This window comes from Enterobacter cloacae complex sp. P24RS, from assembly GCF_014982165.1.
GTDB classification, from domain to species: Bacteria; Pseudomonadota; Gammaproteobacteria; order Enterobacterales; family Enterobacteriaceae; genus Enterobacter; species Enterobacter quasihormaechei.
The window spans coordinates 57,672-103,450 of sequence record NZ_JADCKU010000018.1 but is presented as its reverse complement, the minus strand read 5'-3'; the positions used below and the strand labels follow the sequence as shown (position 1 = coordinate 103,450).

General features: G+C 53.3%; 44 protein-coding genes and 1 other annotated feature. Of the genes, 33 read left to right on the top strand and 11 right to left on the bottom strand.

The features are described 5' to 3' along the window. The first annotated feature begins 34 nt into the window (after positions 1-34). The 27 genes from wcaA (at position 35) to ugd (ending at position 29,667) form a co-directional block, all read left to right on the top strand. Positions 35-877 carry a colanic acid biosynthesis glycosyltransferase WcaA gene (gene wcaA / locus INF58_RS17880; RefSeq protein ID WP_006811246.1) on the top strand — a complete coding sequence of 281 codons (843 nt, stop codon included), beginning with the start codon at positions 35-37 and terminating at the stop codon, positions 875-877. Then, on the top strand, positions 877-1,368 hold the full coding sequence (gene wcaB, locus INF58_RS17875) for a colanic acid biosynthesis acetyltransferase WcaB (protein ID WP_193528216.1): 492 nt from the start codon (positions 877-879) through the stop codon (positions 1,366-1,368). Before wcaA ends, wcaB begins: the two co-directional genes overlap by 1 nt. Further along, the gene (wcaC, locus tag INF58_RS17870; RefSeq protein ID WP_063450256.1) at positions 1,365-2,582 is read left to right on the top strand and encodes a colanic acid biosynthesis glycosyltransferase WcaC; all 1,218 of its coding nucleotides are present in this window, start codon (positions 1,365-1,367) and stop codon (positions 2,580-2,582) included. Before wcaB ends, wcaC begins: the two co-directional genes overlap by 4 nt. After that, on the top strand, positions 2,557-3,777 hold the full coding sequence (gene wcaD / locus INF58_RS17865) for a colanic acid polymerase WcaD (protein WP_063450255.1): 1,221 nt from the start codon (positions 2,557-2,559) through the stop codon (positions 3,775-3,777). The genes wcaC and wcaD overlap by 26 nt, the downstream gene beginning before the upstream one ends. Before the next feature lie 16 nt (positions 3,778-3,793). After that, entirely contained in the window at positions 3,794-4,540 is a 747-nt protein-coding gene (gene wcaE / locus INF58_RS17860; protein ID WP_063450254.1) for a colanic acid biosynthesis glycosyltransferase WcaE, read from the top strand. A gap of 16 nt (positions 4,541-4,556) precedes the next feature. Continuing rightward, complete coding sequence (wcaF, locus tag INF58_RS17855; protein ID WP_193528215.1) at positions 4,557-5,111, top strand: colanic acid biosynthesis acetyltransferase WcaF; 555 nt, start codon at positions 4,557-4,559, stop codon at positions 5,109-5,111. 21 nt (positions 5,112-5,132) lie between these two features. Continuing rightward, a complete protein-coding gene (gene gmd / locus INF58_RS17850; RefSeq protein WP_003863514.1) occupies positions 5,133-6,254 on the top strand; it encodes a GDP-mannose 4,6-dehydratase in 1,122 nt (373 codons plus the stop codon). Positions 6,255-6,256: 2 nt separating this feature from the next. Further along, positions 6,257-7,222, top strand: a complete 966-nt coding sequence (locus INF58_RS17845) for a GDP-L-fucose synthase (RefSeq protein WP_193528214.1) — start codon at positions 6,257-6,259, stop codon at positions 7,220-7,222. Positions 7,223-7,224: 2 nt separating this feature from the next. Beyond that, positions 7,225-7,704, top strand: a complete 480-nt coding sequence (locus INF58_RS17840) for a GDP-mannose mannosyl hydrolase (protein ID WP_074177722.1) — start codon at positions 7,225-7,227, stop codon at positions 7,702-7,704. Next, positions 7,701-8,924 (top strand): colanic acid biosynthesis fucosyltransferase WcaI, encoded by a 1,224-nt coding sequence (gene wcaI / locus INF58_RS17835; protein WP_063450249.1) that lies wholly within the window; start codon positions 7,701-7,703, stop codon positions 8,922-8,924. Before INF58_RS17840 ends, wcaI begins: the two co-directional genes overlap by 4 nt. Positions 8,925-8,927: 3 nt before the next feature. Further along, positions 8,928-10,364 (top strand): mannose-1-phosphate guanyltransferase, encoded by a 1,437-nt coding sequence (gene cpsB / locus INF58_RS17830; RefSeq protein WP_063450248.1) that lies wholly within the window; start codon positions 8,928-8,930, stop codon positions 10,362-10,364. 109 nt (positions 10,365-10,473) lie between these two features. Further along, positions 10,474-11,844 carry a colanic acid biosynthesis phosphomannomutase CpsG gene (cpsG, locus tag INF58_RS17825; RefSeq protein ID WP_063866524.1) on the top strand — a complete coding sequence of 457 codons (1,371 nt, stop codon included), beginning with the start codon at positions 10,474-10,476 and terminating at the stop codon, positions 11,842-11,844. Between the two features lie 114 nt (positions 11,845-11,958). Beyond that, positions 11,959-13,353 carry an undecaprenyl-phosphate glucose phosphotransferase gene (gene wcaJ / locus INF58_RS17820; RefSeq protein ID WP_063866523.1) on the top strand — a complete coding sequence of 465 codons (1,395 nt, stop codon included), beginning with the start codon at positions 11,959-11,961 and terminating at the stop codon, positions 13,351-13,353. A 1-nt stretch (position 13,354) separates the two neighbouring features. After that, complete coding sequence (gene wzxC, locus INF58_RS17815) at positions 13,355-14,833, top strand: colanic acid undecaprenyl disphosphate flippase WzxC (RefSeq protein WP_193528213.1); 1,479 nt, start codon at positions 13,355-13,357, stop codon at positions 14,831-14,833. Between the two features lie 15 nt (positions 14,834-14,848). Then, the gene (gene wcaK / locus INF58_RS17810) at positions 14,849-16,129 is read left to right on the top strand and encodes a colanic acid biosynthesis pyruvyl transferase WcaK (protein WP_193528212.1); all 1,281 of its coding nucleotides are present in this window, start codon (positions 14,849-14,851) and stop codon (positions 16,127-16,129) included. Continuing rightward, positions 16,126-17,346 carry a colanic acid biosynthesis glycosyltransferase WcaL gene (wcaL, locus tag INF58_RS17805; protein ID WP_193528211.1) on the top strand — a complete coding sequence of 407 codons (1,221 nt, stop codon included), beginning with the start codon at positions 16,126-16,128 and terminating at the stop codon, positions 17,344-17,346. The genes wcaK and wcaL overlap by 4 nt, the downstream gene beginning before the upstream one ends. Positions 17,347-17,358: 12 nt before the next feature. Continuing rightward, on the top strand, positions 17,359-18,750 hold the full coding sequence (gene wcaM / locus INF58_RS17800) for a colanic acid biosynthesis protein WcaM (RefSeq protein ID WP_193528210.1): 1,392 nt from the start codon (positions 17,359-17,361) through the stop codon (positions 18,748-18,750). A gap of 174 nt (positions 18,751-18,924) precedes the next feature. Continuing rightward, the gene (gene galF, locus INF58_RS17795; RefSeq protein ID WP_048244533.1) at positions 18,925-19,821 is read left to right on the top strand and encodes a GalU regulator GalF; all 897 of its coding nucleotides are present in this window, start codon (positions 18,925-18,927) and stop codon (positions 19,819-19,821) included. A 331-nt stretch (positions 19,822-20,152) separates the two neighbouring features. After that, a complete protein-coding gene (locus tag INF58_RS17790; RefSeq protein ID WP_193528209.1) occupies positions 20,153-21,427 on the top strand; it encodes a WzyE family oligosaccharide polymerase in 1,275 nt (424 codons plus the stop codon). Beyond that, complete coding sequence (locus INF58_RS17785; RefSeq protein ID WP_226848101.1) at positions 21,405-22,466, top strand: glycosyltransferase family 4 protein; 1,062 nt, start codon at positions 21,405-21,407, stop codon at positions 22,464-22,466. The genes INF58_RS17790 and INF58_RS17785 overlap by 23 nt, the downstream gene beginning before the upstream one ends. Then, positions 22,457-22,834, top strand: a complete 378-nt coding sequence (locus INF58_RS21000) for a hypothetical protein (RefSeq protein ID WP_227415121.1) — start codon at positions 22,457-22,459, stop codon at positions 22,832-22,834. Before INF58_RS17785 ends, INF58_RS21000 begins: the two co-directional genes overlap by 10 nt. A gap of 826 nt (positions 22,835-23,660) precedes the next feature. Next, positions 23,661-24,161, top strand: a complete 501-nt coding sequence (pssD, locus tag INF58_RS17775; RefSeq protein WP_193528208.1) for a PssD/Cps14F family polysaccharide biosynthesis glycosyltransferase — start codon at positions 23,661-23,663, stop codon at positions 24,159-24,161. Next, positions 24,158-24,625 carry a PssE/Cps14G family polysaccharide biosynthesis glycosyltransferase gene (gene pssE / locus INF58_RS17770; RefSeq protein WP_193528207.1) on the top strand — a complete coding sequence of 156 codons (468 nt, stop codon included), beginning with the start codon at positions 24,158-24,160 and terminating at the stop codon, positions 24,623-24,625. The genes pssD and pssE overlap by 4 nt, the downstream gene beginning before the upstream one ends. Before the next feature lie 173 nt (positions 24,626-24,798). Next, the gene (gene gndA / locus INF58_RS17765; protein WP_063868360.1) at positions 24,799-26,205 is read left to right on the top strand and encodes an NADP-dependent phosphogluconate dehydrogenase; all 1,407 of its coding nucleotides are present in this window, start codon (positions 24,799-24,801) and stop codon (positions 26,203-26,205) included. Positions 26,206-26,293: 88 nt separating this feature from the next. Continuing rightward, complete coding sequence (gene rfbB, locus INF58_RS17760; protein ID WP_193528206.1) at positions 26,294-27,379, top strand: dTDP-glucose 4,6-dehydratase; 1,086 nt, start codon at positions 26,294-26,296, stop codon at positions 27,377-27,379. Further along, positions 27,380-28,261 carry a glucose-1-phosphate thymidylyltransferase RfbA gene (gene rfbA, locus INF58_RS17755; RefSeq protein ID WP_063868362.1) on the top strand — a complete coding sequence of 294 codons (882 nt, stop codon included), beginning with the start codon at positions 27,380-27,382 and terminating at the stop codon, positions 28,259-28,261. Between the two features lie 239 nt (positions 28,262-28,500). Then, complete coding sequence (ugd, locus tag INF58_RS17750) at positions 28,501-29,667, top strand: UDP-glucose 6-dehydrogenase (protein ID WP_131637794.1); 1,167 nt, start codon at positions 28,501-28,503, stop codon at positions 29,665-29,667. Positions 29,668-29,715: 48 nt separating this feature from the next. Here ugd and INF58_RS17745 read toward each other — a convergent pair whose 3' ends face one another. Continuing rightward, positions 29,716-30,720 (bottom strand): NAD-dependent epimerase, encoded by a 1,005-nt coding sequence (locus INF58_RS17745; protein WP_193528205.1) that lies wholly within the window; start codon positions 30,718-30,720, stop codon positions 29,716-29,718. A gap of 193 nt (positions 30,721-30,913) precedes the next feature. On the opposite strand from INF58_RS17745, the gene wzzB reads away from it, so the two are divergent. Further along, complete coding sequence (gene wzzB, locus INF58_RS17740) at positions 30,914-31,894, top strand: LPS O-antigen chain length determinant protein WzzB (protein ID WP_193528204.1); 981 nt, start codon at positions 30,914-30,916, stop codon at positions 31,892-31,894. Positions 31,895-31,932: 38 nt separating this feature from the next. Here wzzB and hisIE read toward each other — a convergent pair whose 3' ends face one another. The 9 genes from hisIE to hisL all read right to left on the bottom strand — a co-directional run bounded on the left by hisIE (position 31,933) and on the right by hisL (position 39,149). Further along, entirely contained in the window at positions 31,933-32,544 is a 612-nt protein-coding gene (gene hisIE / locus INF58_RS17735) for a bifunctional phosphoribosyl-AMP cyclohydrolase/phosphoribosyl-ATP diphosphatase HisIE (protein WP_193528203.1), read from the bottom strand. Further along, positions 32,538-33,314, bottom strand: a complete 777-nt coding sequence (gene hisF / locus INF58_RS17730; protein ID WP_063868365.1) for an imidazole glycerol phosphate synthase subunit HisF — start codon at positions 33,312-33,314, stop codon at positions 32,538-32,540. The genes hisIE and hisF overlap by 7 nt, the downstream gene beginning before the upstream one ends. Continuing rightward, entirely contained in the window at positions 33,296-34,033 is a 738-nt protein-coding gene (hisA, locus tag INF58_RS17725) for a 1-(5-phosphoribosyl)-5-[(5-phosphoribosylamino)methylideneamino]imidazole-4-carboxamide isomerase (protein ID WP_193528202.1), read from the bottom strand. Before hisA ends, hisF begins: the two co-directional genes overlap by 19 nt. Then, on the bottom strand, positions 34,033-34,623 hold the full coding sequence (hisH, locus tag INF58_RS17720) for an imidazole glycerol phosphate synthase subunit HisH (RefSeq protein ID WP_193528201.1): 591 nt from the start codon (positions 34,621-34,623) through the stop codon (positions 34,033-34,035). The genes hisA and hisH overlap by 1 nt, the downstream gene beginning before the upstream one ends. Then, positions 34,623-35,690 (bottom strand): bifunctional histidinol-phosphatase/imidazoleglycerol-phosphate dehydratase HisB, encoded by a 1,068-nt coding sequence (hisB, locus tag INF58_RS17715; protein WP_193033664.1) that lies wholly within the window; start codon positions 35,688-35,690, stop codon positions 34,623-34,625. Before hisB ends, hisH begins: the two co-directional genes overlap by 1 nt. Continuing rightward, positions 35,687-36,748 (bottom strand): histidinol-phosphate transaminase, encoded by a 1,062-nt coding sequence (hisC, locus tag INF58_RS17710; RefSeq protein ID WP_063868369.1) that lies wholly within the window; start codon positions 36,746-36,748, stop codon positions 35,687-35,689. The genes hisB and hisC overlap by 4 nt, the downstream gene beginning before the upstream one ends. Next, positions 36,745-38,049, bottom strand: coding sequence for a histidinol dehydrogenase (gene hisD, locus INF58_RS17705; protein WP_193528200.1), 1,305 nt, complete (start codon positions 38,047-38,049; stop codon positions 36,745-36,747). The genes hisC and hisD overlap by 4 nt, the downstream gene beginning before the upstream one ends. A gap of 5 nt (positions 38,050-38,054) precedes the next feature. Beyond that, positions 38,055-38,954, bottom strand: coding sequence for an ATP phosphoribosyltransferase (hisG, locus tag INF58_RS17700; protein ID WP_006811208.1), 900 nt, complete (start codon positions 38,952-38,954; stop codon positions 38,055-38,057). A gap of 45 nt (positions 38,955-38,999) precedes the next feature. Then, positions 39,000-39,123: a sequence feature (His leader region), on the bottom strand. Then, on the bottom strand, positions 39,099-39,149 hold the full coding sequence (hisL, locus tag INF58_RS17695) for a his operon leader peptide (RefSeq protein WP_099516347.1): 51 nt from the start codon (positions 39,147-39,149) through the stop codon (positions 39,099-39,101). Its footprint overlaps the feature before it by 25 nt. Before the next feature lie 173 nt (positions 39,150-39,322). On the opposite strand from hisL, the gene INF58_RS17690 reads away from it, so the two are divergent. From INF58_RS17690 to plaP, 4 genes are all read left to right on the top strand, one after another. After that, positions 39,323-40,147 carry an SDR family oxidoreductase gene (locus INF58_RS17690; protein ID WP_193528199.1) on the top strand — a complete coding sequence of 275 codons (825 nt, stop codon included), beginning with the start codon at positions 39,323-39,325 and terminating at the stop codon, positions 40,145-40,147. Positions 40,148-40,188: 41 nt separating this feature from the next. Next, positions 40,189-41,118 carry a LysR substrate-binding domain-containing protein gene (locus tag INF58_RS17685; protein ID WP_063868372.1) on the top strand — a complete coding sequence of 310 codons (930 nt, stop codon included), beginning with the start codon at positions 40,189-40,191 and terminating at the stop codon, positions 41,116-41,118. Between the two features lie 219 nt (positions 41,119-41,337). Next, positions 41,338-41,400, top strand: coding sequence for a membrane protein YoeI (gene yoeI, locus INF58_RS17680; protein WP_099458931.1), 63 nt, complete (start codon positions 41,338-41,340; stop codon positions 41,398-41,400). After that, entirely contained in the window at positions 41,390-42,748 is a 1,359-nt protein-coding gene (plaP, locus tag INF58_RS17675; RefSeq protein WP_003859499.1) for a putrescine/proton symporter PlaP, read from the top strand. Before yoeI ends, plaP begins: the two co-directional genes overlap by 11 nt. A 122-nt stretch (positions 42,749-42,870) precedes the next feature. Here plaP and sbcB read toward each other — a convergent pair whose 3' ends face one another. Further along, complete coding sequence (sbcB, locus tag INF58_RS17670) at positions 42,871-44,307, bottom strand: exodeoxyribonuclease I (RefSeq protein ID WP_370552667.1); 1,437 nt, start codon at positions 44,305-44,307, stop codon at positions 42,871-42,873. A gap of 191 nt (positions 44,308-44,498) precedes the next feature. Between sbcB and dacD the strand changes: the two genes are divergently transcribed. After that, a complete protein-coding gene (gene dacD, locus INF58_RS17665; protein WP_146024376.1) occupies positions 44,499-45,671 on the top strand; it encodes a serine-type D-Ala-D-Ala carboxypeptidase DacD in 1,173 nt (390 codons plus the stop codon). The last annotated feature ends 108 nt before the right edge of the window (positions 45,672-45,779 follow it).

Sequence of the window (45,779 nt, the reverse complement as noted above, 5' to 3'; positions counted from 1 at the left end):
GGACCGGGGTGAGGGGTGGGGGCAGGAGGAATACATGAGCACACAACGCCCTTTGATTTCTATCTATATGCCGACATGGAATCGTCAGCAGCTGGCGATCCGCGCGATTAAATCGGTCCTGCGTCAGGATTACGATAACTGGGAACTGATTATCGTGGATGACTGTTCCTCCTCTTACGAACAGCTGCAAAAATTTGTTGAAGACCTTAACGATCCGCGCGTGGTTTACACGCACAACGCCATCAACTCCGGGGCGTGCGCGGTGCGCAATCAGGCGATTATGCAGGCGAAAGGGCAGTATCTGACCGGTATCGACGACGATGACGAATGGACGCCAAACCGCCTGTCTATTTTCCTGTCGCACAAGGCGCAGCTGGTGACTCACGCGTTTCTCTATGCCAACGACTACGTCTGTCAGGGCGAGGTATATTCGCAGCCTGCCAGCCTGCCGCTGTATCCGAAATCACCCTATTCCCGCCGCCTGTTCTACAAGCGCAACATTATCGGCAATCAGGTGTTTACCTGGGCCTGGCGCTTTAAGGAGTGCCTGTTCGATACCGAGCTGAAGGCCGCGCAGGATTACGACATCTTCCTGCGCATGGTGGTGGAGTACGGCGAGCCGTGGAAGGTGGAAGAGGCCACGCAGATCCTGCACATCAACCACGGGGAGATGCAGATCACCTCGTCACCGAAAAAATTCTCGGGCTACTTCCATTTTTACCGCAAGCACAAGGACAAGTTTGACCGTGCCAGCCGGAAGTATCAGCTCTTTACCCTCTATCAGATCCGCAATAAGCGCATGAACTGGCGCACGCTGCTGACGCTGCTGTCGGTGCGTAACGGCAAGCGTCTGGCTGACGGGCTTCGGGGGAAATAATGTTTCTGGAAGATTGCCGCGCAAACAGCTGGAGCCTGCGTCCGTGCTGCATGGTTCTGGCCTACCGTATTGCGCACTTTTGCTCGGTGTGGCGCAAGAAAAACGTACTGAACAATATCTGGGCCGCGCCGGTGCTGGTGCTGTATCGCATCATCACCGAATGCTTTTTTGGCTATGAAATTCAGGCCGCTGCCACCATTGGTCGCCGCTTTACCATTCATCACGGCTATGCGGTCGTCATCAACAAGTTCGTGGTCGCGGGTGATGATTTCACCATTCGCCACGGGGTGACGATCGGCAACCGCGGGCCGGACAGCCTGGCCTGCCCGGTCATCGGCAATAACGTCGAGCTGGGGGCGAACGTGGTGATAATTGGCGATATTAGCGTAGGCAATAACGTAACGATTGGCGCAGGCAGCGTGGTGCTGGACAGCATTCCGGACAACGCGCTGGTGGTGGGTGAAAAAGCCCGCGTGAAGGTGATTAAATGAACATTCTGCAATTTAACGTGCGCCTCGCAGAGGGCGGGGCGGCAGGCGTAGCGCTGGATCTGCACCAGCGCGCGCTGCAAAAAGGACTCCAGTCGCGCTTCGTTTACGGTTACGGCAAGGGCGGTAAGAAAAGCGTCAGCCATGATAACTATCCGCAGGTGCTGAAGCAGACGCCGCGTCTGACCTCCATCGCCAATATTGCGCTGTTCCGCCTGTTTAACCGCGATCTGTTTGGCAACCTGAATAATCTTTACCGCACCGTCACCCGCACCAGCGGCCCGGTTGTGCTGCACTTCCACGTGCTGCACAGCTACTGGCTGAATCTGGATGAGGTGGTGGCGTTTTGCGGCAAGGTGAAGGCGCACAAGCCGGATACCCGGTTCGTCTGGACGCTGCACGACCACTGGAGCGTGACCGGACGCTGCGCGTTCACCGACGGATGCGAAGGCTGGAAAAACGCCTGCCAGAAATGCCCCACGCTCAGCAACTACCCGCCGGTGAAGGTGGATCGCGCGCATCAGCTGGTTGAGGGCAAGCGTCAGCTGTTCCGCGATATGCTTTCGCTCGGCTGCACGTTTATCTCTCCAAGCCAGCACGTGGCGGATGCTTTTAACAGCCTTTATGGGGCAGGGCGCTGCAAGATCATCAACAACGGTATTGATGTGGCGACGGAAGAGATCCTGGCCGAACTGACGCCCGTGGCCGTTACCGCCGGCAAGCCGAAAATTGCGGTCGTCGCCCATGACCTGCGCTACGACGGCAAAACCAACCAGCAGCTGGTGCGCGACATGATGGCGCTCGGCGACAAAATTGAACTGCATACCTTTGGCAAATTCTCGCCGTTCGAAGGCGCTAACGTGGTGAATCACGGGTTTGAAACCGACAAGCGCAAGCTGATGAGCGCCCTCAACGGCATGGACGCGCTGGTCTTCAGCTCCCGCGTGGACAACTACCCGCTGATCCTGTGCGAAGCGCTCTCCATTGGCGTGCCGGTGATTGCCACCCACAGCGACGCGGCGCGGGAAGTGCTGGAGAAATCGGGCGGTAAAACGTTCGCCGAGCAGGAGGTGCTGCCGCTGGTGCAGCTGTCGAAGGCCGATATTGCGCAGGCCGTTTTTGGCACGGACCTGGAATCGTTCCGCAACCGCAGCCGCAAAGCATACAGCGGACAACAGATGCTGGAGGAGTATGTCTCGTTCTATCAGAATCTGTAGTTATCTGCTGCTGCCGCTGATCTACCTGCTGGTCAACGTTAAGATTGCCCAGCTCGGTGAAAGCTTCCCGATCACCATCGTCACCTTCCTGCCGGTTCTGCTGCTGCTGTACGTTGACAAGCTTAACCTCAAAAAGCTGATGATTGCGCTGGGGATCGGGTTTGGCCTGACGGCATTTAACTACATCTTTGGTCAGTCGCTGGATGCCAGCAAATATGTCACCTCCACCATGCTGTTTGTTTATATCGTTATCATTATTGGCATGGTATGGAGTATTCGCTTTAAAACTATTTCTCCGCACAATTATCGGAAAATCCTCAGGTTCTTTTATATTGCCGTTGGGCTGATTGTTATGCTTGCGGCAATGGAGATGGCGCAAATTATTCTCACGGGCGGCAGTAGCCTGATGGAAATAATTTCGAAATATCTTATATACAGTAACAGCTATGTACTGAACTTCATTAAGTTTGGTGGCAAGCGTACTACCGCGCTCTATTTTGAACCGGCGTTTTTTGCTCTGGCATTAATCTCAATTTGGCTCAGCATCAAACAGTTCGGTATCAAAACCCCCAAGACCGATGCTATGATTCTTGCAGGAATCGTTCTGTCTGGGTCGTTCTCAGGGGTAATGACGTTTATCCTGTTTTACCTGCTTGAATGGGCGTTCCAGTACCTGAACAAAGAGGCGATTAAGAAAAAACTGCCGCTGGCGATAATCTCTCTGACGGTATTTTTAGTGGGCGTCATATTCGCGTTTCCGTACATTTCAGAACGTCTGGGTGATTTGGGAACGGAAGGTTCGTCGTCCTATTATCGCATTGTGGGTCCACTGGTGATGGTGGGTTATTCCTTAACCCATATTGATGGCGTAGTAAGATTCGGCTCACTTTACGAATATGTTGCATCATTCGGAATCTTTAACGGTGCGGACGTCGGAAAAACCATAGACAATGGTCTGTATCTGTTAATTATTTATTTTTCCTGGTTCGCCGTACTATTGACACTGTGGTATCTGTTTAAAGTTTTCAAAATGATGATTAACGCGTTTGGTGATAACCAGAACTTTCGCGTGCAACTTTATCTGTTCACACCGGTGTCGCTGTTTTTTACCGGGTCAATATTTAGCCCGGAATATGCTTTCTTAATTGTCTGTCCGTTTATTTTGCGCAAAGCGCTCAATATTACGCGCGTATGACGAAATGAGGTGATTTATGTTTCTTAGCGTCATTACTGTCGCCTTTCGTAACTACGAAGGGGTGGTAAAAACCTGGCGCTCGCTGCGCAACCTGGCGCGCGATCCGAGCCTCACGTTTGAGTGGATCGTGGTCGATGGCGGCTCGAACGACGGCACGGCGGAGTTCCTGGAAAAACTCAACGGCGAGTTCAACTTACGTTACATCAGCGAGAAAGATAAAGGCATTTACGATGCGATGAATAAAGGCATCAGCATGGCGCAGGGGCGCTACGCCATTTTCCTTAATTCCGGCGACGTGTTCCATGAGGATGTGGCGCTGTTTGCCCGCCAGCTGGCGCGCCAGAAAGAAGATGCGATGTTTATCGGCGATGCGCTGCTTGATTTCGGTGAAGGGAAAAAAGTGCTGCGCGGCGCGAAGCCAGGCTGGTATATCTACCACAGCCTGCCGGCCAGCCATCAGGCTATTTTCTTCCCGATGAGCGGCCTGAAAAAACAGCCTTACGATTTGCGCTATAAAGTGTCATCAGATTATGCCCTGGCCGCCAGCCTGTACAAATCCGGCTACCCGTTCCGTCGAATTAAAGGACTGGTATCTGAATTTTCAATGGGCGGCGTGTCAACTTCAAATAATCTGGAATTGTGTCAGGATGCCAAAAACGTGCAGCGTAAAATATTACGCGTGCCGGGGTTCTGGGCGGAATTATCTTATTTCTTACGTCTGAAAACGACGGGTAAAGCGAAAGCCTTATATAACAAAGCCTGAGATATAAGGAAACGTAATGCAGGAATTAAATGGATTCTCCGTGCCGAAAGGTTTTCGGGGCGGGAGCGGTATTAAAGTTCAGCTGTGGTGGGCCGTACAGGCAACGTTATTTGCCTGGTCGCCGCAGATAATGTACCGCTGGCGCGCATTTTTACTGCGCCTGTTTGGCGCAAAAATAGGAAAAAACGTAGTCATTCGTCCTTCGGTGAAAATTACCTATCCCTGGAAATTAACGCTTGGGGATTACGCCTGGGTAGGGGATGACGCAGTGTTATATACCCTTGGCGAGATTACGATTGGCGCAAATTCGGTGGTGTCACAGAAGTGTTATTTGTGCACCGGCAGCCACGATTTTATGAGCCCGCATTTTGATATTACCGCTACGCCTATTGTAATCGGTGAAAAATGCTGGCTGGCAACGGATGTCTTTGTTGCACCCGGTGTTTCTGTTGGCGATGGCACGGTAGTCGGTGCCCGCAGCAGCGTTTTTAAATCGCTACCGGCAAATAAAGTTTGCCGTGGCAACCCCGCAGTGGTGATACGCGAACGCGTTGAAACTGAAAAACTTTGATAAGTACAGAGGAATATAAACATGTCTAAAGTCGCTCTCATCACCGGCGTTACCGGACAAGATGGTTCTTACCTGGCAGAATTGCTGCTGGAAAAAGGGTATGAAGTTCACGGTATTAAGCGTCGTGCCTCTTCATTCAACACCGAGCGTGTCGATCACATTTACCAGGATCCGCATGCGGCAAACCCGAAATTCCATCTGCATTACGGCGACCTGACCGATACCTCCAACCTGACCCGCATCCTGCAAGAAGTACAGCCGGATGAAGTGTACAACCTGGGGGCGATGAGCCACGTTGCGGTTTCTTTCGAGTCCCCGGAATACACCGCCGACGTGGATGCGATGGGTACGCTGCGTCTGCTGGAAGCGATTCGCTTCCTCGGTCTTGAGAAGAAAACCCGCTTCTACCAGGCATCCACTTCCGAGCTGTACGGCCTGGTGCAGGAAATCCCGCAGAAAGAGACCACGCCGTTCTACCCGCGTTCCCCGTACGCTGTGGCGAAACTGTACGCTTACTGGATCACCGTGAACTACCGTGAATCCTACGGCATGTACGCCTGTAACGGCATTCTGTTTAACCATGAATCTCCGCGTCGCGGCGAAACCTTCGTGACCCGCAAAATCACCCGTGCGATCGCCAACATCGCTCAGGGCCTGGAGTCTTGCCTGCACCTCGGCAACATGGATTCCCTGCGTGACTGGGGCCATGCAAAAGACTACGTGAAAATGCAGTGGATGATGTTGCAGCAGGAGCAGCCAGAAGACTTCGTGATTGCGACCGGTGTGCAGTACTCCGTTCGTCAGTTCGTTGAGATGGCTGCGGCACAGCTGGGCATCAAGCTGCGCTTCGAAGGCACCGGCGTGGAAGAGAAGGGCATCGTTGTTTCCGTGACCGGCCACGACGCACCGGGCGTGAAGCCAGGCGATGTGATTGTCCAGGTTGATCCGCGCTACTTCCGTCCTGCTGAAGTGGAAACCCTGCTGGGCGACCCAACCAAAGCGCACGAGAAGCTGGGCTGGAAACCAGAAACCACCCTGCAAGAAATGGTATCCGAGATGGTGGCCAAAGATCTTGAAGCAGCGAAAAAACACTCCCTGCTCAAGTCTCATGGCTACGAGGTTGCCATCGCGCTGGAGTCCTGAGAATGTCAAAACAACGTATTTTTGTCGCCGGTCATCGCGGAATGGTGGGTTCCGCGATTGTTCGCCAGCTGGAACAGCGCGGCGACGTCGAGGTGATTGTTCGCACGCGTGACGAGCTGAACCTGCTTGACAGCAAAGCGGTGGAGGAATTCTTCGCCAGCGAACGTATCGACCAGGTGTATCTGGCGGCGGCGAAGGTGGGCGGCATTGTCGCTAACAACACCTACCCGGCGGATTTCATCTACGAGAACATGATGATTGAGAGCAACATCATTCACGCGGCGCATCTGCACAACGTGAACAAGCTGCTGTTCCTCGGTTCATCCTGTATCTACCCGAAGATGGCGAAGCAGCCGATTGCCGAAAGCGAACTGTTGCAGGGCACGCTGGAAGCCACTAACGAGCCGTATGCGATTGCCAAAATTGCCGGGATCAAGCTGTGTGAATCCTACAACCGTCAGTATAACCGCGACTATCGCTCGGTGATGCCGACCAACCTGTACGGACCGCACGATAACTTCCACCCGAGCAATTCCCACGTGATCCCGGCGCTGCTGCGTCGCTTCCACGAGGCGACTGCCGAAAACGCCCCTGACGTGGTGGTGTGGGGCAGCGGGACGCCAATGCGCGAATTCCTGCACGTGGACGACATGGCGGCTGCCAGTATTCACGTGATGGAGCTGGATCGCGAGGTGTGGCAGGAAAACACCGAGCCGATGCTGTCGCACATTAACGTCGGGACCGGCGTGGACTGCACCATTCGCGAGCTGGCGCAGACCATCGCGCAGGTGGTGGGCTACAAGGGCCGCGTGGTGTTTGACGCGACCAAACCGGACGGCACGCCGCGCAAGCTGCTGGACGTGACCCGTCTGCATCAGCTGGGCTGGTATCACGAGGTCTCACTGGAGCAGGGGCTGGCCAGCACCTACCAGTGGTTCCTGGAAAACCAGCACCGCTTCCGGGGGTAATGATGTTTTTAAGTCAGGAAGATTTTGCCACGGTGGTGCGTTCCACTCCGCTCATCTCAATTGATTTGATCGTGGAGAACGAACGCGGCGAGTTCTTGCTGGGGAAACGAACCAATCGTCCTGCACAGGGCTTCTGGTTCGTGCCCGGCGGGCGCGTGCAGAAGGATGAGACGCTGGCAAATGCCTTCGAGCGTCTCACTCTGGCGGAACTGGGCCTGCAACTGCCGATGGCAGCGGGCCAGTTTTACGGGGTCTGGCAGCACTTCTATGACGACAACTTTTCAGGCACCGGCTTTACCACGCACTACATCGTGCTGGGGTTCCGCCTGAAGGTGAGTGAGGCAGACCTGCGTCTGCCTGATTCTCAGCATGACGATTACCGCTGGTTAACGCCGGAGGCGCTGCTGGCAAGCGACAACGTCCATGACAACAGTCGGGCGTACTTCCTCGCGGAACGTCAGGCCGAGGTGCCAGGCCTATGAAAATCCTCGTCTACGGAATTAACTACTCGCCGGAATTAACCGGTATCGGGAAATACACCGGCGAGATGGTCGAGTGGATGGCGAGCCAGGGACATGACGTGCGGGTGATTACCGCCCCGCCGTACTACCCGGAGTGGAAGGTAGGCGAACGCTATTCCAGCTGGCGCTATCGCCGCGAAGAGGGGGCTGCGACCGTCTGGCGCTGCCCGCTCTACGTGCCGAAACAGCCCTCGACGCTGAAACGTTTAATTCATCTGGGCAGCTTTGCCCTGAGCAGTTTCTTCCCGCTGATGGCGCAGCGTCGCTGGAAGCCGGATCGCATCATCGGCGTGGTGCCGACGCTGTTCTGCACGCCGGGCATGCGCCTGCTGGGAAAACTCTCCGGCGCGCGCACCCTGCTGCACATTCAGGATTATGAAGTGGACGCCATGCTCGGTCTGGGTATGGCCGGGAAAGGCAAGGGCGGCAAGGTGGCGAAGCTCGCCAGCGCCTTTGAGCGCAGCGGCCTGCACAACGTGGATTATGTTTCGACCATCTCGCGCTCGATGATGAACAAGGCGCAGGAGAAGGGCGTCCCGGCGGAAAAGGTGATCTTCTTCCCGAACTGGTCCGAAGTGGCGCGCTTCCGCGATGTAACAGAACACGATGCGCAGGCGCTGCGCGCGCAGCTCGGCTTGCCTGCGGAACAAAAAATTATTCTTTACTCAGGCAACATCGGTGAAAAACAGGGGCTGGAGAGCGTGATTGACGCCGCGCTTCAGCTGAGCGAACACCCGTGGATGTTTGTGATTGTCGGGCAGGGCGGCGGTAAGGCGCGGCTGGAGAAAATGGCCAGCGAGCGCGGACTGACCAACATCCGCTTCTTCCCGCTTCAGTCTTATGACGCGCTGCCCGCGCTGCTGAAAATGGCGGATTGCCATCTGGTAGTGCAAAAACGCGGTGCGGCGGATGCGGTGCTGCCGTCCAAGCTGACCAATATTCTGGCAGTGGGCGGAAACGCGGTGATTACGGCAGAAGCCGGAACAGAATTAGGCCAGCTGTGCAACAGCTACCCGGGCATTGCCGTTTGCGTGGAGCCGGAATCGGTCCCTGCGCTGGTAACCGGAATTGAGCAGGCACTCGCCATGCCAAAAGAGAACACGGTGGCACGTGAATATGCCGAACGCACGCTCGAGAAAGAGAACGTGCTGAGCCAATTTATTGCAGATATACGGGGATAAATCATGAGTCAAACCACTTTGTATCCGGTCGTAATGGCGGGTGGATCCGGGAGCCGGTTGTGGCCACTGTCCCGCGTGCTTTATCCAAAACAATTTCTGTGCCTGAAGGGCGACCTCACCATGCTGCAAACGACGGTTAACCGTCTGCACGGCGTGGAGTGCGAAAGCCCGGTGGTGATCTGCAACGAACAGCACCGCTTTATCGTTGCCGAGCAGCTGCGCCAGCTGAACAAACTGACCGAAAATATCATTCTGGAGCCTGCCGGTCGTAACACCGCGCCCGCTATCGCCCTTGCGGCGCTGGCGGCGAAACGCAGCAGCCCGGACTGCGATCCGCTGATGCTGGTGCTGGCGGCTGATCACGTCATCCAGCAGGAAGACGCCTTCCGCGACGCGGTTCGGGCGGCCATTCCTTATGCAGAAGACGGCAAGCTGGTGACCTTCGGCATCGTGCCGGACCTGCCGGAAACCGGCTATGGCTACATTCGCCGCGGCAGCGTAACGCCGGGCGAGGGCGACAGCGTGGCCTTTGACGTGGCGCAATTTGTCGAGAAGCCTAATCTGGAAACCGCGCAGGCGTACGTGGCCAGCGGTGAATACTACTGGAACAGCGGCATGTTCCTGTTCCGTGCCGGTCGCTACCTGGAAGAACTGGAGAAATACCGTCCGGATATCTTAAGCGCCTGCGAAAAAGCGATGGCGGTGGTGGATCCGGATCTCGATTTTATCCGCGTGGATGAAGACGCCTTCCTCGCCTGTCCGGAAGAGTCCATCGACTATGCGGTGATGGAACGCACGGCAGATGCGGTAGTGGTGCCGATGGATGCGGGCTGGAGCGACGTCGGCTCCTGGTCATCACTGTGGGAGATCAGCGCACACACCCCGGAGGGTAACGTCCATCACGGTGATGTCATCAGCCACAAAACAGAAAACAGCTACGTTTACGCCGAGTCTGGCCTCGTCACCACGGTCGGGGTGAAAGATCTGGTCGTGGTGCAGACCAAAGACGCGGTGCTGATTGCCGACCGTAACGCCGTGCAGGACGTGAAAAAAGTGGTGGAGCAGATCAAGGCCGACGGCCGTCACGAGCACCATATCCATCGGGAAGTCTACCGTCCGTGGGGGAAATATGACTCCATCGACGCGGGCGAACGTTACCAGGTGAAGCGCATTACCGTGAAGCCGGGTGAGGGGCTGTCGGTGCAGATGCACCATCATCGCGCCGAACACTGGGTCGTGGTGGCGGGTACCGCCAAAGTGACCATCGACGGTGAAGTGAAGCTGCTCGGCGAAAACGAGTCCATTTATATTCCGCTGGGGGCAACGCACTGCCTGGAAAACCCGGGGAAAATTCCGCTCGACTTAATTGAGGTGCGCTCCGGCTCCTATCTGGAGGAGGACGACATTATCCGCTTCCAGGATCGCTACGGGCGCGTGTAGCACTCCGCAACATGCCCGGTGGCGCTGCGCTTACCGGGCCTACGAATGACAAAAATAAATTTGGCCATTAATTGGTCAGGGCCAACTGTTGCCTGAAAAAGGGGTCATCATGGAAAAATTAACCTGTTTTAAAGCCTACGACATTCGCGGCAAGCTGGGCGAAGAGCTGAATGAAGACATTGCGTGGCGCATTGGCCGCGCGTACGGCGAATACCTGAAGCCACAAACTATCGTGCTGGGCGGCGACGTGCGTCTGACAAGCGAATCCCTGAAGCTGGCGCTGGCGAAAGGGCTACAGGACGCGGGCGTCGACGTGCTGGATATCGGCCTTTCCGGTACCGAAGAGATCTATTTTGCCACCTTCCACCTCGGCGTGGACGGCGGTATCGAAGTGACGGCCAGCCATAACCCGATGGACTACAACGGCATGAAGCTGGTGCGCAAGGGCGCGCGTCCTATCAGCGGCGACACCGGCCTGCGCGACGTGCAGCGCCTGGCCGAGGCCAACGACTTCCCGCCGGTGAATGAAGCCAGACGCGGCAGCTATAAGCAGATCAACCTGCAAAAAGAGTACATCGACCACCTGCTGGGCTACATCAACGTGGCAAACCTCAAGCCGCTGAAGCTGGTGATCAACTCCGGCAACGGCGCGGCAGGCCCGGTTGTCGATGCACTTGAAGCCCGCTTCAAGGCGCTGAACGTGCCGGTAACGTTCGTCAAAGTGCACAACACGCCTGACGGCAACTTCCCGAACGGTATTCCTAACCCGCTGCTGCCGGAGTGCCGCGACGACACCCGCAACGCGGTGATCGAGCACGGTGCCGATATGGGTATCGCCTTTGACGGCGACTTCGACCGCTGCTTCCTGTTCGACGAAAAAGGTCAGTTTATCGAAGGCTACTACATCGTTGGCCTGCTTGCGGAAGCGTTCCTTGAGAAAAACCCGGGCGCGAAGATCATTCACGATCCGCGTCTTTCCTGGAACACCGTCGACGTGGTGAAGGCCGCGGGCGGCGAGCCGGTGATGTCCAAAACCGGTCACGCGTTTATCAAAGAGCGCATGCGCGAGGAAGACGCCATCTACGGCGGCGAGATGAGCGCGCACCACTATTTCCGTGATTTTGCCTACTGTGACAGCGGGATGATCCCGTGGCTGCTGGTGACCGAACTGCTGTGCCTGAAAGGGCAGAGCCTGGGTGAGCTGGTGCGCGACCGCATGGCGGCATTCCCGGCCAGCGGCGAGATCAACAGCAAGCTGGCACAGCCCGCCGAGGCGATTGCCCGCGTTGAACACCACTTTGCCCTTCACGCGCTGGAGATTGACCGTACCGACGGTATCAGCATGGCGTTCCCGCAGTGGCGCTTTAACCTGCGTTCGTCCAACACCGAGCCGGTGGTGCGCCTGAACGTGGAGTCCCGGGCCGATACCGCGCTGATGGAAGCGCGAACGAAGGACATTCTGGCGCTGTTGAATCAGTAAAAACTGCCCCTCACCCCAGCCCTCTCCCCAAAGGGGAGAGGGTGTTTAAGTTCCCTCTCCCCTCTGGGGAGAGGGGTAGGGTGAGGGGAAAGGTTTAGAACTAAAGGAACAACGATGACAAATCTAAAAAAGCGCGAACGAGCGAGAACGAATGCATCGTTAATCTCAATGGTGCAGCGTTTTTCTGATATCACCATCATGGTCGGCGGACTGTGGGCGGTGTGTTGGGTCAGCGGGCAGTCGTTCTTCTACATGCATTTGCTGATGGCGTTGATCGCGCTGGTGGTGTTTCAGATGATTGGCGGCATGACCGATTTTTATCGTTCATGGCGCGGGGTCAAAATGACCACCGAACTGATGCTGCTGCTCCAGAACTGGACCTTAAGCCTGATTTTCAGCGCAGGCCTGGTGGCGTTCAGCCATGATTTTGATAACCGCCTTGTGACCTATCTCTGCTGGTATCTGTTGACCAGCGTTGGCATGGTGGTTTGCCGCTCGCTGATCCGCTTCGGCGCAGGCTGGTTGCGCAACCGCGGCTATAACCGCCGCTTCGTTGCCGTGGCGGGGGATCTGCCGGTCGGGCAGGTGCTGCTCGACAGCTTCCGCAAAGAGCCGTGGTTAGGTTTTGAAGTGGTCGGGATTTATCACGACGCGAAGCCCGGTGGCGTGCCGTCCGACTGGGCGGGCAACTACGAACAGCTTATTGACGACGCCAAAGCCGGCAAAATTCATAACGTCTACATCGCCATGCAGATGAAGGATGAATCCCGCATCAAGAAGCTGATGCGCGAGCTGGCGGATACCACCTGCTCGGTGATCCTCATCCCGGACGTGTTCACCTTCAACATTCTTCACTCCCGTATTGAAGAGGTAAACGGGGTGCCGGTTGTTCCGCTGTACGACACGCCGCTGTCGGGGATCAACCGCGTGCTGAAGCGCGTGGAAGACATTGTTCTGTCGTCCCTGATCCTGCTGCTGATCTCCCCTGTGCTGTGCTGCATTGCGCTGGCGGTGAAGATCAGCTCGCCGGGGCCGATCATCTTCCGTCAGACCCGCTACGGCATGGACGGTAAGCCGATCATGGTGTGGAAGTTCCGCTCCATGAAGGTGATGGAGAACGACAAGGTGGTGACCCAGGCGACGCAGAACGATCCGCGCGTCACCCGCGTGGGCAACTTCCTGCGCCGTACCTCGCTGGATGAGCTGCCGCAGTTCATCAACGTGTTCACCGGGGGGATGTCCATCGTCGGGCCACGTCCTCACGCCGTTGCCCATAACGAGCAGTACCGTACCCTGATTGAAGGCTACATGCTGCGCCATAAGGTGAAGCCAGGCATTACCGGCTGGGCGCAGATCAACGGCTGGCGCGGCGAGACCGACACGCTGGAAAAAATGGAAAAACGCATCGAGTTCGACCTGGAGTACATCCGCGAGTGGAGCCTCTGGTTCGATATCAAGATTGTTTTTCTGACCATTTTCAAAGGCTTCGTGAACAAAGCGGCGTACTAAGATGAGCTTACGAGAAAAAACCATCAGCGGCGCGAAATGGTCAGCCATGGCCACCATCGTCATCATCGGCCTCGGGCTGGTGCAGATGACGGTGCTGGCGCGCATTATCGATAACCACCAGTTTGGCCTGCTGACCGTCTCGCTGGTGATTATCGCGCTGGCCGATACGCTGTCTGACTTCGGTATCGCCAACTCCATTATCCAGCGTAAAGAGATTAGCCATCTTGAGCTGACCACGCTCTACTGGCTGAACGTTGGGCTGGGCATCTTCGTCTTTGTGCTGGTCTTTCTCCTGAGCGACGTGATTGCCAATGTGCTGCATAACCCGGACCTTGCGCCGCTGATGCGCACCCTGTCGTTTGCTTTTGTGGTGATCCCGCACGGGCAGCAGTTCCGCGCGCTGATGCAAAAAGAGCTGGAGTTCAACAAGATTGGCATGATCGAGACCAGCGCCGTGCTGGCGGGCTTTACCTTCACCGTGGTTAGCGCCCATTTCTGGCCGCTGGCGATGACCGCCATTCTTGGCTACCTCGTTAACTCTGCCGTGCGCACGCTGCTGTTTGGCTTCTTTGGCCGCAAGATCTATCGCCCGGGGCTGCACTTCTCGCTGGCGTCTGTTTCGTCCAACCTGCGCTTTGGCGCATGGCTGACGGCAGACAGCATCATCAACTACGTGAATACTAACCTCTCCACGCTGGTGCTGGCGCGCATTCTGGGCGCAAGCGTCGCGGGCGGCTATAACCTGGCGTACAACGTCGCGGTTGTCCCGCCGATGAAGCTCAACCCTATCATTACCCGCGTGCTGTTCCCGGCGTTCGCCAAGATTCAGGACGATACCGAGAAGCTGCGCGTAAACTTTTACAAGCTGCTCTCCGTGGTGGGGATCATCAACTTCCCGGTGCTGCTGGGGCTGATGGTGGTCTCCAGCAATTTCGTGCCGCTGGTGTTTGGCGAGAAGTGGAACAGCATCATCCCGATCCTGCAACTGCTGTGCGTTGTGGGGCTGCTGCGCTCGGTGGGGAACCCGATTGGTTCTCTGCTGATGGCGAAGGCGCGCGTGGATATCAGCTTCAAGTTCAACGTGTTTAAAACCTTCCTGTTTATTCCGGCAATTATTGTGGGCGGTCACACGGCGGGCGCCATTGGCGTGACGCTCGGCTTCCTGCTGGTGCAGATCGTCAATACAGTGCTGAGCTACTTCGTGATGATCAAACCGGTGCTGGGCTCCAGCTACCGTCAGTACATTCTCAGCCTGTGGCTGCCGTTTTATCTCTCATTACCGACGCTTGCGGTGAGCTACGGTCTGGGCGTGGTGCTCAACGGGCATCTGTCGCTGGCGGCGCTGCTGGCGGTGCAGGTGGCGGCCGGCGCGCTGGCGTTCGGCGTGATGATTGTGCTGTCCCGCAATGCGCTGGTGGTCGAGATGAAGCGCCAGTTTTGCCGTAACGAAAAAATGAAAACGCTGCTTCGCGCAGGCTAATTTTACGAGGCCATTATGAAATTACTTATTCTTGGCAACCATACCTGCGGCAACCGTGGCGACAGCGCCATCCTGCGCGGTTTACTGGATGCAATTAACACCCTTAAGCCTGAGACAGAAGTGGATGTGATGAGCCGTTATCCGGTCAGCTCATCCTGGTTACTCAACCGCCCGGTGATGGGCGACCCGCTCTACAGCCAGATGAAACAGCACAACAACGCTGCGGGCGTGATGGGGCGCGTGAAGAAAGTGCTGCGTCGTCGCTACCAGCATCAGGTGCTGCTTTCCCGCGTCACCGATACCGGCAAGCTGCGCAACATTGCCATCGCGCAGGGCTTTACCGATTTCGTGCGTCTGCTGTCTGGCTATGACGCCATTATTCAGGTGGGCGGCTCGTTCTTCGTTGACCTGTACGGCGTGCCGCAGTTTGAGCATGCGCTTTGCACCTTTATGGCGAAAAAGCCGCTGTTTATGATCGGCCACAGCGTCGGGCCATTCCAGGATCCGCAGTTTAACCAGCTGGCGAACTATGTCTTCGGCCACTGCGACGCGCTGATCCTGCGTGAATCGGTCAGCCTCGACATGATGAAGCGCAGCGAAATCGACACCACCAAAGTGGAGCACGGCGTAGACACCGCCTGGCTGGTTGATCATCAGAATGACAGCTTCCAGGCCAGCTACGCGGTACAGCACTGGCTGGACGTGGCGGCACAGCAGAAAACCGTCGCCATTACCCTGCGTGAACTCGCCCCGTTTGATAAACGCCTCGGCACGACCCAGGCGGCGTACGAAAAAGCCTTTGCCGACGTAGTCAACCGCGTGCTGGACAGCGGTTACCAGGTGCTGGCGCTCTCAACCTGTACCGGTATCGACAGCTACAACAAGGATGACCGCATGGTGGCGCTGAACCTGCGCAACCTGGTGAACGATCCGTCCCGCTACCACGTGGTAATGGACGAGCTGAACGACCTGGAGATGGGCAAGCTGCTCTCCGCCTGCGACCTGACCGTGGGCACGCGTCTGCACTCGGCGATTATCTCGATGAACTTCGGCACGCCGGCCATCGCCATCAACTACGAGCACAAGTCCGCGGGCATTATGCAGCAGCTCGGTATGCCGGAAATGGCCGTCGATATTCGTCATCTGCTGGACGGATCGCTGGGTGCAATGGTGGGCGACACGCTCGGCCAGCTGCCTGCGATCAACGAGCGTCTGGCGGTGGCGGTGAAAGCCGAACGCGAAAAGGGCATTGGGATGGTGAAATCCGTCCTCGACCGCGTCCGGGAGGGGAAATGAAGGTTGGTTTCTTCTTACTGAAATTCCCGCTGTCGTCTGAAACTTTCGTGCTGAACCAAATCACCGCGTTTATCGATATGGGATATGACGTGGAGATTATCGCCCTGCAAAAGGGCGATACGCAGAACACCCATGCGGCGTATACCCAGTATGGGCTGGAGGCGAAAACCCGCTGGTTGCAGGACGAACCCGCCGGACGGATGAACAAACTGCGCCATCGCGCCGGCCAGACGCTGCGCGGCCTGCATCGCGCATCGACCTGGCGGGCGCTGAATATGTCGCGCTACGGGGCGGAGGCCCGTAACCTGATCCTCTCCGCCATTTGCGGGCAAACGGCCCAGCCGTATCGCGCCGACGTCTTTATCGCCCACTTCGGACCGGCAGGCGTAACCGCCGCGAAACTGCGCGAGCTGGGGGTGATTGAGGGCAAAATCGCCACCATTTTCCACGGTATCGACATTTCCAGCCGGGAAGTGCTGAACCACTACACGCCGGAATATCAGCAGCTGTTTCGCCGTGGCGACATGATGCTGCCGATAAGCGATCTGTGGGCCGGACGCCTGAAAACCATGGGCTGCCCGAGCCACAAAATCACCGTTTCACGCATGGGCGTGGATATGGAACGCTTCACCCAGCGACCAGTCAAGGTGCCGGGCAAGCCGCTGCAAATTATCTCTGTGGCCCGTCTGACCGAAAAGAAAGGGCTGCACGTGGCCATCGAGGCCTGTCGCCAGCTGAAGGCGCGCGGCGTGGACTTCCACTACCGCATCCTGGGTATCGGACCGTGGGAGCGTCGTCTGCGCACGCTGATTGAGCAGTATCAGCTGGAAGACGTGGTCGAGATGCCCGGCTTTAAGCCGAGCCATGAAGTGAAGGCTATGCTCGATGACGCCGATGTGTTTCTGCTGCCCTCCGTGACGGGCGCCGACGGCGATATGGAAGGCATTCCCGTGGCGCTGATGGAGGCGATGGCGGTCGGCATTCCGGTGGTTTCGACGCTGCACAGCGGGATCCCGGAGCTGATCACCTCTGAACATTCCGGCTGGCTGGTCCCCGAAAACAACGCGCTGGCGCTGGCGGACCGTCTGGCCGCGTTCAGTGACATCGATCGGCAGACGCTGATCCCCGTGCTGCAAAATGCGCGGCAAAAAGTTGAAGCAGAATTCAATCAGCAGGTGATTAATCGCCAGTTAGCGAGCCTGCTGCAAACGCTGTAACGCTGAGGTTGTATGCTGAAAAAGATTACCCGACGCCGATTTGTCTCTTCATTATCCGTCCTGGCCGCCATGCCGCTGTTGTCGCCCCGCGCTGCGCGGGCGGCGACCGGGAAGACGGTTTCTGTCGATCGCTACAACAATAACGACTGGATCGCCGCCTTTAAGCAGGCCTTTACCGAGGGCGATACCGTTGTTGTTCCCGCCGGGTTAACCTGTGAAAACATCAATACCGGCATTTTTATTCCTGATGGCAAAACCCTGCTGATCCGCGGCGCGCTGAAGGGCAACGGACGCGGACGGTTTGTGCTTCAGGAAGGCTGCAAGGTCATTGGGGAAGGAGAAGGGCGCACGCATAACATCACGCTGGACGTGCGTGGCTCCGACTGCGTCATTAAAGGGCTGGCGATGAGCGGCTTCGGCCCCGTCACCCAGATCTACATTGGCGGTAAAAAGCCGCGAGTGATGCGTAACCTGCTTATCGATCGCCTCACCGTGAGCCAGGCCAACTACGCCATTCTGCGCCAGGGATTCCATAATCAGGTGGACGGTGCGCGCATTACCAACTGTAAGTTCAGCCATTTGCAGGGTGACGCGATAGAGTGGAACGTGGCGATTAACGACCGCAACATCCTGATCTCTGACCACGTCATCGATAACATCAACTGCACCAACGGCAAGATCAACTGGGGCATAGGCATCGGGCTTGCCGGCAGCACCTATGATAACGACTATCCGGAAAAGCAGACCGTTAAAAACTTCGTTGTGGCAAATATCACCGGCAGCAACTGTCGGCAGCTGGTCCATGTCGAAAACGGTAAACACTTTGTGATCCGTAATATCAAGGCCAGCAATATCACCCCGGACTTCAGTAAAAAGGCCGGAATTGATAACGCGACGGTAGCTATTTATGGCTGTGATAATTTCGTTATTGATAATGTCGATATGGTAAACAGCGCCGGAATGTTAATCGGGTATGGCGTGATTAAGGGCGATTATCTGTCGATACCGCAAAACTTCAAGCTTAACGATATTCATCTGGATAACCGACAGCTTGCCTATAAGCTGCGCGGAATTCAGATTTCTTCAGGCAATGCCACGTCGTTTGTCGCCATTACCAACGTTGAGATGCAGCGGGCCACGCTGGAGCTGCACAACAAACCGCAGCACCTTTTCTTGCGCAATATCAATGTGATGCAGGAGTCTACGACGGGGCCCGCCCTGAAGATGAACTTCGACCTGCGCAAAGACGTGCGCGGGAAGTTTATGGCTAAAAACGAGACGCTGCTGTCGCTCGCGAACATAAAAGCGGTTAATGAAAAGGGGCAGAGCTCGGTGGATATTGATCGGGTCGATCAACACGTGGTGAATACGGAACGGTTGAATTTTGCGCTGCCGCACAGGTAATCACACAGGCTATTTTGCGACTATTCCTGGAACAGAATCGCGATCTATTCAGATTACAACTACTGTAATTTGTGGTGGGGTGACCTAGGATTACGTCATATTTACGGCAAAACATGCTGGCGAAAACAGGTTTAAAAGCTATAATTCGTCAACCATTTTAAGGTGGAAGAAATAATGATTAATTTGAAAGCAGTCATACCGGTAGCGGGTCTGGGCATGCACATGTTGCCAGCCACAAAGGCCATTCCTAAAGAGATGCTGCCGATCGTTGACAAGCCGATGATTCAGTACATCGTCGACGAGATTGTTGCTGCGGGGATCAAAGAAATCGTTCTGGTAACGCACTCTTCAAAGAATGCGGTAGAGAACCACTTCGACACCTCTTATGAACTCGAAGCGCTGCTTGAGCAGCGCGTTAAGCGTCAGCTTCTGGCAGAAGTTCAGTCTATCTGCCCTCCTGGCGTGACCATCATGAACGTGCGTCAGGCACAGCCGCTGGGCCTGGGACACTCCATCCTGTGCGCGCGCCCGGTCGTGGGTGACAACCCGTTCATCGTGGTTCTGCCGGATATCATCATTGATACCGCCTCTGCCGATCCGCTGCGTTACAACCTGGCGGCAATGGTGGCACGCTTCAACGAAACGGGCCGCAGTCAGGTGCTGGCGAAACGTATGAAGGGCGATCTCTCTGAGTACTCTGTCATCCAGACTAAAGAGCCGCTGGAGACGGAAGGGCAGGTGAGCCGTATCGTTGAGTTTATCGAAAAACCCGATCAGCCGCAGACCCTGGACTCCGACCTGATGGCGGTAGGCCGTTATGTGCTGAATGCGGATATCTGGGCTGAGCTGGAAAAAACCGAGCCGGGTGCCTGGGACCGTATCCAGCTGACCGATGCGATTGCTGAGCTGGGGAAAAAGCAATCCGTTGATGCCATGCTGATGACCGGTGACAGCTATGACTGCGGTAAGAAAATGGGGTATATGCAGGCGTTTGTGAACTACGGTCTGCGTAACCTGAAGGAAGGGGCGAAGTTCAGAAGCCGGATTGAGAAGCTGCTTAAAGAGCACTAAACCTTCGGTATACACCCGCATAGTATCAATCTAAGGTGGTAAGCGTTCACAATGGATAGAACGCTACCGCCTTTTAATGTTTCTGACACAGGCAAGGGCGTTTTAGTACGATCGTCTATAACTTTTTGCTTGTTTCTAAACGAGATACGTCAGACAATTATCCGCATATTTTAGGAACCGGAACTGCGTATTCGGCGTTCAAAAATTTGTTATAGAATATAAGCATGTTGGTAGCTTAGGAGCCAAGGGCGGTAGCGTGGCCCGACCATGTTGAGCGCTGTGGCTCATTCCCTTTATTAGTAATGCTAATATTTTACCTAAAGGCAGATTGATGGCATCTCTGTATTTTTTACTTCCTCTTTTATATATTATTTGCACCATATACTTTATAAAAGGCGTATATATTCGCGTTTTTACTATTTTCTACTTTGTGGTGAATTTTGTATATTATCTATCTGTCTGGATACAGGGTATTCCGCTAGAGGAGGAATATACTCAGGTATTCTGGTTCTCATTCTTAAGCTTATTCGCAATCCATTTGTCGTATTTTATAACACCAATAAAAGTGTCCTCACGGTATAATCATTCAGATGATTTATCTAACTTATGGTTCAGAAGTATTAACTCAAGAATATTTGTCGTTTGCGGTCTGATTTTATATATTTTTGCTTTGATGATCTATGTAAAAAATAATGGTGTGGCATTTGGCGGTGGTTACGAAGCTCGTCTTGAACAAAATTCTGGTGGCGGCCTTTCGATTATTCTAATGTACGCATTTGTGCCTTCCTCAATTGTATTCTTTCTTCGTAAACCAACTAAGCTACGCTTTATATTGGCAACCGCATTGGCTATTTTCTGTGGTTCTGTTTACTATTATGTTATAGGCGGCTCAAGAAATGTAATGGGCGCGGCGGTTCTTGCTATAACTTATTTTGCCTATGAGAGAAAAGTACTTCGTATAAATGAAATAGCAATACTATCAGCATGTTGCTGTGTAGCGTTAATTGTATTAGGTGCTTTACGTTATGGGTCCAGTCTTGATGACGTCATTAGTATGATCCTGTCTGGTTCATCGGTCATGATTTCATTCGCCCTGGATTCTTTCTCTCCGATTTATGCAATAAAAGATATTATTGAATATATTGATAAAACAGGGAATATTCAGTACTTTTCTACCTTCTTCAATGAGTTTGCGATTATTGTTCCTCGTTTTTTATGGGAGTCAAAACCGATTAACTTTTTGAATAACGGCTATTTTTATACAACCTATATCCTAAATATGGATACGCAGTTGACCATATCACCAACGATTGTAGGTAGCTTTATCATTATGTTTGGCACAACTTGGTTTTGGCTTTGGGGACTTATTACAGGAAGTACATTAAAACTCATTGACGCAGTAACCAAAAAAACCAGGATGATTACGATAAAGATTACCTTTATAACCTGCATTGGCTACTGCTTCTTTTGGGTGCGTGACGGTTTAGAAGTGTTTATGTATATCTCATTTAAATTCTTTTTATGCGTAATGATCATTAAAGCGATTAGCACGATAGGTGGGTGTTTATTGAAAATGCCTTCGAATGAAAATTTTGCTCATAAGTAATATGTATCCAGGTCCGGATACGCCACATCTGGGCGGGTTCGTTAAAAACGCAGCTGATTCGTTGCGTAATAATGGACATGAAATTGAATTGTGTGTTCTTAATAAAATTTCTAAAAGCAAAGTTACTAAAATTTATAACTACCTTGTTTTTTATATCTCCATTTTGGCTAAAGTTCTTTTGACCAAAAGTGATTGTCTTTATTTACACTATGCGTCTCATTGCTATCTGCCGGTAAAAATTGGAAATTGCGTAAGAAGAAAAAAAATTGTGGTGCACGTACACGGTGGTGACGTTAAGCGGCTTAACGGAACCAGCGGCATGTTCTTTCGTATAAAAAAGGCTATTGTGTCCAACGCGTTGAAAAACGCAGTAAAAATAGTGTTTCCCTCAAAGTCTTATCTGGACTTTACCAAAAAAGAGTATCAACTCGATGAACTTAAATGTGCAATAAGCCCCTCTGGCGGCGTTAATACCCAACTCTTTACGTTCAAAAACCGTGAATTCGGTGTTCCGCTTAAACTGCTTTTTGCTGGACGACTCATCAAGAGTAAACGTGTGGATCTGGCAATACAGGCAATTGAAAACCTGTCCGACCACGATAAAAGTAAAATTCATTTAACTATTGTTGGTGATGGTCCAGAACTGAGTTCGTTAGTTAAAAGTGCAGCTCATTTACCAAATATTCAATTTTCTCCTGCCGTAGGGCACGTTCGCTTGGCTGAAATTTTTCAGGAACATGATGTGCTAATCTATCCTTCAGAAAGTGAAAGCCTCGGACTGGTTCCTTTAGAGGCGATGGCTACGGGGATGATTCCACTTTTAAGTAATATCCCCTCTTTCAACGAGTTTGTCGATAATAACCAAAACGGTTTTATTGTTTATGAGGATGGACACTATAAAAATAAAATTGAGCAGATGCTCAATATGTCATCACAAACGCTTCAAGCGATGTCTCATCAGGCTCAGCAAACGGTCTTGAACAGCTATACGAATGAAATAGCGCAAACAAAGCTGCTTGAGGCGTTTAAATGTCTATAATTAATAAATTGATTTGGCTTGGATATACTGTATCTTCTGGAGCAGCAAGGGTTGTGATCTTCTTCTTATTGACTCTTGTGTTTGTCCAAAAAGACATTGCGCTCTTTGCTGTTTATTATTCATTTTTAACTGTTGCAGTGATTTTCCTCGGCCAGGGCCTTGGTACAACGCTTATTAAAGACGGCTCTGAAGTGAGCATGAAATACTTTAATTACGTTTTACTCCTTAGTATTGCAGCAGCCTCGATTATTACCTTAGCGTTGGCGACTCCAACGCTAGACTTAAATTCAATTGATACTTTAATATTCGCCGGCTCTCTTGCATGCCTGGCTATCAACCAAATCTTTCGGTATTATTTTATTTATTAGAAAAAAGCACTGCCCGGCTTAATTTATGATTCGCTTGCGTTGATTCTTTTCGCGGTAGGTATGCTGCTGTGCAAACTACATCTTGTCTCTTTAAAACCTCTTGATATTTTCTTCCTGGCTTACTTTATCGCGACAATCATTAATCAAATTATTTACCATGTATATGTTAAGCGAGCGTGGATAACCGTATCTGATAGCAAGGCTTTTAATAGACTGGATTGGAAGTTCTCCCTAAATGTTGGCTTCGTGGGGCTCATTTCTACAGGGATCGTTTTTCTTTTACCTTACTTTTCGCGAGAGATACTTCCCGATGAATCAATGTCGGTTCTGGGGCTCACTATTAGCATAATTGGGATTATATCTGTCTTCTCACGTGCATACATGAACTACTTTTATCGAGAGTTGGTAGAGTGTGCTAAGTCCAAAGAAGAAAAAGTTTATCGCGCGATCAATAAAAAAGTTATTATCATATCAGCGCTTGTATGCTTTGGTAGCATTCTGCCATTAATCTATTATGTTAAAATGTCGCTTTCCTACGTTACCTTTAATGAAATAATGGCAATCGTCGTGCCTGTAATGCTTTTTACTCTCTCTTCGCAACTATCATTAGTTCAGTCAAATATAATCTTATTCCTTGGCAAAGAAAAAATCTCACTGATATTTAACTTTTTTGTATTTATTGTGGTTTTGTCATTGTTTTTAGTATGGCAATACTTCATTACTATTTCGGTGATATATCTTATCCCAGTAATGTCTTTATTCCTGATGGTTTTATATTTAATCAGATACGCTTATTTTAGAACCCTGATCAGGACGGCTTTTAAGAATGGAGAAGCAGTTTAACATGAACAAAGAGGATAGCGCTTTATTCATTTACGGCGAGGGAGGACACCGATCCCAGATGAACAGATTGATGAAAAGAATTGGTGGAGATATAAATAAAAATAAAATCAGTCTCTCAGATTATAAAATTAAGGAAGAGTGGTCTGATAAACATTATGTCACTCGTGAATTTAGAAATAAATACTCAACATTTACTAGTGTGCTTCGCTTCAATCAGTTACATCAGATCAAGGTCTGTCTACAGATCCACAAAACTCATCGAATAAAAGTGGTCGTTTCAACTGGACCCGGTGTAGCTCTTATTCCCGCTTTTTATTTTAAATATATCGTCGGCGCAAAAATAATTCATCTCGAAACATGGTCCAGATTCGAAACGAAGTCCTTCACTGGTAGAATCATGTCTTTAATTGCGGATGAGTTTTATGTGCAGCATAAGACGCTTTTAAAACAGTATAAAAAAGCCAAATTTTCCGGAGTGCTATGAAAATTTTAGTGACCGTAGGCACCACTCGGTTTGATAAACTTATCAAGCAAATTGCATCAATTTCAGCGCTTCCACATATGGCCAACCATTTTTTTATGTGTCAAAAGGCGAATGGCCTGTCAAACCCGGAAACGAAAAATTACAAGGAAGTTGAATTTATTCAATCTATTGAAAATGAATATTCTAAATATGATCTTGTAATCAGTCATGCAGGCGCTGGATCAATATTTTCTCTATTAGATCACGAGAAGAAAATCATCATTGCCCCAAATTTAGATCGTTTAGATAAGCATCAATCTGATATTGCTAAGTATATGGGTGAAAAGGAGTTTGCAATGATTTGTTGGGATATCGACGATCTCGAAAATCTAATCATTAATGCAAGTTCTTTCCAGCCAAAGAAATTTGAGCTAGTGCGATTTTTTAAGAATGATGAGTTTATTGACCATATAAATAACGCGTGATAGTGCTCGTTCGCTATAGTCATTTAATAAAATTTGCAGGTAACTTTTGATCATAAAAAATAGTTAATGCTTTTTGAAATTATTTGATAACGACTTTAGTATTGTTTAGAGTTATGAGAAGTGATTCCCAAGCCGCTATCATTCGCGGCGACCACACCTGACAGGAGTATGTAATGTCCAAGCAACAGATCGGCGTTGTCGGTATGGCAGTGATGGGGCGCAACCTGGCGCTCAACATCGAAAGCCGTGGTTATACCGTCTCCGTTTTCAACCGCTCCCGTGATAAGACCGAAGAAGTCATTGCTGAGAATCCAGACAAGAAACTGGTTCCTTTCTACACGGTTAAAGAGTTCGTTGAGTCTCTGGAAACACCTCGTCGTATCCTGTTAATGGTGAAAGCGGGCGCAGGTACCGATGCAGCCATCGACTCCCTGAAACCGTATCTGGATAAAGGCGACATCATCATTGATGGCGGTAATACCTTCTTCCACGACACCATCCGTCGTAACCGTGAACTGTCTGCTGAAGGCTTTAACTTTATTGGCACCGGCGTATCCGGCGGTGAAGAGGGCGCCCTGAAAGGTCCATCCATTATGCCTGGTGGACAGAAAGAAGCGTACGAACTGGTCGCGCCAATCCTGACCAAAATCGCAGCAGTTGCTGAAGATGGCGAGCCGTGCGTGACCTATATCGGTCCTGACGGTGCTGGTCACTATGTGAAGATGGTTCACAACGGCATCGAATACGGTGATATGCAGCTGATTGCTGAGGCATACTCCCTGCTGAAAGGTGGCCTGAATCTCTCCAACGAGGAACTCGCAGAGACCTTCACCGAGTGGAACAAAGGCGAGCTGAACAGCTACCTGATCGACATCACCAAAGATATCTTCACCAAGAAAGATGAAGAAGGTAAATATCTAGTTGATGTGATTCTGGATGAAGCGGCAAACAAAGGTACCGGTAAATGGACCAGCCAGAGCTCTCTGGATCTCGGCGAGCCGCTGTCCCTGATCACTGAATCCGTTTTCGCGCGTTATATCTCTTCTCTGAAAGAGCAGCGCGTTGCGGCATCCAAAGTGCTGTCCGGCCCGCAGGCTAAACCAGCCGGTGACAAAGCTGAATTCGTTGAAAAAGTCCGTCGTGCACTGTACCTGGGTAAAATCGTCTCTTACGCGCAGGGCTTCTCTCAGCTGCGCGCAGCGTCAGATGAGAACAACTGGGATCTGAACTATGGCGAGATTGCGAAGATTTTCCGTGCCGGCTGCATCATTCGCGCTCAGTTCCTGCAAAAAATCACCGATGCCTATGCTGAAAATGCGGGTATCGCCAACCTTCTGCTGGCGCCTTACTTCAAGCAGATTGCAGACGACTATCAGCAGGCGCTGCGTGATGTCGTTGCCTACGCCGTGCAGAACGGTATCCCGGTTCCAACCTTCTCCGCTGCGGTGGCGTATTACGACAGCTATCGTGCTGCCGTACTGCCAGCAAACCTGATTCAGGCACAGCGTGACTACTTTGGTGCGCATACCTATAAGCGTACCGATAAAGAAGGTGTGTTCCACACCGAATGGCTGGATTAATATTTGGTTAGCCATGCCATCAAGCCCGGTAGCGATACCGGGCTTTTTTATCTTGCCCGTCCACTTACTATTTAATGGAATAGATTGCGTGAAAATTCTAGTTACTGGCGGCGCCGGTTTTATCGGTTCCGCGGTTATCCGACATATTATTAGCAATACTCGGGATAGCGTTGTTAACGTTGATAAATTGACCTATGCCGGTAATCTGGAATCCTTGCGTAAAGTGAGTGATAGCGAGCGCTATGTTTTTGAGCATGCAGATATATGTGATAAAGAGGCAATGGCGCGTATTTTTGCTACCCATCAGCCTGATGCGGTAATGCACCTGGCTGCCGAGAGCCATGTCGATCGTTCTATTACCGGGCCCGCTGCGTTTATTGAAACCAATATCGTTGGCACGTATATCCTGTTAGAAACAAGCCGTGCTTACTGGTCTTCACTGGACGAGGCAGCAAAATCTACCTTCCGTTTCCATCACATTTCAACTGATGAAGTTTATGGCGATCTGCCACATCCTGATGAATGTCATGATTCTTCCCCTTTACCGCTGTTTACCGAAAAAACTGCATACCAGCCAAGTAGCCCTTATTCAGCGTCAAAAGCGTCCAGCGATCATTTAGTTCGTGCCTGGATACGCACCTATGGTTTACCGGGGATTGTGACGAATTGTTCAAATAACTACGGGCCCTACCACTTTCCTGAAAAGCTGATTCCTCTCGTCATTTTGAATGCGCTGGATAATAAATCATTGCCGATTTACGGTAAGGGCGATCAAATCCGTGACTGGTTATACGTTGAGGATCATGCTCGTGCGCTGTATACGGTTCTCACCAAGGGTAAACCGGGAGAAACGTATAATATCGGCGGTCATAACGAGAAGAAGAATATTGAGGTCGTCCAGACCATTTGCGATCTGTTAGACGAAATGGTACCGAAAGAAACATCTTACCGCGCGCAAATTACCTATGTGGCAGACCGTCCTGGACACGACAGACGTTATGCAATTGATGCCCATAAAATTAGCGACGAGCTCGGATGGACTCCTGTGGAAACCTTTGACAGCGGCATTCGTAAAACGGTTGAGTGGTATTTGAATAACCAGGAGTGGGTTTCGAACGTGAAAAGCGGCGCCTATAAGAGCTGGATTGAGCAAAATTATGGGGAGCGGAACTGAATGACGAAACGTAAAGGTATTATATTAGCTGGCGGATCGGGTACACGTCTTTATCCCGTCACAATGGCCGTAAGTAAGCAATTGTTGCCAATTTACGATAAACCAATGATCTATTATCCACTCTCTACGCTCATGCTGGCAGGTATACGGGATATTCTGATTATCAGCACGCCTCAGGACACTCCCCGTTTTGAGCAACTGCTCGGAAACGGTAGCCAGTGGGGATTGCATATCCAGTACAAAGTGCAGCCGAGCCCGGATGGCCTTGCTCAGGCGTTTATTCTGGGTGAAGAGTTCATCGGTGAGGATAATTGTGCGTTGGTATTAGGCGATAACATTTTCTACGGACACGATCTTCCTCGCCTGCTTGAAGGCGCTGCAAGCCAGCAAGAGGGGGCGACCGTCTTCGCCTATCACGTCAGCGACCCCGAACGCTATGGCGTCGTTGAGTTTGATAAAGACGGTACCGCGATTGGCCTTGAGGAAAAACCTCAACAGCCCAAGAGTAATTATGCAATAACCGGTCTCTATTTTTACGACAACGATGTTATTGAGATGGCCAAAAGTTTAAGCCCGTCCGATCGTGGTGAACTGGAAATTACCGACATCAACCGCATCTATATGCAGCAGGGACGATTGTCCGTCGCGATGATGAGACGCGGTTACGCCTGGCTGGATACCGGCACGCACCAAAGTATGATTGAGGCGAGCAATTTTATTGCCACTATCGAAGAGCGACAGGGTCTCAAGGTTTCTTGCCCTGAAGAGATCGCATTCCGTCGAGGCTTTATCGATGCTGAACAACTTCGTGTGCTTGCTGAGCCACTGAAGAAGACTGGATATGGTCAATATCTGCTGAATCTGACCAAGGGATTAGTCTGATTTGACGCAGTAAGCACTATTCATCTGCGGACTGCCGAGTGCCCCTTAAGGTCTTATTGTCGCTGAAAAACAGGTGCTTTGCTTAGTGTAGTGATAAGCCGTTTTGATGAGCAAAAACATTTTTCAAAAAACCTGAAACCTTGACAGTGAATGAGTATTAGCGCTAAAAAACTCCTAGTTAATCATTGTGGTGGCCGTTATATGGCTATCAAAAACTCAAACGTGTAGAAGTCAAACAAATGAAAATAACCATCTCCGGAACAGGCTATGTTGGTCTCTCAAACGGTATCCTGATTGCACAGAACCATGAAGTGGTTGCACTGGATATCGTGCAGGCAAAAGTGGACATGCTTAACCAGAAGAAGTCCCCAATCGTCGATAAAGAGATTGAAGAATACCTGGCGACCAAACCGCTGAACTTCCGCGCTACCACGGATAAAGAAGATGCATACCGCGATGCGGATTACGTCATCATCGCCACGCCAACCGACTACGACCCTAAAACCAACTACTTCAACACCTCTACCGTTGAAGCGGTGATTAAAGACGTTACGGCAATCAACCCTAACGCAGTGATGATCATCAAGTCGACGATTCCAGTGGGCTTCACCAAATCGATTAAAGAAGAGTTGGGTATTGATAATGTCTTCTTCTCGCCGGAATTTCTCCGCGAGGGCAGGGCGTTATACGATAACCTGCACCCATCCCGTATCGTGATTGGCGAGCGTTCCGAGCGTGCGGAGCGTTTTGCTGCATTACTTCAGGAAGGCGCAATCAAAAAAGACATTCCGGTGCTGTTCACCGATTCCACCGAGGCAGAGGCGATAAAGCTTTTCGCTAATACCTATCTGGCCATGCGTGTGGCCTACTTCAACGAGCTGGACAGCTATGCTGAGAGCTTAGGTCTGAATACCCGTCAGATCATCGAGGGTGTGTGTCTTGACCCGCGTATTGGTAACCATTACAACAACCCGTCATTTGGCTACGGCGGTTACTGCCTGCCAAAAGATACCAAGCAGCTGCTGGCAAACTATCAGGCGGTCCCGAACAACCTGATTTCCGCCATTGTGGACGCGAACCGCACGCGTAAAGACTTCATCTCGGATTCCATTCTGGCGCGCCAGCCGAAAGTGGTGGGCGTGTATCGCCTGATCATGAAGAGCGGTTCCGATAACTTCCGCGCCTCTTCCATTCAGGGCATCATGAAGCGTATTAAGGCGAAGGGCGTGCAGGTCATTATTTATGAACCGGCGATGCAGGAAGACGAGTTCTTCCACTCTCGCGTCATTCGCGACCTGGATGCGTTCAAGAAAGAAGCGGACGTCATTATCTCTAACCGCATGGCGGAAGAGCTCGCGGATGTGAAGGATAAAGTCTATACGCGCGATTTGTTCGGCAGTGACTGATTAAAGCTGTGATATAAAAAAACCCGGCATTTTGCCGGGTTTTTTGTTTTAAACGTTATAGAAGTTGCGGTACCAGTCGACGAAGTTTTTCACGCCTTCTTTAACGGAGGTCTGTGGCTTAAACCCAATGACGTCGCACAGCGCTTTAGTATCCGCGCTGGTCTCCAGTACGTCACCCGGCTGGATCGGCATCATATTTTTCACCGCTTCTTTGCCCATCGCCTCTTCAAGCGCAGTAATATAATCCATCAGTTCGACAGGTGAACTGTTACCGATGTTATACACGCGATACGGGGCAGAGCTGGTTGCCGGCGAACCGGTTTCGACTGTCCAGTCGGCATCGGCCTGAGGAATGACGTCCTGCAAGCGAATAATTGCCTCTGCAATATCATCGATATAGGTGAAGTCACGTTTCATCTTACCGTAGTTGTATACGTCGATGCTGTTGCCTTCAATCATAGCTTTGGTGAATTTGAACAGCGCCATATCCGGGCGTCCCCACGGGCCATATACGGTAAAGAAGCGCAGGCCAGTGGTCGGCAGGTTGTACAGATGCGAATAGGTATGCGACATCAGCTCATTGGCTTTTTTGGTTGCCGCATACAGGGATACCGGGTGGTCCACGGAGTCGTCAGTAGAAAACGGCATCTTACGGTTGAGGCCGTAAACGGAACTGGATGACGCATACAGAAGATGCTGAACCTTGTTATGGCGACAGCCTTCCAGCACGTTCAGGTGACCTACCAGGTTAGCATCCGCGTAGGCATGCGGGTTTTCCAGCGAGTAACGCACACCCGCCTGTGCAGCAAGATGGATCACGCGGTCAAACTTCTCATCAGCGAAGAGGTTTGCCATGCCCTCGCGGTCCGCTAAGTCCAGCTTATGGAAGGTGAAATTCACGGATTTGAGCAGTTCGAGGCGAGCGAGCTTGAGGTTCGGATCATAGTAATCATTCAGGTTATCAATCCCAACAACCTTATGTCCTGCATCAAGCAGGCGCTTGCTGACATGAGAACCGATAAAGCCCGCCGCGCCAGTTACCAGAAATTTCATAGCTTCCCTCATTCACAGTGTTCTTGTTGATGCCCCAGAGCATCAGAATCCGACTATGATAGCGCGTCGCCTTGAACTTACATAACCCATCTTTCCGATATAACTCATCGGATTCTTATAGAAAATTCTTCAGCAACAGATACACTAAGGGAACAAGATTATTTTTGCCCTTTTTTCATCTGTTAGGGATTGTATGACGCAAAACAACAATAACCTGGTCGCACGTAACAATGACCCGGAGCAAATTGATTTACTTGATGTAATGTTACAGCTGTGGCGTGGTAAGTGGATGATAGGGGCTTTTATTGCTGCTTTTATCGTTCTTGCTGGCGTTTACATCACTGTAGCCAAAGAGAAATGGACGTCATCTGCCATCATAGCCCAGCCTGATGCGGCTCAAATTGCCACCTATTCCAATGCATTGAATATCCTCTATGGCGGGGCAGCACCTTCCATGTTGGACATTCAGAATCGTGCTATTGGTCGTTTTAATTCCTCCTTCTCGGCATTAGCTCAGGCGCTGGAGAATCAGGAAGATCCGGAAAAACTGACTATTGAGCCTACCGTTAAAGGACAAAGTTTGCCTTTAACCGTTAGCTATCAGGGCGAATCCGCTGAAGCCGCTCAAAAGCAATTAGCGCAATACATCCAGCAGGTTGACGAGCAGACGGCAAAAGAACTGACGCTTGACCTCAGAGACAATCTCAAGCAGCAGATTACCACCCTGAACGACTCCCTCCAGAACCAGGAGAAGGTCGCACAGGAGCAAAAAGACCTGCGTATCAAGCAGATTACCGAGGCGCTGAAGAATGCAGAAGCTGCGAAGATCAGCACCCCGCAGCTTCAGCAGACTCAGGATGTTACTCAGGAAACCATGTTCCTGTTAGGTACCGTAGCGCTGAAATCAATGGTTGATAACGAAGCGTCTCGCCCCCTGGTGTTCTCAGGCGCTTACTACCAAACGAAACAGAATTTGCTGGATATTCAGAACCTCAACGTTAACCCAGAGACTATTCACGTCTATCGTTACGTTATGAAGCCAAATCTGCCTATCCGACGCGACAGCCCGAAAATTGCTATTACCCTCATCCTTGCCGTTCTCCTCGGTGGGATTATCGGTTCTGGTGTCGTCCTTGGCCGTAACGCGCTGAGGAACTACAAACCAAGATCCTGATTTACAGATAAAAAAAGACCGGGTTTCCCCGGTCTTTTTTATTTATGCCGTTTCCGCAAATTCTCAATCACCGTCGTTAAATCCAGCTCCTGATCCTGAAGCAGCACCAGCAGGTGATACATCAGATCCGACGCTTCGTTCGTCAGCTCCTCACGGTCATGCACGGTGGCCGCCAGCGCCGTTTCAACGCCTTCCTCACCCACTTTCTGCGCAATCCGTTTGGTGCCGCTGGCGTACAGCTTCGCCGTGTACGAGCTCTCAGGATCCGCTGATTTACGCTCTGCCAGCAGTTGTTCCAGCTGATAGAGGAACAGCCACTGGTGGCTCGCCTCGCCGAAGCAGCTGCTGGTGCCTTTATGGCAGGTTGGCCCAATCGGGTTGACCAGCACCAGCAGGGTGTCGTTGTCGCAGTCTGGCGTAATGCTGACCACGTTCAGGAAATGACCCGAGGTTTCCCCTTTTGTCCACAGGCGCTGTTTGGTGCGCGAGAAAAACGTCACCTTGCCGCTGTCGATGGTTTTCGCCAGCGCCTCCTGGTTCATGTATCCCAGCATCAGCACTTCGCCTGAAACGGCATGCTGTACAACTACCGGCAGTAATCCGTCAGTTTTTTCCCATTCCAGCTGCGCCTGTTGTTGTTCTGTTAACATACCCTGATCTCCACGCCCTGGTCGGCCAGGTACGTTTTTAACTCACCAATATTGATAATCTGTTTGTGGAACACGGAAGCGGCCAGCGCGCCGTCCACGTTCGCATCTCGGAAGGCTTCCAGGAAGTGTTCCATGGTGCCCGCGCCGCCGGAGGCAATCAGCGGAACCTGGCACACCGCGCGCACCTTTTTCAGCTGCTCCAGGTCGTAACCGTTACGTACGCCGTCCTGGTTCATCATGTTCAGCACAATCTCACCCGCGCCGCGTTTTTGCACTTCCTGCACCCAGTCCAGCGTCTCCCACTGGGTTACGCGCGTGCGGCTTTCGTCGCCGGTGTACTGGTTGACGTGATATTTGCCCGTCGCGGCATCAAACCAGGTGTCGATCCCGACGACGATACACTGCACGCCAAAGCGATCCGCCAGACGCGTAATCAGCTCCGGGTCGGCCAGGGCAGGGGAGTTAATGGAAATTTTGTCTGCACCGAAAGAGAGAATTTTCGCCGCATCGTCAGCAGATTTAATTCCGCCCGCCACGCAGAAGGGAATATCAATTACTTCTGCCACGCGCGCCACCCAGCTTTTGTCCACCACGCGGCCATCGCTGGAGGCGGTGATATCGTAAAATACCAGCTCGTCTGCACCTTCATCGGCATAGCGTTTAGCCAGCGGAACAATGTCGCCAATGATCTCATGGTTGCGGAACTGCACGCCTTTCACAACCTGACCGTCACGCACATCCAGGCAGGGAATTATCCGTTTTGCCAGCATTGAATCGCCTCCTTCACCGTAAATTTGTCTTCCAGCAGCGCACGACCTACGATCACGCCGCGCACGCCGGTTCCGCGCAGAGCGGCGATATCCGCCAGGTCGCCGATACCGCCAGAGGACTGAAACGCCACTTGCGGATAACGCGCGCAAACCTCTTCATACAGCGAGACGTTAGAGCCTGCGAGCGTACCATCGCGTGAAATATCCGTGCACAGCACGTGCTTCAGCCCCACGGGGAGATAAATTTCGACCAGCTCTTCCAGCGTGACGCCGGAGTTTTCCTGCCAGCCGCTGACCGCGACCTGCTTGTTACCCTGCTCGTCGATGCGCACATCCAGCGCCAGCACCAGCGCATCCGCGCCGAAGCGGCGGAACCAGCCCTTGACCATCTCAGGATCTTTTACGGCAGTCGAGCCGACCACCACGCGCGCCACGCCCGCGTCCAGTAAGGCTGCAACATCGGCTTCCGTACGCACGCCGCCGCCCACCTGCACCGGGACGTCCACGCCAGCCACCAGCTTTTTGAGCAGTGGGATCTGGCGCTTCGCCGGATCTTTCGCGCCGGTGAGATCGACCAGGTGCAGCACCTCAGCCCCCTGGGCAGCATAAGCCTGTAAGCGCGGCAGCGGATCGTTACCGTAGTCGCGCTGCTGTCCATAATCGCCCTGATGGAGACGAACAACCGTGCCGTCAATTAAATCTAAAGCGGGAATTATCATCACATCTCCAGGAAATTTTTCAGCAGCTGCGCGCCGGCAGCACCAGAGCGTTCCGGGTGAAACTGCACGCCGTAAAAGTTATCTTTTTGCACCGCAGCGGTGAACGCTTCGCCGTAATTGCACTGGGCGATGGTGAAGGTATTTACGGGCATGGCGTAGCTGTGGACGAAGTAGAAGTACGCACCGTCTTCGATACCCTGGAACAGCCTGTTGCCCGCTTTCGGATAAACGCGGTTCCAGCCCATGTGCGGCAGCGGCAGGCCGTGGTCGGTCATTTTCGGCACGTCTTCTTCTATAATGCCCAGCAGATCGACGCCGTTGCTCTCTTCGCTGCGGCGGCCAAGCAGCTGCATGCCGAGGCAAATGCCCAGCACCGGTTGAGTACAGGCTTTGATAAGATCCACCAGCTCGCGCGCGTGGATCTGATCCATCGCCGCCTGAGCGGTGCCCACGCCCGGCAGAAAAAGTTTATCCGCGCGCAGCACCACGTCCGGGTCGCGGCTCACTACCGGCTCGTAGCCGTGGCGCATAATCGCCGACCGTACGGAGTTCAGGTTGGCGCATCCGGTATCCAGAATCACCACGTTCATTACAGCACTCCTTTCGACGAGGGAAGGGCATCACCTTCAACGCGGATCGCCTGGCGCAGGGTACGGCCAAAGGCTTTGAACAGGCTCTCGACGCGGTGGTGATCGTTTTTGCCTTTGGTTTTCAGGTGGAGCGTCAGGCCCATGGTGTAAGAAAGTGAGCGGAAGAAGTGCTCCACCATTTCGGTGCTGAGATCGCCCACGCGCTGGTAGGTAAAGTCGGCTTTGTATTCCAGGTGCGGACGCCCGGAGATATCCATCGCGCAGCGCGCCAGGCACTCGTCCATCGGCAGGACAAATCCAAAACGGTTGATGCCGCGCTTGTCGCCGAGCGCCAGCTTCAGGGCTTCGCCCAGCGCCAGGCCGGTATCTTCCACGGTGTGGTGATCGTCGATATACAGGTCGCCCTTAACGGCGATCTCCATGCGGAAGCCGCCGTGGGTGGCGATTTGGTCCAGCATGTGGTCGAAGAAACCGACGCCGGTGTGGATCTTGCTGCCGCCTTCGCGATCGAGCCAGACCTTCACGTCGATCTGCGTCTCTTTCGTGTTGCGTTCCACGTGCGAATAGCGGTCGCGTTTGGTCAGCTGCTCGCCAATCATCGCCCAGTTAAGTGCGTCCCGGCTGTAGCGCAGGCCCGCAATGCCCATGTTTTCCGCCAGCGTGATGTCCGTGACGCGATCGCCAATCACATAGCTGTTGGCTTTATCCAGCGCCTCTTCGGCCAGATAGCGTTCAACAAGCTTCACTTTTGGCTTACGGCAGTCGCATTCGTCGGCAGGCATGTGCGGGCAGATCAGCACCTCGTCGAAGGCGATGCCCTGAGAGGTCAGCACCTGCATCATCAGGTTGTGCGGGCCGTCAAAGTCCGCCTGCGGAAAACTGTCGGTGCCCAGACCATCCTGGTTGGTGATCATCACCAGCTTATAGCCCGCTTGCTGAAGCTTCAGCAGCACCGGGATCACGTCGGGTTCAAACGCCAGCTTGTCGAAACGATCGACCTGAAAATCGCTGGGTGGCTCCGATATGAGGGTGCCGTCACGATCGATAAAGAGATACTTCTGACTCATACTTTCTCCGCTTTCAGGGCGTCAATCACGCGCTGGCTCTCCGCGCGGGTGCCGACGGTAATACGCAGGCAGCCGCTCAGGGTAGGTTGTTTATTCTGGTCTCGTAAGATAATGCCCTGATCCCACAACGATTTAAATATCGCGCTTGAGGCGGTGAAGCGCACCAGGATGTAGTTGGTTTCCGAGTCGAACACCTGCTCCACGCACGGAATCGCTTTCAGGGCCTCGACAAGATACTGACGCTCTTCCAGGATCTGCGCCACGCGCTCGCGCATCGCGCTGATGCCCTGCGGAGCCAGCGCCTGTGCCGCAATATCGGCAACCGGCGTCGAGAGCGGATACGGGGCGATCACTTTCAGCAGCAGGTCGATAACCGCTTTATTCGCCAGCGTAAACCCGCAGCGAAGGCCGGCAAGGGCGAACGCTTTCGACAGGGTACGCAGCACGACGAGATGCGGATACTCTTCAAGCCAGCCGGCAAGCGTGGCCTGCGGGCAAAACTCAATATAGGCTTCGTCGGCCACGACCAGCGCTTTGCCGCGCGTCATTTCCAGCAGGGCACGAATATCCTGCGGATTGATAATCTGCCCGGTCGGGTTGTTAGGGCTACAGACAAACACCACCTTCACCCCGTCGAGGTTATCGGCGATGCCCTGCAAATCCAGCTGCCAGTTGTCCAGCGCCTGCACGTTGCGGCAGGCCACACCGAAGGTTTCGGCGCTGACGCTGTACATGCCGTAGGTCGGCTGGCAGTACATCACCGCATCTTTACCCGGCTCGCAGAACGCGCGGATCAGCAGCTCGATCCCTTCATCCGCCCCGCGGCTGACCAGCACCTGCTCAGGCTTCACGCCCGCGTACTGCGCGTAGTTCTCGATCACCGCTTTTGGCTGACACTCCGGGTAGCGGTTCAGCGTCTGCTGCGACAGCTCAAAGGCCACCGCCGTGGGATATTCGTTGGCGTTCAGCCAGACGTCGCCGTTCCCGCCCAGACGACGCGCAGACTGATAGGGCGTCAGGCGACGGACATTTTCGCGGGCTAATTCTTCGATGTTCATGCTTGCTCCTTCAGGGCGGCAACGCGCAGCGTCACGGCATTTTTGTGGGCAGTCAGGCGCTCGGCGGCGGCCAGGGTTTCAATGGTCGACGCCAGCGAGGCAAACCCTTCGCGGGAGAGTTCCTGCACGGTCATGCGCTTCTGGAAATCCGCCAGCCCCAGGCTGGAGCAGGTTGAGGTATAGCCATACGTCGGCAGCACGTGGTTGGTGCCGGAGGCGTAATCCCCGGCGGATTCTGGCGACCAGTCGCCGAGGAACACCGAGCCTGCGCTGGTAATGCTGTCGACCAGATCGCGCGCGTTGCGGGTCTGAATGATCAGGTGCTCAGGGCCGTACTGATTAGAGATGGCGATGCACTGGTCGAGATCGCGGGCCACAATCAGGCGGCTGGCAGACAGCGCCTGACGCGCTGTTTCCGCACGCGGCAGGTCGGCCAGCTGGCGCTCAACGGCTTCGCCCACGCGTTTCGCCATGTCGGCATCCGGCGTCAGTAAAATCACCTGCGAGTCCGGTCCGTGCTCGGCCTGCGAGAGCAGGTCAGAGGCGACGAAATCCGGCGTTGCGCCGCTGTCGGCAATCACCAGCACCTCAGACGGACCGGCAGGCATATCAATGGCCGCGCCGTCCAGACGCTGGCTGACCTGGCGCTTCGCTTCGGTCACATACGCATTACCCGGACCAAAAATTTTGTCGACTTTGGGAATGGACTCGGTCCCGAACGCCAGGGCGGAAATCGCCTGCGCACCGCCGACTTTATACACCGCCTGCACGCCGCAGAGTTTTGCCGCATATAAGATCTCATCGGCGATCGGTGGCGGAGAGCAGAGCACCACGTTCTGACAGCCGGCAATGCGCGCCGGGGTGGCCAGCATTAATACAGTCGAAAACAGCGGGGCGGAGCCGCCGGGAATATACAGGCCGACGGACGCCACCGGGCGCGTCACCTGCTGGCAGCGCACGCCGGGCAGGGTTTCCACATCCACCGCCTGCAATGTCTGCGCGGTGTGGAAGGTATCTATATTTTTCACCGCGACGGCCATCGCCTGCTTGATGTCGTCACCAAGACGACTGCTGGCATCAATGATTTCCTGCTCGGTAACCCGTAGCGCGCCGACTTCGGTTTTATCAAACTTCGCGCTGTATTCACGCAGGGCGTCATCGCCACGGGCCTTGACGTTATCGAGGATCTCCGCCACGGTGCGGGTGATGCTCTCCGAGGCGGAGATTGCCGGGCGCATCAGCAATTCGCGCCGTTGCGCGTCGCTACAGGTATTCCAGTCGATGATTGTGTTAAAGCTCATGGTCGTTACTCCATCATCTTCTCAATTGGCAGCACCAGAATGGAGCTTGCGCCCAGCGCCTTCAGTTTTTCCATGGTTTCCCAGAACAGGGTTTCGCTGCTGACCATGTGCATCGCCACGCGCTGCTGGTCGCCCGCCAGCGGCAGAATGGTGGGGCGCTCTGCGCCCGGCAGAAGGGCAATGACTTCCTCGAGACGCTCGGTTGGCGCATGCATCATGATGTATTTGGATTCACGCGCCTGAATCACGCCCTGAATGCGGGTCAGCAGTTTGTCGATGAGCTGCTGTTTGGCCTCGGCCATCTCACCGTCGCGCTGGATAAGGCACGCTTTGGAGCGGTAAATCACCTCCACTTCGCGCAGGCCGTTCGCTTCCAGCGTGGCGCCGGTAGAGACGAGGTCACAGATGGCATCGGCCAGGCCCGCGCGCGGCGCCACTTCAACGGAGCCGTTCAGCAGACAGGATTTAAACTGCACGCCTTTTTGATCGAGGTAACGCTTCAGCAGGTGAGGATAAGAGGTGGCGATACGTTTGCCGTTCAGCGCGGCCGGGCCGTCCCAGGCTTCATCGACCGGCGTGGCCAGCGACAGGCGGCAGCCGCCGAAGTCCAGACGACGCAGGGTAAAGTAGCGCGGATCTTCGCCCTGCGCGCGGCGGGTTAATAGCTCTTCTTCCAGTACGTTTTCGCCGATGATGCCGAGGTCAACGACGCCATCCATCACCAGGCCCGGGATATCGTCATCACGTACGCGCAGAATGTCGATCGGCATATTTTCAGCCAGGGCAATCAGGCGCTGGGTGTGCAGGTTGATTTTAATCCCGCAGCGGGCCAGCAGTTCGCGTGAATCATCGCTTAAACGGCCTGATTTCTGAATAGCTATGCGTAAACGTGAGTTATCTAACATTCTGTGTTCCTCGTTAACCTGTTTTAACCTGTCTGAATGCGGTCCAAAAAAAAGCCCCCGGAAGATGATCTTCCGGGGGCTTTTTCATGCGTTCATGCACCACTGGAAGATCCAAACGTCTTCCAGCACACATCGCCTGAAAGACTAGTCAGGATGATGGTGATGATGGTGGTTTTTAAAAGGAACGCGTGTCATATAAATTCTCGTTGAATGCTTATGCATTTGATGTCTTTTAACCTAAACCAGTTATACGCCATAAAGCAAGGGCTTTTTTTGATCATTAATTCATTTCATATTGATGGTATGAATTGTGCGTTCCACCAGGCTGGCGTAGCCTTATAACAGGGGTAGTTAAGCGGAGAATGTACATGAAAAAGGTCGCGATTGTCGGGTTAGGGTGGTTAGGAATGCCGCTGGCGATGTCATTAGCCGCGAAAGGCTGGCAGGTGACAGGGAGTAAGACCACCCGAGATGGGGTTGAAGCGGCACGCATGTGCGGCATTGACGGTGTCGAGCTGCGCCTCGAACCCGAGCTTATCTGCGATACCGACGAGCTGGACGAACTGATGAATGTGGATGCGCTGGTCATAACCTTACCGGCGCGACGCAGCGGGCCGGGCGAGACGTTTTACTTGCAGGCGGTGCAGGAGATAGTCGACAGCGCCCTGGTGCATCATATTCCGCGTGTCATTTTTACCAGCTCGACCTCCGTCTATGGCGATATCGACGGTACGGCGAAGGAGAACACCGAGCGCCGTCCGGTGACCGCCAGCGGTCGGGTACTGAAAGAGCTGGAAGACTGGCTGCACAATCTGCCCGGCACGCAGGTGGATATTTTACGTCTGGCCGGACTCGTGGGGCCGGGGCGCCATCCGGGGCGCTTCTTTGCCGGTAAATCCGCGCCGGATGGTCAGCACGGGGTTAACCTTGTGCATCTTGAAGATGTTGTCGGCGCAATAGAATTGCTTTTACAGGCTCCGAAAGGGGGGCACATCTATAATATATGTGCGCCTTCGCACCCGCCGCGCAGCACCTTTTATCCGCTGATGGCCCGCCAGCTTGGCCTGGCGCCGCCGGTGTTCAGTGATGCGCAGGGGGAACGCAAAGGCAAAATTATTGATGGCAATCGTATTTGCCATGAACTGGGATTTGAGTATCAGTATCCCGATCCGCTGGTTATGCCCATGGAATAACTGCATCAGCGGAGACAATCGCACACCGCAAGGGGGCGAAGATGAAACCGCTGCTGGATGTTCTTGTTATTCTGGATGCTCTTGAAAAAGAGGGGAGCTTTGCCGCCGCCTCGGCGAAGCTCTATAAAACGCCTTCGGCTCTGAGCTATACCGTGCAAAAGCTTGAGAGCGATCTTAATATCCAAATCCTTGACCGTTCCGGGCATCGCGCGCGATTCACCCGTACAGGGCAGATGCTGCTGGAAAAAGGGCGTGACGTGCTGCATGCGGTGCGCGAGCTGGAAAAGCAGGCCGTTAAGCTTCACCAGGGCTGGGAAAACGAGCTGGTGATTGGGGTTGATGATACTTTCCCTTTTTCACTGCTTACCCCGCTTATCGAGGCGTTTTATCAGCGCCATAGCGTCACGCGCCTGGTTTTTATCAACGGCGTGCTGGGCGGTTCATGGGACGCCCTGACCCAGGGCAGGGCGGATATTATCGTTGGAGCCCTGCACGAGCCTCCTCAGCTGAGTGAATTTGGTTTCGCCCGGCTGGGCGTGCTGGAGCAAATTTTTGCCGTTGCGCCTCATCATCCGCTGGCAAATGAACCGGAGCCAGTTTCAAGACGCGTCATCAAAAACCATCGCGCCATTGTGGTGGGAGACAGCTCGCGTCCCGAGTGCGGTATTTCATCGCAGCTTCTGGATGAGCAGGAGGCCATCACCGTTTTTGATTTTAAAACCAAGCTGGAGCTGCAAATAAGCGGCCTCGGGTGCGGTTACCTTCCCCGTTATTTAGCCCAGCGGTTTATAGAAAGCGGCGCGCTGGTGGAAAAACAGGTTTTAGCGCAGAGCAGTAACGAATCGGTATGGGTAGGCTGGAATGAACAGACCGCCGGGCTTGCCAGCGCCTGGTGGCGAGACGAAATTTTAGCAAATAGTGCTATCGCGACAGTTTACACTCAGGCTGATGATGGTAAATCAACCAGTTAGAAAAATTATTTTATGGGCTCGTTTCTCAATGTATTGCCTTTTGTATCTTGAATAGGGCAAAATGCCGCCGCTGCAAACAAATAAATAATCGACGATATAAAAGGCGTCGGTTATTTTTTTTTGCATGTACGAAACGAAACTAAAAACCAAGAGGCCGGGCTTCGTACCGGATAGATACTTACTAAAATCCGACAGTTGTTGTCGCTGAGGAAGAAAGAAATGGGGCAATTTTTCGCTTACGTGGCGGTTATCACCGTAAAGGAGAATAACTATGTCGCATAACGCAACTCCAAACACCTCTCGCGTGGAATTACGTAAAACGCTTACGTTGATTCCGGTTGTCATGATGGGCCTTGCCTATATGCAACCGATGACGCTGTTCGATACATTCGGTATCGTATCAGGCCTCACGGACGGTCATGTGCCGACGGCTTACGGCTTTGCACTGATTGCGATCCTCTTTACCGCGCTCAGCTACGGTAAACTGGTGCGCCGCTATCCGTCTGCCGGTTCCGCCTACACCTATGCCCAGAAATCCATCAGCCCGACGGTCGGCTTTATGGTGGGCTGGTCTTCGCTGCTCGACTATCTGTTCGCGCCGATGATCAACATTCTGCTGGCAAAAATCTATTTTGAAGCGCTGGTGCCATCGATTCCATCCTGGATGTTCGTCGTGGCGCTGGTGGCCTTTATGACGGCCTTTAACCTGCGCAGCATCAAGTCCGTTGCCAACTTTAACTCCGTTATCGTTGTGCTTCAGGTTGTACTGATTGCCGTGATCCTCGGCATGGTGATTTACGGTGTGTTCCACGGCGAAGGCGCGGGCACTCTGGCGAGCAGCAAGCCGTTCTGGTCTGGTGATGCGCATGTGATCCCGATGATTACCGGGGCGACGATTCTGTGCTTCTCCTTTACCGGTTTTGACGGTATCAGCAACCTGTCTGAAGAAACGAAAGATGCAGAGCGCGTTATTCCGCGTGCAATCTTCCTGACGGCGCTGATTGGTGGCCTGATCTTTATTTTCTCGACCTATTTCCTCCAGCTGTACTTCCCGGATATCTCTCGCTTCAAAGATCCGGATGCTTCTCAGCCGGAAATTATGCTCTATGTGGCGGGTAAAGCGTTCCAGGTCGGCGCGCTGATCTTCTCCACCATCACCGTACTGGCGTCCGGTATGGCCGCGCATGCAGGCGTTGCGCGTCTGATGTACGTTATGGGCCGCGATGGCGTATTCCCGAAAAGCTTCTTCGGCTACGTGCATCCAACATGGCGTACCCCGGCGATGAACATCATTCTGGTCGGTGCGATCGCGCTTCTGGCGATTAACTTTGACCTGGTGATGGCAACGGCGCTGATTAACTTTGGTGCGCTGGTGGCGTTTACCTTTGTTAACCTGTCGGTGATCTCTCAGTTCTGGATCCGTGAAAAGCGTAACAAGACGCTGAAAGACCACTTCCAGTATCTGTTCCTGCCGATGTGTGGTGCTATGACCGTGGGCGCGCTGTGGGTTAACCTGGAAGAGAGCTCAATGGTGCTTGGCCTGATTTGGGCAGGTATCGGCCTGGTTTACCTGGCCTGCGTGACGAAGAGCTTCCGCAACCCGGTTCCTCAGTACGAAGACGTCGCGTAAGACTGTGTCGGGTGGCGGCTACGCCTTACCCGACCTGAATATCCCGTAGGCCCGCGTAAGCGAAGCGTCACCGGGCAAAAAAAACCGGAGACGATGGTCTCCGGTTTTTTTATCTCTTCATTTCAGACGAGCTCTTGCGCATACTGGTATAGCGCTTTCAGCAGCGCCTGTTTCTCGGTATTCCCTTCATACTGGCCGTAAAGCATCTCCAGCTCCTGAGCGTAGCTGTTGAGAAATTCCGGGGTAAAGACGTTGCGTCGATGCTGTAGCCAGCGCTCCTGCTCAGCCTCATCCAGCGTGCCGGGATAGTTGCGCGCCCGATAGTTAAACAGCAGCTTCTCAATGCGCGTGTCCACAAAGGTGATATCCAGCGCGGGCAGATTCCGCGGGTCGGTTTGCAGCACGATATTCATCGCCGCGCGGTCGGCGTCACTAAAGAAGCCGTTATAAAGCTGCGCATCCACGTTTTCAGACGGCACGAACGGCTCTGCTTCGGCAAAAATGGCGACGACTTTCTCGCGCACCTGCGGGTTGTCGCGCAGCACTTTCAGGTTATCGAGGCAGTGCTGACGGTTAATCCCCAGCCGGTCGGCGTCTTCCGGGCGCAGCGTATTGGCCTGGGCCAGCACCGGACATTTATTGATGTGCACCAGTTTAACCGGTACAGCGGGCAGGTCACCCAGCGCCTCTTTCGGCGTATACAGCCGTTCACGCAAGGTGTCGCTGTCAAGCTCAAGCAGCGGGGAGATATCCCCGGCAAGATCCACCATGATGACGGCGTTACGGTTATCCGGGTGCCAGGCGAGGGGCGCTACCCAGCTCGTGTTCCCGCGCCACGCCCCGAACATCCCTGAAATATGCACCAGCGGTTTCATCTGCGGCACATCAATCAGCGTCATCAGCTTCTGCTTGCTGCGGTGGCTCAGCAGATACTCAAACAGGCGCGGCTGTGCGGTTTTAACGAGTTTCGCCATAGCGATGGTCGCGTAAACGTCTGCCATCGCGTCGTGGGCATTGCTGTGCTCGATGCCGTTGGCGCGCGTCAGGTGCTCGAGCCTGAAGCTCGGCAATCCGTCGTCGTTCTCCGGCCAGTTAATCCCCTCCGGGCGCAGCGCATAACAGGCGCGCATGATATCCAGCAAATCCCAGCGTGAATTGCGGTTCTGCCAGCTCCAGGCGTACGGATCGTAGAAGTTGCGATAGAAGATATTACGCGTCACTTCATCGTCAAAGCGGATGTTGTTGTAACCCACCACGCAGGTATTGGGCACCGTGAACAGATCGTGGATGCGACGGGCAAATTCCGCTTCGCTAACGCCTTTATCCCGCGCTTCCTGAGGCGTGATGCCCGTCACCATCACCGCGCCCGGCTGCGGCAGATAGTCATCGGCAGGCTTGCAGTAAAACACCTCGGGTTCGCCGATGATGTTAAATTCGTCATCGGTACGGATAGCCGCAAACTGCGCCGGTCGGTCCAGCGCCGGATGGGTGCCAAAGGTTTCGTAATCGTGGAACAAAAAAGTCGGGCGCGCGGCAGAGTCAGACACCAGTATTCTCATCCTGTTAAAAATTGACGTCTCTATGGTAAACGATTGGGGTGAGCAGTCCGAATAAAAAGCACGGTCAGGCAAGAAATTTGCGAGATTCGTTCCAGAAAAATTTGCGCGTTGTCACATTTTTTTGCAATTAAGGCAGGTAACGACATCAGAACTGCCGTAAAAAGGTCATCGATTTTTACTGACCTGAGGATATACCGTTGAAACGCCGTCTGTTTATTGCTGTTTCTTTACTCGCTTCGAGTATTTCATCCGCGCTGGCCGCCGAGCCGCTGGATTTTTCACCTCAGCCGCCTGCCATTCAGGCAGGGTCCTGGGTATTGATGGATTACACCACGGGTCAAATCTTAACGGCGGGCAACGAACATCAGCAGCGCAATCCGGCGAGCCTGACCAAACTGATGACGGGGTACGTTGTCGATCGCGCCATTGATAGCCACCGTATCAGCCCCGATGACATTGTGACGGTCGGACGTGACGCCTGGGCAAAAGGCAATCCGGTCTTTGACGGTTCATCGCTGATGTTTCTGAAGGAGGGCGACCGGGTTTCCGTGCGCGATCTCAGCCGCGGCCTGATTGTTGATTCCGGCAATGACGCCTGCGTAGCGCTGGCGGATCACGTGGCGGGCGGTCAGCCGCAGTTCGTCAGGATGATGAATGACTACGTCGAAAAGCTGAACCTGCGCGATACTCACTTCGAAACCGTACACGGGCTGGATGCACCGGGTCAGCACAGCTCCGCTTACGATCTCGCCGTGCTTTCCCGTGCCATCATTCACGGCGAACCTGAGTTCTACCACATGTACAGCGAGAAAAGCCTGACCTGGAATGGCATCACCCAGCAGAACCGTAACGGGCTGCTGTGGGATAAGACCATGAACGTGGATGGCCTGAAAACGGGGCACACGTCGGGCGCGGGCTTCAACCTGATTGCCTCCGCGGTGGACGGTCAGCGTCGGCTGATTGCGGTGGTGATGGGCGCAGACAGCCCGAAAGGGCGTGAAGATCAGGCGCGCAAGCTGCTGCACTGGGGACAGCAAAATTTCGATACGGTGCAGATCCTGCATAACGGCAAAAAAGTGGGTACCGAACGCATCTGGTACGGCGATAAAGAGCAGATCGCGCTGGGCACGGATCAGGATTTCTGGCTGGCCTTGCCCAAAACGGAAGTGCCGAATATCAAGGCAAAATACGTAATGGATAAAAAAGAGCTGGAAGCGCCGATTGCCGCGCACCAGCGGGTAGGGGAGATCCAGCTGTACGATCGCGACAAGGTGGTTGCGCACTGGCCTCTGGTTACGCTGGAAAGCGTTGAAAAGGGCGGCCTTTTCTCCCGTCTCGGCGATTATCTGCATCATAAGCTCTAACCTTTCGGGCAGACTGGCAGTGTTGCGAGTCTGCTCGCATAATCAACATTCCCGGTTTGCCGATAATCGCGATTCTGCTTTATAGTGTATGTATATACAGTGATAAAC

Coding starts and splice junctions, on each gene's coding strand:
- wcaA (WP_006811246.1), top strand. CDS start 35: ATGAGCACACAACGCCCTTTGATTTCTATCTATATGCCGACATGGAAT.
- wcaB (WP_193528216.1), top strand. CDS start 877: ATGTTTCTGGAAGATTGCCGCGCAAACAGCTGGAGCCTGCGTCCGTGC.
- wcaC (WP_063450256.1), top strand. CDS start 1,365: ATGAACATTCTGCAATTTAACGTGCGCCTCGCAGAGGGCGGGGCGGCA.
- wcaD (WP_063450255.1), top strand. CDS start 2,557: ATGTCTCGTTCTATCAGAATCTGTAGTTATCTGCTGCTGCCGCTGATC.
- wcaE (WP_063450254.1), top strand. CDS start 3,794: ATGTTTCTTAGCGTCATTACTGTCGCCTTTCGTAACTACGAAGGGGTG.
- wcaF (WP_193528215.1), top strand. CDS start 4,557: ATGCAGGAATTAAATGGATTCTCCGTGCCGAAAGGTTTTCGGGGCGGG.
- gmd (WP_003863514.1), top strand. CDS start 5,133: ATGTCTAAAGTCGCTCTCATCACCGGCGTTACCGGACAAGATGGTTCT.
- INF58_RS17845 (WP_193528214.1), top strand. CDS start 6,257: ATGTCAAAACAACGTATTTTTGTCGCCGGTCATCGCGGAATGGTGGGT.
- INF58_RS17840 (WP_074177722.1), top strand. CDS start 7,225: ATGTTTTTAAGTCAGGAAGATTTTGCCACGGTGGTGCGTTCCACTCCG.
- wcaI (WP_063450249.1), top strand. CDS start 7,701: ATGAAAATCCTCGTCTACGGAATTAACTACTCGCCGGAATTAACCGGT.
- cpsB (WP_063450248.1), top strand. CDS start 8,928: ATGAGTCAAACCACTTTGTATCCGGTCGTAATGGCGGGTGGATCCGGG.
- cpsG (WP_063866524.1), top strand. CDS start 10,474: ATGGAAAAATTAACCTGTTTTAAAGCCTACGACATTCGCGGCAAGCTG.
- wcaJ (WP_063866523.1), top strand. CDS start 11,959: ATGACAAATCTAAAAAAGCGCGAACGAGCGAGAACGAATGCATCGTTA.
- wzxC (WP_193528213.1), top strand. CDS start 13,355: ATGAGCTTACGAGAAAAAACCATCAGCGGCGCGAAATGGTCAGCCATG.
- wcaK (WP_193528212.1), top strand. CDS start 14,849: ATGAAATTACTTATTCTTGGCAACCATACCTGCGGCAACCGTGGCGAC.
- wcaL (WP_193528211.1), top strand. CDS start 16,126: ATGAAGGTTGGTTTCTTCTTACTGAAATTCCCGCTGTCGTCTGAAACT.
- wcaM (WP_193528210.1), top strand. CDS start 17,359: ATGCTGAAAAAGATTACCCGACGCCGATTTGTCTCTTCATTATCCGTC.
- galF (WP_048244533.1), top strand. CDS start 18,925: ATGATTAATTTGAAAGCAGTCATACCGGTAGCGGGTCTGGGCATGCAC.
- INF58_RS17790 (WP_193528209.1), top strand. CDS start 20,153: ATGGCATCTCTGTATTTTTTACTTCCTCTTTTATATATTATTTGCACC.
- INF58_RS17785 (WP_226848101.1), top strand. CDS start 21,405: ATGAAAATTTTGCTCATAAGTAATATGTATCCAGGTCCGGATACGCCA.
- INF58_RS21000 (WP_227415121.1), top strand. CDS start 22,457: ATGTCTATAATTAATAAATTGATTTGGCTTGGATATACTGTATCTTCT.
- pssD (WP_193528208.1), top strand. CDS start 23,661: ATGGAGAAGCAGTTTAACATGAACAAAGAGGATAGCGCTTTATTCATT.
- pssE (WP_193528207.1), top strand. CDS start 24,158: ATGAAAATTTTAGTGACCGTAGGCACCACTCGGTTTGATAAACTTATC.
- gndA (WP_063868360.1), top strand. CDS start 24,799: ATGTCCAAGCAACAGATCGGCGTTGTCGGTATGGCAGTGATGGGGCGC.
- rfbA (WP_063868362.1), top strand. CDS start 27,380: ATGACGAAACGTAAAGGTATTATATTAGCTGGCGGATCGGGTACACGT.
- ugd (WP_131637794.1), top strand. CDS start 28,501: ATGAAAATAACCATCTCCGGAACAGGCTATGTTGGTCTCTCAAACGGT.
- INF58_RS17745 (WP_193528205.1), bottom strand. CDS start 30,720: ATGAAATTTCTGGTAACTGGCGCGGCGGGCTTTATCGGTTCTCATGTC.
- wzzB (WP_193528204.1), top strand. CDS start 30,914: ATGACGCAAAACAACAATAACCTGGTCGCACGTAACAATGACCCGGAG.
- hisIE (WP_193528203.1), bottom strand. CDS start 32,544: ATGTTAACAGAACAACAACAGGCGCAGCTGGAATGGGAAAAAACTGAC.
- hisF (WP_063868365.1), bottom strand. CDS start 33,314: ATGCTGGCAAAACGGATAATTCCCTGCCTGGATGTGCGTGACGGTCAG.
- hisA (WP_193528202.1), bottom strand. CDS start 34,033: ATGATAATTCCCGCTTTAGATTTAATTGACGGCACGGTTGTTCGTCTC.
- hisH (WP_193528201.1), bottom strand. CDS start 34,623: ATGAACGTGGTGATTCTGGATACCGGATGCGCCAACCTGAACTCCGTA.
- hisB (WP_193033664.1), bottom strand. CDS start 35,690: ATGAGTCAGAAGTATCTCTTTATCGATCGTGACGGCACCCTCATATCG.
- hisC (WP_063868369.1), bottom strand. CDS start 36,748: ATGAACATCGAAGAATTAGCCCGCGAAAATGTCCGTCGCCTGACGCCC.
- hisD (WP_193528200.1), bottom strand. CDS start 38,049: ATGAGCTTTAACACAATCATCGACTGGAATACCTGTAGCGACGCGCAA.
- hisG (WP_006811208.1), bottom strand. CDS start 38,954: ATGTTAGATAACTCACGTTTACGCATAGCTATTCAGAAATCAGGCCGT.
- INF58_RS17690 (WP_193528199.1), top strand. CDS start 39,323: ATGAAAAAGGTCGCGATTGTCGGGTTAGGGTGGTTAGGAATGCCGCTG.
- INF58_RS17685 (WP_063868372.1), top strand. CDS start 40,189: ATGAAACCGCTGCTGGATGTTCTTGTTATTCTGGATGCTCTTGAAAAA.
- plaP (WP_003859499.1), top strand. CDS start 41,390: ATGTCGCATAACGCAACTCCAAACACCTCTCGCGTGGAATTACGTAAA.
- sbcB (WP_370552667.1), bottom strand. CDS start 44,307: ATGAGAATACTGGTGTCTGACTCTGCCGCGCGCCCGACTTTTTTGTTC.